Annotated in this window: 46 protein-coding genes and 3 pseudogenes (2 of these 49 running past the window's edge); 19 read left to right on the top strand and 30 right to left on the bottom strand. The window is 46.3% G+C overall.

The genetic code is table 11. The annotated features are described in order from the left end of the window. From L5M40_RS06330 to L5M40_RS06285, 9 genes and pseudogenes are all read left to right on the top strand, one after another. Positions 1 to 512, top strand: partial view of a hypothetical protein gene (locus tag L5M40_RS06330; protein WP_263256418.1) — the 3' portion only. 346 nt of this gene lie to the left of the window's left edge; 512 of the gene's 858 nt are visible here — the last part of the coding sequence; the start codon falls outside the window, past its left edge; the stop codon is at positions 510 to 512. 11 nt (positions 513 to 523) lie between these two features. Then, complete coding sequence (locus tag L5M40_RS06325) at positions 524 to 1,852, top strand: DUF4785 domain-containing protein (RefSeq protein ID WP_263256417.1); 1,329 nt, start codon at positions 524 to 526, stop codon at positions 1,850 to 1,852. 432 nt (positions 1,853 to 2,284) lie between these two features. Continuing rightward, positions 2,285 to 5,512, top strand: a complete 3,228-nt coding sequence (locus L5M40_RS06320) for a winged helix-turn-helix domain-containing protein (RefSeq protein ID WP_263256415.1) — start codon at positions 2,285 to 2,287, stop codon at positions 5,510 to 5,512. 20 nt (positions 5,513 to 5,532) lie between these two features. Next, positions 5,533 to 5,910, top strand: a complete 378-nt coding sequence (locus tag L5M40_RS06315) for a DP-EP family protein (RefSeq protein ID WP_219250208.1) — start codon at positions 5,533 to 5,535, stop codon at positions 5,908 to 5,910. A gap of 583 nt (positions 5,911 to 6,493) precedes the next feature. Continuing rightward, positions 6,494 to 7,522, top strand: coding sequence for a diguanylate cyclase (locus L5M40_RS06305; protein WP_263180990.1), 1,029 nt, complete (start codon positions 6,494 to 6,496; stop codon positions 7,520 to 7,522). A gap of 177 nt (positions 7,523 to 7,699) precedes the next feature. Further along, positions 7,700 to 10,294, top strand: coding sequence for an FAD-binding protein (locus L5M40_RS06300; protein WP_263256413.1), 2,595 nt, complete (start codon positions 7,700 to 7,702; stop codon positions 10,292 to 10,294). A gap of 106 nt (positions 10,295 to 10,400) precedes the next feature. Next, the gene (locus L5M40_RS06295) at positions 10,401 to 10,649 is read left to right on the top strand and encodes an EamA family transporter (RefSeq protein WP_263160620.1); all 249 of its coding nucleotides are present in this window, start codon (positions 10,401 to 10,403) and stop codon (positions 10,647 to 10,649) included. Between the two features lie 222 nt (positions 10,650 to 10,871). Then, positions 10,872 to 11,540: pseudogene (locus L5M40_RS06290) on the top strand (DMT family transporter); the annotation flags it as partial. Positions 11,541 to 11,659: 119 nt separating this feature from the next. Continuing rightward, entirely contained in the window at positions 11,660 to 12,184 is a 525-nt protein-coding gene (locus L5M40_RS06285) for a lipocalin family protein (protein WP_263256411.1), read from the top strand. 172 nt (positions 12,185 to 12,356) lie between these two features. On the opposite strand, the gene L5M40_RS06280 is transcribed toward L5M40_RS06285, so the two are convergent. Both L5M40_RS06280 and L5M40_RS06275 read right to left on the bottom strand, forming a co-directional pair. Next, a complete protein-coding gene (locus L5M40_RS06280; protein WP_081729050.1) occupies positions 12,357 to 13,949 on the bottom strand; it encodes an ABC-F family ATPase in 1,593 nt (530 codons plus the stop codon). A gap of 411 nt (positions 13,950 to 14,360) precedes the next feature. Further along, positions 14,361 to 16,595: a heavy metal translocating P-type ATPase gene (locus L5M40_RS06275; protein WP_263256409.1), complete on the bottom strand. Its 2,235-nt coding sequence runs from the start codon at positions 16,593 to 16,595 to the stop codon at positions 14,361 to 14,363. 155 nt (positions 16,596 to 16,750) lie between these two features. On the opposite strand from L5M40_RS06275, the gene L5M40_RS06270 reads away from it, so the two are divergent. Then, positions 16,751 to 17,230, top strand: coding sequence for a Cu(I)-responsive transcriptional regulator (locus L5M40_RS06270; RefSeq protein ID WP_263160628.1), 480 nt, complete (start codon positions 16,751 to 16,753; stop codon positions 17,228 to 17,230). Positions 17,231 to 17,244: 14 nt separating this feature from the next. On the opposite strand, the gene L5M40_RS06265 is transcribed toward L5M40_RS06270, so the two are convergent. The 11 genes from L5M40_RS06265 to L5M40_RS06215 all read right to left on the bottom strand — a co-directional run bounded on the left by L5M40_RS06265 (position 17,245) and on the right by L5M40_RS06215 (position 29,431). After that, positions 17,245 to 19,293, bottom strand: a complete 2,049-nt coding sequence (locus L5M40_RS06265) for an alpha/beta hydrolase family protein (RefSeq protein WP_028760559.1) — start codon at positions 19,291 to 19,293, stop codon at positions 17,245 to 17,247. A gap of 78 nt (positions 19,294 to 19,371) precedes the next feature. Then, complete coding sequence (locus L5M40_RS06260) at positions 19,372 to 19,614, bottom strand: hypothetical protein (RefSeq protein ID WP_028760560.1); 243 nt, start codon at positions 19,612 to 19,614, stop codon at positions 19,372 to 19,374. 215 nt (positions 19,615 to 19,829) lie between these two features. After that, the gene (locus tag L5M40_RS06255; protein ID WP_011846385.1) at positions 19,830 to 20,588 is read right to left on the bottom strand and encodes an SDR family oxidoreductase; all 759 of its coding nucleotides are present in this window, start codon (positions 20,586 to 20,588) and stop codon (positions 19,830 to 19,832) included. Between the two features lie 24 nt (positions 20,589 to 20,612). Next, positions 20,613 to 21,515, bottom strand: coding sequence for a 3-hydroxyisobutyrate dehydrogenase (gene mmsB / locus L5M40_RS06250; RefSeq protein WP_113938927.1), 903 nt, complete (start codon positions 21,513 to 21,515; stop codon positions 20,613 to 20,615). Positions 21,516 to 21,649: 134 nt separating this feature from the next. Then, positions 21,650 to 22,819: an enoyl-CoA hydratase/isomerase family protein gene (locus L5M40_RS06245; RefSeq protein WP_263160630.1), complete on the bottom strand. Its 1,170-nt coding sequence runs from the start codon at positions 22,817 to 22,819 to the stop codon at positions 21,650 to 21,652. Further along, positions 22,819 to 23,592, bottom strand: coding sequence for an enoyl-CoA hydratase (locus L5M40_RS06240; RefSeq protein WP_263160631.1), 774 nt, complete (start codon positions 23,590 to 23,592; stop codon positions 22,819 to 22,821). Before L5M40_RS06240 ends, L5M40_RS06245 begins: the two co-directional genes overlap by 1 nt. Positions 23,593 to 23,651: 59 nt before the next feature. After that, positions 23,652 to 24,809, bottom strand: a complete 1,158-nt coding sequence (locus L5M40_RS06235; RefSeq protein WP_263160633.1) for an acyl-CoA dehydrogenase family protein — start codon at positions 24,807 to 24,809, stop codon at positions 23,652 to 23,654. A gap of 88 nt (positions 24,810 to 24,897) precedes the next feature. Then, positions 24,898 to 26,397 (bottom strand): CoA-acylating methylmalonate-semialdehyde dehydrogenase, encoded by a 1,500-nt coding sequence (locus L5M40_RS06230; RefSeq protein ID WP_173245778.1) that lies wholly within the window; start codon positions 26,395 to 26,397, stop codon positions 24,898 to 24,900. A gap of 132 nt (positions 26,398 to 26,529) precedes the next feature. Beyond that, complete coding sequence (locus L5M40_RS06225) at positions 26,530 to 27,720, bottom strand: thiolase family protein (protein WP_131523781.1); 1,191 nt, start codon at positions 27,718 to 27,720, stop codon at positions 26,530 to 26,532. A 279-nt stretch (positions 27,721 to 27,999) separates the two neighbouring features. After that, a complete protein-coding gene (metA, locus tag L5M40_RS06220) occupies positions 28,000 to 28,941 on the bottom strand; it encodes a homoserine O-acetyltransferase MetA (protein WP_028760567.1) in 942 nt (313 codons plus the stop codon). 70 nt (positions 28,942 to 29,011) lie between these two features. Next, positions 29,012 to 29,431, bottom strand: a complete 420-nt coding sequence (locus L5M40_RS06215) for a YbaY family lipoprotein (RefSeq protein WP_173245790.1) — start codon at positions 29,429 to 29,431, stop codon at positions 29,012 to 29,014. Between the two features lie 117 nt (positions 29,432 to 29,548). Between L5M40_RS06215 and L5M40_RS06210 the strand changes: the two genes are divergently transcribed. Next, a complete protein-coding gene (locus L5M40_RS06210) occupies positions 29,549 to 30,292 on the top strand; it encodes an SDR family NAD(P)-dependent oxidoreductase (RefSeq protein WP_263160637.1) in 744 nt (247 codons plus the stop codon). A 93-nt stretch (positions 30,293 to 30,385) separates the two neighbouring features. On the opposite strand, the gene ompW is transcribed toward L5M40_RS06210, so the two are convergent. Beyond that, entirely contained in the window at positions 30,386 to 31,030 is a 645-nt protein-coding gene (gene ompW / locus L5M40_RS06205) for an outer membrane protein OmpW (protein ID WP_263160639.1), read from the bottom strand. A gap of 462 nt (positions 31,031 to 31,492) precedes the next feature. Between ompW and L5M40_RS06200 the strand changes: the two are divergent. Beyond that, a pseudogene (locus L5M40_RS06200) lies at positions 31,493 to 31,675 on the top strand (hypothetical protein). A 97-nt stretch (positions 31,676 to 31,772) separates the two neighbouring features. On the opposite strand, the gene L5M40_RS06195 reads toward L5M40_RS06200, so the two are convergent. The 7 genes from L5M40_RS06195 to phhA form a co-directional block, all read right to left on the bottom strand. Continuing rightward, on the bottom strand, positions 31,773 to 32,429 hold the full coding sequence (locus L5M40_RS06195) for a nucleotidyltransferase family protein (protein ID WP_411569082.1): 657 nt from the start codon (positions 32,427 to 32,429) through the stop codon (positions 31,773 to 31,775). Positions 32,430 to 32,505: 76 nt separating this feature from the next. Beyond that, entirely contained in the window at positions 32,506 to 32,796 is a 291-nt protein-coding gene (locus tag L5M40_RS06190; RefSeq protein ID WP_263144908.1) for a hypothetical protein, read from the bottom strand. Between the two features lie 86 nt (positions 32,797 to 32,882). After that, entirely contained in the window at positions 32,883 to 33,533 is a 651-nt protein-coding gene (gene maiA, locus L5M40_RS06185) for a maleylacetoacetate isomerase (protein WP_212600044.1), read from the bottom strand. Between the two features lie 87 nt (positions 33,534 to 33,620). Next, the gene (locus L5M40_RS06180; RefSeq protein ID WP_263160641.1) at positions 33,621 to 34,607 is read right to left on the bottom strand and encodes a fumarylacetoacetate hydrolase family protein; all 987 of its coding nucleotides are present in this window, start codon (positions 34,605 to 34,607) and stop codon (positions 33,621 to 33,623) included. Positions 34,608 to 34,991: 384 nt separating this feature from the next. Further along, a complete protein-coding gene (gene tyrR / locus L5M40_RS06175) occupies positions 34,992 to 36,530 on the bottom strand; it encodes a transcriptional regulator TyrR (RefSeq protein WP_113938940.1) in 1,539 nt (512 codons plus the stop codon). Between the two features lie 268 nt (positions 36,531 to 36,798). Beyond that, complete coding sequence (locus L5M40_RS06170) at positions 36,799 to 37,137, bottom strand: 4a-hydroxytetrahydrobiopterin dehydratase (RefSeq protein WP_106650051.1); 339 nt, start codon at positions 37,135 to 37,137, stop codon at positions 36,799 to 36,801. A 152-nt stretch (positions 37,138 to 37,289) separates the two neighbouring features. Further along, entirely contained in the window at positions 37,290 to 38,090 is an 801-nt protein-coding gene (phhA, locus tag L5M40_RS06165) for a phenylalanine 4-monooxygenase (protein WP_263175337.1), read from the bottom strand. A gap of 321 nt (positions 38,091 to 38,411) precedes the next feature. Here phhA and galU point away from each other — a divergent pair, with 321 nt between their 5' ends. From galU to L5M40_RS06135, 6 genes are all read left to right on the top strand, one after another. Continuing rightward, a complete protein-coding gene (galU, locus tag L5M40_RS06160) occupies positions 38,412 to 39,320 on the top strand; it encodes a UTP--glucose-1-phosphate uridylyltransferase GalU (RefSeq protein WP_028760578.1) in 909 nt (302 codons plus the stop codon). Then, positions 39,320 to 40,333 (top strand): UDP-glucose 4-epimerase GalE, encoded by a 1,014-nt coding sequence (gene galE / locus L5M40_RS06155; protein ID WP_028760579.1) that lies wholly within the window; start codon positions 39,320 to 39,322, stop codon positions 40,331 to 40,333. The genes galU and galE overlap by 1 nt, the downstream gene beginning before the upstream one ends. A gap of 92 nt (positions 40,334 to 40,425) precedes the next feature. After that, positions 40,426 to 40,908 (top strand): ferredoxin-type protein NapF, encoded by a 483-nt coding sequence (napF, locus tag L5M40_RS06150; protein ID WP_198573593.1) that lies wholly within the window; start codon positions 40,426 to 40,428, stop codon positions 40,906 to 40,908. Positions 40,909 to 41,019: 111 nt separating this feature from the next. Then, positions 41,020 to 41,469 carry a polymer-forming cytoskeletal protein gene (locus L5M40_RS06145; protein ID WP_173245805.1) on the top strand — a complete coding sequence of 150 codons (450 nt, stop codon included), beginning with the start codon at positions 41,020 to 41,022 and terminating at the stop codon, positions 41,467 to 41,469. 318 nt (positions 41,470 to 41,787) lie between these two features. Further along, entirely contained in the window at positions 41,788 to 42,762 is a 975-nt protein-coding gene (locus L5M40_RS06140) for a LysR family transcriptional regulator (RefSeq protein ID WP_263196489.1), read from the top strand. 481 nt (positions 42,763 to 43,243) lie between these two features. After that, on the top strand, positions 43,244 to 45,541 hold the full coding sequence (locus L5M40_RS06135) for an OmcA/MtrC family decaheme c-type cytochrome (protein WP_263256407.1): 2,298 nt from the start codon (positions 43,244 to 43,246) through the stop codon (positions 45,539 to 45,541). 107 nt (positions 45,542 to 45,648) lie between these two features. Here the strand turns inward: L5M40_RS06135 and L5M40_RS06130 are convergent, their stop codons facing one another. The 8 genes from L5M40_RS06130 to L5M40_RS06095 all read right to left on the bottom strand — a co-directional run bounded on the left by L5M40_RS06130 (position 45,649) and on the right by L5M40_RS06095 (position 56,766). Continuing rightward, positions 45,649 to 46,332, bottom strand: coding sequence for a DUF2982 domain-containing protein (locus L5M40_RS06130; protein WP_131523788.1), 684 nt, complete (start codon positions 46,330 to 46,332; stop codon positions 45,649 to 45,651). Positions 46,333 to 46,389: 57 nt separating this feature from the next. After that, a complete protein-coding gene (locus L5M40_RS06125) occupies positions 46,390 to 47,091 on the bottom strand; it encodes a YdcF family protein (RefSeq protein WP_263166099.1) in 702 nt (233 codons plus the stop codon). A gap of 218 nt (positions 47,092 to 47,309) precedes the next feature. Then, entirely contained in the window at positions 47,310 to 48,227 is a 918-nt protein-coding gene (gene mak, locus L5M40_RS06120; RefSeq protein ID WP_263175340.1) for a fructokinase, read from the bottom strand. A 61-nt stretch (positions 48,228 to 48,288) separates the two neighbouring features. After that, complete coding sequence (gene cysQ, locus L5M40_RS06115) at positions 48,289 to 49,095, bottom strand: 3'(2'),5'-bisphosphate nucleotidase CysQ (RefSeq protein WP_263175341.1); 807 nt, start codon at positions 49,093 to 49,095, stop codon at positions 48,289 to 48,291. 367 nt (positions 49,096 to 49,462) lie between these two features. Next, complete coding sequence (locus L5M40_RS06110; protein WP_263175342.1) at positions 49,463 to 50,587, bottom strand: SDR family oxidoreductase; 1,125 nt, start codon at positions 50,585 to 50,587, stop codon at positions 49,463 to 49,465. 6 nt (positions 50,588 to 50,593) lie between these two features. Then, positions 50,594 to 51,358: a phosphatase gene (locus L5M40_RS06105; protein ID WP_028760589.1), complete on the bottom strand. Its 765-nt coding sequence runs from the start codon at positions 51,356 to 51,358 to the stop codon at positions 50,594 to 50,596. A gap of 50 nt (positions 51,359 to 51,408) precedes the next feature. Then, complete coding sequence (locus L5M40_RS06100; RefSeq protein WP_263175343.1) at positions 51,409 to 54,630, bottom strand: DEAD/DEAH box helicase; 3,222 nt, start codon at positions 54,628 to 54,630, stop codon at positions 51,409 to 51,411. A 261-nt stretch (positions 54,631 to 54,891) separates the two neighbouring features. Then, complete coding sequence (locus tag L5M40_RS06095; RefSeq protein WP_263175345.1) at positions 54,892 to 56,766, bottom strand: DUF885 domain-containing protein; 1,875 nt, start codon at positions 56,764 to 56,766, stop codon at positions 54,892 to 54,894. 567 nt (positions 56,767 to 57,333) lie between these two features. Between L5M40_RS06095 and L5M40_RS06090 the strand changes: the two genes are divergently transcribed. Then, positions 57,334 to 57,543 carry a cold-shock protein gene (locus L5M40_RS06090; protein ID WP_006080998.1) on the top strand — a complete coding sequence of 70 codons (210 nt, stop codon included), beginning with the start codon at positions 57,334 to 57,336 and terminating at the stop codon, positions 57,541 to 57,543. Between the two features lie 108 nt (positions 57,544 to 57,651). Here the strand turns inward: L5M40_RS06090 and L5M40_RS06085 are convergent. Continuing rightward, positions 57,652 to 57,671, bottom strand: a pseudogene (locus tag L5M40_RS06085) (monovalent cation:proton antiporter-2 (CPA2) family protein) (it continues 1,927 nt past the right edge of the window).

Genomic DNA, 57,671 nt, shown 5'->3' with positions numbered 1-57,671 from the left:
CGTGGGACAGCCGTTATCCTGCAGTGATCAACGCCACCTCAAAGGTTATCGCCATCGCGCCTTCCAGTGCTGGTACGCCGCTGGCCGATGCGGTGAACCAAGGTAATGTGTTCGAAACCAGCTTAGGCTGGCTCTTAGGCTATGGCAGCAATGCAGTGAAACAACAGCAAGTCGGTTGGATGGCAAACTACAACAACGCTTGGCTTAATGGCACAACGGGTCGCCCATCGCTGGGTAAACCCTTCGAAGTCGTGGTGGGCTCAGATGTTGATTCCGCCATTTGGGACAGCGACAGTTACTGCGCGGGTTATCAATACCAAGTCGCGCTCGAAACCACCCAAAACTGGCTCGATAGCTGCTCCGACGGCTTCTTAAATTGCAGCTCACAAAAGGCGGCTGGCACTGTCTGGTTTACTGATAAACAAAAGACCCGTGGCCAAGAGCCCTTAAGCCATCAGCAGAGCCGTCGTACGTGTTTCAATTTAGACACGCTGATCCGCAACCACATTTAAGGAGCACTAAGATGCACACACTCAGCAAACTTGCCAGTGTCTTGGCGCTAAGCGGACTGCTTACAGCCTGCCAAGATGAAGCCACACCCATAGATCCCAAAACCAATGCCAGCCCAATGTACGCCAAAGGGTTAACCCTAACCGCGCCGAGCGATACCGATCTCGTCGATAGCAATATTGCCAGCCCAACACTCACGCCCATCAACACCAGTACGGATTACATTAGCTTTATCACCCCGCTGTACGGTGAGTATCAAGCGAGTATGCTTAAGCTTGAGCAAGCCAGCCAAAGTGACGAGTATTGGGTCAATGTAACAGGCGCACAGCTTAATGCGGGCGTGGGCCTCACCATGAGCCAAGCGTCGAGCTTAGTGCGAATTGCACCTCGGGGCGATACCCGCTCTGGCGCCTTAATGCATGCAGAGGCTATTGCCCCTGAGCGCGTACAAATTCAGCGCGTTACCCCTAATCAGTCACCCCAAGGCAAAGCAGCCGACAGCAGTGGGATAAACACCAATGAGTCACTGGTTAAATCGATGGTCAACGCCGATGCTTTGGCTAGCGCAGGGTTAACCGATGATTCCAGTGCGCTGCAAATGTCGGCGAAGGCCACACCGGGCGAATATCGCCTGCAGGTCAGCCAGCCGTTAACACCGAGCGCCAGCTACTTAGTCAACGTGAAGGAAAAAGGCTCGCCCTATCAACTGAGCGTCAAAGCCTCCTCCGCTATCGCGGCGGATGCGCAAACCCTTGGGCTTGAACTCGCACTCAGCCAAAGTGATAACGCCTTTGTGCCACAGGCAAAACTCAAGCAAGCCGATGGCAATATGCAACCACTGGCGATGGTAAAACAAGGGGAGACATGGCAAGCGGTGATCCCCGCGGGCGTCGCACTTTCGAGCAGCAATGCAGGTTTCAGTGAAATTGAAATCACAGTGCAAACCCAAGTCGATGGCCGACCTGTGCAGCGCACGGTCAAATCTGTCTTTAAGTCCTATGTCAATTCGGCGAGCATCAAGCCCGAAGTGCTCACGGTTTGGGATAAAGGCTTGCCTAACCAAATCAACTTTGAGTTAACTGTCGCCGAGGCGGGACGTTTTGGCTTAAGTGGCACGTTAACGGGCACCAATGCCGAAGGTCAAAAGGTAGCGATTCTACGCACCCAAGCGGCCAATTGGCTGACCCCAGAGTCGCCGAAGTTAAAGCTGATGTTAGATCCTAAGCTTATCCAAGCCTCAGGTTTACAGCCGCCCTTCGAACTCAATGAATTAGAACTGCAAGATCAAGGTCAAATGGCCAGATTAAGCTATCAAGCCAAAGCACTAACCTTAACGCGCTAATTCAAAGGGACCAATGTTAAGGGGCTAACGTTAAGATACTTAGCTTAACGTGCTGATAAGTCAGGCTTGTTAGCCTTAAGTTCCTCTCTAATACAAAGTGCCCAATCACGGGCACTTTTTTATTGTTGATCTTTTGCAACCTACACCTAAAAGCCATCACCTTATTTAACATCTATCGCAAAGCACAAACTGTTGACAGAAAAATGACAAGCTAAAGACTATTCACCACACATCACCCTGATAAAATTTACATTGATTATCAAGGGTTATTCCTTTTAAATAACAATCATCAACGGCATAATGTCAAGGTCTTGACGTCAGACCTTTGAATGACAAGCACAGATCTTTATAACAATACGTATAACAATAAGAGTGACTCACAGCGCAAGTTTTTACCGTGCCATGGTCAATACTCAATAAATGGACATCGTTATGAGTGACAGCACATTTTTCTTTGGTGAATGGCAAATCAATCCCAGCGCCAATAGTCTGCTCCTTGGCAAACAAGTCAAACAACTTGAGCCCAAGGCGATGGATGTGCTGTTGTTTCTCTGCCAACGGGCGGGCGAAGTCATCAGCAGTGATGAAATAGTCAGCCACTGCTGGCCGGGTGTTGATACTGGCGACAATCCACTACATAAGATTATCAATCAGTTACGTCGAGCATTAGGCGACAGCGCCACAGAACCTACCTATATAGAAACCATACGCAAACGCGGCTATCGCACCTTAGCCGAAGTGCGTTTTCCTATCGGACACCAAGCCACCGCCAGCCCACAGAGTTGGCAAGGCGGCTCGCCCTTTCCGGGGCTGCAAGCCTATAGCGCTAACTATGCCGAGGTGTTTTTTGGCCGCAGTGAACAAATCAGCACTTTGCTTAACCGGATAAGCCAACAAATCCTGTTTGGCCGTGCCTTCTGCCTGATCTTAGGTCCAAGTGGCAGCGGTAAATCCTCCCTGATTAATGCGGGTGTTGTGCCCAATTTAATGAAGGGCGACGGCTATAACGGCATTGGTGTCGCGTCATTCAGCAGCTTAGATTTTGCCGATGTGAGTAAAGGGCAACTACTCACCGATCTTGCCAGTGCAATGCTCGACTGGGAAATCAACGACATCCCAGTATTCGAAGGCATGAGCGCTGAGACTCTGGCGATTCAACTCGTCGAAGATATCCAAAGCGTGATCAATCAGTGTACCCAAGCGCTCAAGGCTAAACCCTTTTCCAATCCGTTTTTTGCCTTGTTTATCGACCGATTAGAAGTGTTGCTCTCATCACCGCTATTTAGCGATACCGAACGAACCCAGTTCATAGAATTATTGGAACAACTCGCCACCTCAAAAGCCGTGATTATCATCAGTGCCTGTCGCAACGATTTTTATCCTTTATTGGTCAATTACCCAAGCTTAATGGCGGGTAAAGCCCGCGGCGCCCACTTTGACTTAGCGCCGCCAACACGCACTGAGCTATTACAAATGATCCGCCTGCCCGCGGTGGCTGCCAACTTAAGCTGGGAAGTTGACAGCGACACCGCGATGCCGCTCGACGAAATGCTCTGCAGCGATGCCGCCAGTAACCCAGATGCGTTGCCTATGTTGCAATACACGCTGCAAGCCTTGTATTTGCAACGCAGCGCCGACGATAAGTTATTAGTCTCGGTTTATCATGCACTTGGCGGTATTGAAGGGGCGATTGGCAAAAATGCCGAGCAAGCGATTTCCCATTTAAGCGATGCCGAAAAAGCCAGCCTACCGCGGATTTTATCCCTGCTAGTGACTCTGCGTGAAGATGAAAAGTCCATCACCAGCCGCACCGCTCGCTGGTCACAACTACAAAGCACCGCTGAAACCGCCCTAGTGCAAGCCATGGTCGATAGCCGCTTATTCGTGTCGCATCTGCAAAATGGTGAACCCTGTTTTAGCATCGCCCACGAAGCACTTTTACGCCGTTGGCCGCGGGCAACCGCTTGGATTAGCGAGCATAACGACAGCTTAAGCATTAAGAGTCGCCTACAGCATTTATCTAAGCGTTGGCTCAGCGAAGCCAAACACAGCGCTTATCTGCTCGCCGACGGCAAGCCGTTGAAAGAGGCCCAAAGCCTCAGCCAAAATCCGTTATTCGATTTAGACGATCCCGAAACCGCCTTTATCGCAGCCTCCAGCAAACGCGCCAATATGCTGCGCTGGACGAGGCGCCTAACCGTCGCCCTGCTGTGCGTCCTCACCTTAACCTCCGTCATTATGAGCGTGCGCAGCATAGAGGCCGAAAAACTTGCCCTGCAAAAACGCCTCGCCGCCGAAGATTTGCTCGGCTTTATGGTGGGTGACTTCGCCGACAAGATGCGCGGCATCGGCCGTATGGACTTACTCGACGGGATCAGCAATAAGGCACTGGAATATTTCACTGATTTTTCCAATAAAGAGGATGATGCACACTTAAGTTTTGACGCCCGCTTCCAACACGGCCAAACCTTAGAGGCCATGGGGGAAGTCGCCTATTCGCGCAATAAAATCGATGAAGCCCGCAGCGCATTACTCGCGGCGCAAGAAAAAATGTTGCCACTGCTCGAATTGCAGCCGGAAAACTTAGCCCTACTGAAAACCTTAGGTGCCAATGCCTTTTGGTTAGGACAGCTTAAGTATGATGTGAGTGATTGGGCGGCATCGCGCCCCTTCTTCGAGCAGTACTTAGCCTATAGCCAAACTATGTACGCCCTTGCGCCCGAAGATAAAGATGCGCTCATGGAACTTTCTTACGCCCATAACACTTTGGGCTCAGTTTCGATGAAGCAACAGGAATTTGCCAAAGCACAACAAGATTTTGAAGAGTCGCTAAGGCTTAAATTGCTCGCCTTGGCAAAAGCGCCTGAGGATAGTCAGCTAATTGCGGATGTGGCCAATGCACGTTCTTGGTTAGCGAGTGCGGCAGTGTCACAAGGTGATGTACTTTCAGCCATACAGATCCACACTCAACTCCAACAAGAACTAAGCAATAACATTAAACAGCCATATATATTAGATAGACTAGCAGCCAGCCATCAAATTCTTGCTAAGTTATACGATTATCAAGATCTACCAGAACAAGCCCTAAGACAAACCCGACTTGGTTTGGAAGCAATATCAAAAGCGCTAGAACAAGATCCTAAAAACGATATTTGGACAAGACAAAATTACTATTTACACTTCAATCTTCTAGCATTTGCACGCACTGATTCTAATGAGATTACAAGATTAAAATCTTTACTAGATTCAGATATTGATTTGAATTCTTCATCGAAGAGAGACGAAGTGTATGCAAGCTATTTTCTTGCATCAGCACAACACTTACAACGACAAGGTAAGTTTGATAAAAGTATAGAATATGCTGTGCTAGCAAAAAATGAATTTCTTAAGTTATCAAAAAAATTCAATCAAAATATTAACTTCATTTCAAACTTATCGGAAAGTATTCTATTTGAAGCTAAAACGGTCAAAAATTATAAAGCCAAGCATGAATTATGCAACACTTCAAAATATTTACTATTACCTATAGTAGAAAAAGATAAATCACCAAATTTCACCATTCATTATGTTAAAGCCCTTGACTGCCTTGGCGAAATTATAAGCGATGACAATCTTAAACATTTACTATTAAAATCTCATATAACCAATACCAAATTTTAACCAAAAGAAAGGAAGTTAATATGTTCGCACCACAAGGCTCGGCTCAATTTATTAAAGTCAATGTTAATCTAGAAAATGGCGAACCTGTATTTATTTATACAGATGCTAATGGTGAACAATGCCAAGGGGATGTGACTATCACCCAAGCTGGTACTGTTACCTACTTGCTAAATGATCAAACAGGAAAAGGTTTAAAATTTGTTGGGGTCGGCTTTGTTACCCCATTCGATGATATTGTCGATGCGGTAACCATCAGCAGCGATGGTATGTTAGTACAACTCGTCGATCTAGATAGAACGTCGGGAACTACTAAGTTCCAATTTGTATTGAGCAATACTACTAATACCTTACTGATATTAAGTCCTGATCCAGAAATTATCAATCGTCCTCAAAACTAATCGAAATGCCCAACCTTTAATCGGGCTGGGCAGTTTCTACACCCGAAGAAAAGGGGAAAAGCGGGGACAGCCATGTCTTTTTGTGCTTTGTCCCCTCTTATACTAGCCTTTACATTATCTTGATTGCGTCTGTTTGGAGCAGATGATGACCCCGGCCAGAAGAATGCTTATCGATGCTAATACAACGCCCTTCTATCATGTGATAAATCGCTGTGTCAGAAGGGCTTTTCTGTGCGGTGAGGATAAACTCACAGGCCGCAGTTATGAGCATAGACGTGACTGGATTGTCGATAAAATCAAAGCATTATCCACCATCTTTAGACACTAAAATCCTTTGCGCTTGCCGCTTAATAGCCAAAAATCCACTCATGGGTACCGCTCTTTCAACTTAGCCATGCCCAAAAACCTCGCACGTTTCAGCTAAACCTGAGAATTTACCGTGAGAAGAGTAAATTTAAAACCTTTATAAACAATAGATTAAATCGGAAGGTAAGCAGAAGGTATCTTTTCTTTGCGAAGAATAAAGTCATCATCAGAAAAGCGCTTAGCGCAGATGACATTAGGTTCACGGAGAATGATAACAATGACAAGCTCACCTAAACAGACTCGCTCACAACATCCATTATCACTTGTGGGTGAAGGCAATGGCTCACAGTGCACTGCGCAGCAAGGCTTGGTCGAACCCTCGTTGCCGTTAACCTTCTTCGAACATGCCTCGATTGAAACGATTCAACAGTTTATTCAGCATCTGACAGAGCCGGTGATTATCGTCAATGCCCAAGGTTACATTTACTTTAGCAATAGCAAAGGTGCTGACTTACTGACATGCCCGCAGGCCAGTTTGAAGGGACAAGATTGGCGCAACTTTTTGACCGAACACCACCAAGCTCGCTATGACAATCTGCTGAGCAATGATATTAAATTAGGCAAAAATTGCGGTATCCCAGTGCAGCACTGCGCCGAAGAAATCACCCTCATTACCGCCTCAGGCAAAGCAAAAGATGTTGAGCTTTCCATTTCCTACATCCCCAGCCATGAACCTCTGTTTGTGATGATGATGCACGATTTAACGCAGCACAAAGCGGAAAATCAAAAGCTACGTAAATTGGCCGCCACAGATTCACTGACAGGACTGGCGAACCGCCGATATTTTGATGAAATGCTGCATCACTATTGGGAAGAATGCACAGGTAAGTTGCGCCCGATCAGCGTGGTGATTATCGATGTGGATTACTTCAAAGTGTTCAACGACCAATTCGGCCATATCCAAGGGGACGAATGTCTACGAAAGATTGCCAAAGTGATTGCTGACATAGTGCCAATAGAAATTGGCCTGGCAGCGCGTTACGGCGGTGAAGAATTCGCGCTAATACTGCCAAGCCACAATGCCAAAATGGCACTGACGATTGCCCAAAAAGTGCAGCAAGGGATTAATGACCTGCGCTTTACTGAGCAAGGCCTGCGCGACTATGTCTCTGTGAGCGCGAGCCAAGGGATTGCGAGTGAAATCAATGGCCAATTCCGTACCTCACTCGCCATGCTGTGCGCCGCCGATACCGCATTGTATCGCGCCAAAGCCGATGGCCGTGACAGGATCAATACGTCGCTTTAATACCTATTAATTGGCGACTTGTTTGCCCGCAACTGATTTACCCAAAACTGATTGACCCAAAACATAGTTACCCGCGACTTAGTTACCCGCGATGGATTAACCACGGGATGAATTACCCCAGTAGCGCTTTAGCGCACTGAGGTAAAACACGCAAAGCACACGAAAGGACGCACGAATATGAATAAGCTTGAGGCATCAAGAAATATACGGGCAGTGATTGAAAAAAGCTTACCCGTGAGCACGTCACCCCTTGCCATATTCACATACCAGTGTTGGTTGAAAACCAGCGCAGGTGGGCGTGTGTTCCATTATAAAACTGATAGGGAAGATACCTATTTTGCGGTGGATATAAATTCACTGGGGCATATTGAATGCGTGATTAATACCACCTTACTGCGGGTTGAGGCAATATCAACCTTAGGTGGACTCAACGACGGTCAGTGGCACTTATTGTCCATCTGCCATGAATACCATGAAATCAGTTGTTATGTGGATGGTGAAATTACCCATACACAACTCAATAATCTGTCACTGGTTGCCGACAATGAATTTTTAATTGAAAACGTGTCTTTACCGAATCATCGCGATACACATTTCGATGGTGAAATATTTGGCATCACCTTGCTCAATCGATTATTAACGCGAACTGAAATCGTTGACTATTACCGTAATCCAGCGCAACAAAGATCGATTAGCGAAAATAACCTTTACATTTACCAGCATCAAGATGCACATAATATTCGTGGTGAAAACTTTATCCCACTTAAAAGACAAAAAGTGCTGCTGGTCATATTTAATGACACTGAATATCAATTCATAAAAACCACTACGGATAGCAACACCTATAATCAACAATTACCTAAAATTATTCCGCCCCACGAACGCCGAGCCTACATTATTGAATGTAACTATAACACTTGGCCAAATTTTAGTTATTTAGTGAATTACACGGCGAGTAATCAAGCGGATATTACACTCAATATTGAAGTGTTTAAATCGCTGACGGCCTATCGCTCTAATATTAAAGTCACCGTCGCAAATGAACTGGAACGGGATTGTTTGATTATTCAATCGACCGAAGAAGAATTAAGTGCTGAAGTGCGTATTAGTGAAAACTTAGTGATCACTCAAGCCAAAAACTTTGTTAATTTCATCAATGAAGTTCGCGCACACATTCCGGCCGATAATATTATTACCGGTGGCCATTATTATAGTGAGCAGCAACTCTCGGTCAGCACAGGTAAGCAAATGATTGCCTATCAACAGGCTTGCCAACTGTTCAACCGCAGATTACAAAAAAAACCACTGGCGATCATCAAATGCACGTCAACTGAAGAAGTCAAAATCGCCTATAAAGCGGCCATCGATTATAACTTGCCAATCAGCGTACGCTCGGGTGGGAATGATCACGAAGGTGAAAGCACTGAAACGAATACCGTAGTGTTAGATCTGCTGAAGATGGATAGCCTCACTTTAGATCCCATTACAGGTATTGCGGCCATTGGCCCAGGTAATCGTTTTATCAATCTCACCACAGCCCTTGCCAAACAAGGCGTGATGCTCCCCCATAGCTCCTGTGGCAGTGTTGCCATAGCGGGATTTATTATGGGCGGCGGCTCAGGACCTTGGACCCGCAAACACGGCATGTGCTGCGAATCCCTATTACAGGCAGAAATCGTCCTCGGCGTTGGTGAAACTCAAGTCGTCTCTGTTGCCAATAAACCTGAGTTACTCTGGGCGCTCAAGGGTGGCGGTGGGTTAAGTTACGGCATAGTGACCCGCTTTTTTGTGCAAACCTTTCCACTACCACCTTGCCTTATCAAGTTTGAATTAGAATGGAATTGCTACAATAAACAAACCCATGAACTCATTGAGCACACCCCAACTAAAGACATTTTACAGCGCTGGGAAGCCATCATAAATGCCGACAGCACTGGCTGTTTGATTGGCACTAATCTCAAGATTAATGCCAAACATTTACCCGTAGAACAACACAAAACACTCGACATAGACACTGACTCAATTACGCATAACTGCTTGATGTATGGTTTTTGGGAGGGCAATTCCGCCAGCCTAAACCACTTTATCCAGAAACAATTTAATGAATTTGGCCTAATCCCCAATGATATTCGCATCGAGGGTATGGGCGGACTCACCAAAGCCTACGGTGAAAACTTAATGCCCAGTTGGGAAAGGGAATCTTTTCATCATCTGCAAGCTGACTTACAAGGCATAAACCGCTCACCTAATCCAGCGGATGTAGATGAACCCGCGCCCCATAAAGTCACCTCGCGCTTAGTGAATCAAACGGGCCTGAGGGACGGTTATAAGCCACTGCTTGAAAGCTTAACCTCTCGCTATGTGCTTGAAGGCAATCGTCAATTGGGGCTATTTACCTATGTTACCCTTGGCGCCATTGCAGGTGATTATTATCGCACTATGGGCGAAGAGCAAAAGAGTCGCAGCGCCTTCCCCTACAAGGACAGACAATACACGATTCAATATCAAACTTGGTGGAATAACGCCCTGCAAGAGAAACAACAATTGCAGGATAGCCAAGTGGTTACCCGCATTAATCGTGCACTCGATTGGATTGATGCCAGCCGAAATAATGACATCCCCAACACCTCGGGCGCTTTTATCAGTTTCAAAGATAAGGCCATCCCTACAGATGTGTACTTTGACCACAATTACGCTGCGTTAAAACGGATTAAGGCGGCCTACAGCCAAGATAGCTTTAACCATTTCCGCTCACGTAAAAGCATTATCTAAGTTAATACATCGGCATAGCCTAGGGTGAGTTTTTAAGGCAAAATCGACGCCGTCCACAGGACGGTGTCGCCCCTTAACTCTCTGTTCACTCTGTTGTAGGTTATCTATGCCAAGCTCAACTTTAGCTATCATTTTTGCCCTATTGGCGGCCATTCTTATGGGTACAATCGGTGTATTAGCGCGCTTTGCCGCCCTGCCCGCCGAACACATTACCTTCTACCGCTTACTGCTCGGTGCCCTATTTCTATTGGCTTATATGCTGCTCACAGGTAAAGGCCATCAGATTCGCCATAAACCCAGCAAACGCAACTTATACCCAAACAACCTCAAGATGCAGGATTCAGCGGAAATTTAACGCACTTTAGGCAAGGCGGTTATTTGCGGACCTAGTGGACTAAGTTAAAAATAACCAACACAGCATAAAGTGCGTTAAAAACCGCCGGGACGGAGCGCCTAGGGCACTCCACTTCCGTGTTGCATCAATTCAAAAGGTAGCCGACATTCTGTCATTGATGCGCCTTGAATTGAAGCACCCTAGGCGCTCTGAAACTCGTATCTTGAGGTAGCTTGGGTATATAACGGCGCTATGCTCGCGGGTTTTATGGCGTTTTACATTGAAGCCATTCAGTACACCCAAATGGCCAATGTGATCATGATTATTTACTTAGCCCCTGTGGTGTCGGCTATTTTCGCCCATTATTTCTTTGCCGAGAAACTCACCCGCTTAAGCATGGCAAGCGTGGTAGTCGCGCTGATGGGCTTTATGTTAATGATCCCAACAGGGCCGCAGCAAGCGAGCAATCACACTGAATTATTAGGCTATTTTTATTCCCTACTCGCCTTATTAACCTACAGTGGGTTTATGTTAATCAACCGAAAACTGAGCCTGAGTTCGCCCTATCAAAGCACTTTAGTGCAGCTTTGTGTCGGCGCTTTGTGCCTACTGCCCTTAGTGATAAATGCACCGCTGACGCCAAGTTTGCCGCAAATGGGCTGGTTAATTGCGATTGGATTCTTCCCCGGATTTTTAGCTATTTTGCTGGCGGTAAAAGCCCTACGCCAATTGCCAGCAGTCACCTTTGGCACCCTCGCCTATGCGGAACCGGTTATCGTAGTGACGCTAGCATGGTGGATATTTGGTGAAACCTTGAGTCCCATGCAATTAAGCGGTGTCGGCTTGATTATTCTGGCCGGCATTAGCCAAGGCTTTATCAGTCAGCGCAAAGTATTGATTACGAGCGGCTAACCAACAACACTTTGCCAAGTAGCTGAAATAATGTGAAGAAAATAGTGTAAGCTCGATAGCGGATTGATTGAACATTGCACTTAAGACGTGCGACTAAGACTTAAGATCAGGAGGTCAAATTGAGAAAGCTACTGTTAGTCATTAGTATATTTTTGCTCAGCGGTTGCTTAGGCATGCCTAAACTGGTTCAACCCGTGAATGATTTTGAGCTAAATAAATACTTAGGTAAATGGTACGAAATTGCACGATTAGATCATTCATTCGAAAGAGGCTTAAGCCAAGTTAGCGCAGAATACAGCCTGAAAGAGGATAGTGGTGTTAGGGTCATTAACCGTGGATTTTCCGCGGCTAAAAATGAATGGAAAGAAGCCGAAGGAAAGGCCTATTTTGTGAATGGTGATTCAGAAGGCTATTTGAAAGTCTCCTTCTTTGGGCCATTTTATGGATCGTATGTGGTCTTCGAATTAGATCATGAAAACTATCAATACGCTTTTATATCGGGACCCGACACAGGTTATTTGTGGCTATTGGCTAAAACCCCGACTGTGCCATCCGAGGTGCTGCAAAAGTTTGTTGAAATGTCTAAAGCCCGCGGCTTTGATACCGACAATTTGATTTATGTGCAGCAAGTGTCAGCGCCCTAACGAGTGCCGCCAATGCGCTAAAATCGAGTGCGCGAAAGCTAATCGCTAGATAAAAGACAGCAAATGGATACAAAAACGCCGCAATGAATCGCGGCGTTTTTATTGATGCTGCATTTAGCTGCACTGTATTTAAATGCATGTATTTACACATGCAGCGAAATAACAAATAGCGTTAGACTTCAATGCCTTTGCTGGCAAGGAACTCATCATAAGTGCCTCTGAAATCATTCACGCCTGAGTGAGTGACTTCAAGGATACGGTTTGCCAGAGACGATACGAATGCACGGTCATGACTCACGAAAATCAAGGTCCCTTCGTACATTTCCAGCGCGTTGTTCAGTGATTCAATTGATTCCATATCCATGTGGTTGGTCGGTTCGTCGAGCACTAAAATGTTGGCTTTTTGCATGATGAGCTTGCCGAATAACATACGACCTTTCTCACCACCAGACAGCACTTTGACTGACTTTTTAATGTCGTCAGAGCCAAACAACATACGGCCTAAGATGCCACGTACCGATTGGTCGTCATCTTCTGGCTTGCGCCATTGGCTCATCCACTCGAACAGCGTCATTTCGTTAGCGAAATCAGACTCATGGTCCTGTGCATAGTAACCAATGTTAGCGTTTTCAGACCATTGGATAGTACCGGCATCCTGCGGGATATCATGGATCAGGGTACGTAACAGGGTTGTTTTACCGACGCCGTTTTCACCCAATACCGCAATGCGCTCGCCCACTTCAACAATCAAGTTTAAGTCTTTGAATAACGGAGTGTCGTAGCCTTTAGTTAGGTTTTCAATCACTAAGGCATTACGGAACAATTTCTTCTCTTGCTCGAAACGAATGAAGGGGTTCACACGGCTAGAGGCTTTTACTTCATCTAACTTAATCTTGTCGATTTGACGAGCACGAGATGTGGCTTGTTTCGCCTTAGAAGCGTTAGCCGAGAAGCGTGCTACGAAGGTTTGCAGTTCAGAGATCTGGGCTTTTTTCTTCGCATTATCAGACAATAAACGCTCGCGAGCTTGAGTCGCCGCTTGCATGTATTCGTCGTAGTTACCTGGGTAAACGCGCAGTTCGCCGTAGTCTAAGTCAGCCATGTGAGTACAGACTGAGTTTAAGAAATATCTATCGTGCGAAATGATAACCATAGTACTGCTACGTTGGTTCAACATGTCTTGTAACCAACGGATAGTGTCGATGTCCAAGTTGTTGGTAGGTTCGTCAAGCAGCAGCACGTCTGGATCAGAGAACAGAGCTTGTGCTAACAATACACGCAGTTTTAAACCCGGTGCGATTTCAGACATCAAACCAAAATGGCTTTCAATACCGATACCTACACCTAACAGTAATTCGCCTGCACGGGATTCGGCGGTATAACCGTCCATCTCAGCAAAATCCATCTCTAGGTTGGCGACGGTAATGCCATCTTCTTCACTCATTTCGGGTAAAGAATAAATACGGTCACGTTCTTGCTTTACCTTCCACAGTTCGCGGTGGCCCATGATCACGGTATCGATCAGGTTGAATTCCTCATAACCGAACTGGTTCTGGCTTAATTTACCCAGACGCTCATTCACATCTAACGAGACGTTACCGCTGCTAGGGTCTAGATCACCACACAGGATCTTCATGAAGGTCGATTTACCACAGCCATTCGCGCCGATAAGACCGTAACGGTTACCACCGCCAAATTTAACTGAGATGTTTTCAAACAGTGGCTTAGCGCCGAACTGCATGGTGATATTTGCTGTTGTGATCAAAATGAACTTCCAAATCGAGTAATGTTGGCCGAGCCCGCTGGCGCCGCTTTAAATAAGCATAAACCAAATAACGCTATGCCGAAGGGGTAAAAATAAACGTGGCACTATAGCAGTTTGGGCTAAATTATCAACTAAAAAGGCGGCTAGAAAGCCAGAGGGAATGCCGAAATCGCCGCACTATGCCTGCGTGAGAAGCGTAATTGATTTTACCCTATTGGCTTAGCTTTCAATGTATTCGAGCAGAATGACAATCTGATGACCCTTAGCGTCGTAAAGCTTGCCGACGCTAAGGGGCTATCTGCTTAGGGGCTATCTGCTAAAGACTTATGTGGTAGTGTGAATGTGGACATAGCCCTAAGCTAACTCAAGATATCCGTTTCAACATTTTGAGTTAGCTTAGGTACCGACAGCTTATAACTTCTGCCGTCTTAAGCGGTTGGCGTTCGTGACGACAGTAAGTGAAGACAAAGCCATGGCCGCACCCGCGATCACAGGACTTAATAACATGCCCGTAAGTGGATAAAGCACGCCCGCCGCAATCGGAATACCCAAACTGTTATACACAAAGGCGCCGAACAGATTCTGCTTAATATTGGTAATTGTCGCCCGCGACAATGCCAATAAGTTAGCAATCACTATAAATTGCTGCGACAACAAGGTGATGTCCGCACTTTCAATCGCCACCTCAGTGCCCGATCCCATCGCGATTCCCACATCCGCGCTCATTAGAGCTGGCGCATCATTAATGCCATCCCCAACCATAGCCACCACATGCCCTTGCTTTTGTAAATCCAGCACATGTTGTTGTTTTTGCTCGGGCAGTACGCCGGCAATCACTTCGGTGATGCCCACTTGGTCGGCCACCGCCTGCGCCGTTTGTGGGTTATCCCCCGTTAACAACACCACGCGAATACCCCTTTGCAGCATGGCCGCGATGGCTTCTTTGGCATCGGGTTTAATCGGATCAGCCAGCGCGATAGTGGCCACTAACTTGCCCGCTTTAGCGATATAAATCGGGGTTTTACCTTGGTGCGCAAAACTTAATATCGCGTTAGGATCTAAGGCACTGCCATCGGAATTGACAATATTCAATGCCGTCATCAAGGCGAAATTACCAATCGCCAGCGATACGCCATCGACCTTGCCCTCAATCCCCTTACCTTGATGGTTCGTAAATGCCTGTGTGTCGGGCAATTGCGTCAGTGATTCCTTGGCATAACTGACAATCGCCCCCGCTAACGGATGCTCAGAGTGCTGCTCAAGGCTTGCAATTTCGCCCAGCAAGGTTTCTTTGTCGGCATCACTCAGTGTTTGTACTAATACAAAGTCAGTGACTTGCGGCTTACCTAAGGTGACAGTGCCAGTTTTATCCAGCACCACACAATCAACTTTACTGGCGGTTTGCAACGCTTCGCCATTTTTGACTAACACGCCCATTTGGGCGGCGCGGCCCACAGCCACCATGATAGACATAGGCGTAGCCAGCCCCAACGCACAGGGACAAGCTATGATGAGCACACTCGTCAGCACCACTAACGCATGGCTTAAGGCGGGCGCTGGACCTGCAAAATACCAAATAGCCGCCGCCAGTAGTGCTATCGCCACCACAGTAGGGACAAATACCGCGGAGATCTTATCGGCCAATCGACCTATGGGTAATTTTGACGTTTGTGCCTGTTGCACCAGTGCAATGATTTTGGCGAGCTTAGTATCTTGTTGCCCAGCCGTAACTCGGTAAACTAAGCTGCCATTGCCATTGACTGTGCCCGCGCTCAGACTATCTCCCCGATTTTTAAGGACTGGCATAGGTTCACCTGTGAGCATGGCTTCATCTAATAGGGATTGTCCCGTTTCGACCTCACCATCAAGGGCAACTCGGTCACCGGGGCGCAAACGCAGCTTATCGCCCAGTTTCAACTGACTTATCTCAACCTTTTCATCCCCCTTATCCGTGATACGAATCGCAGTAGTGGATTGCAACCCGAGCAGTCGCTGCACCGCTTCGCTGGTTTTGCCCCGCGCTTTGAGTTCGAGTCCATGACCTAAGTTAATCAAACCTAAGATCATCACACTCGCCTCAAAGTACACATGGCGGGTATCCATAGGGAATGCGCTCGGCATAATGACTACCAACATGGAATAGGCCCACGCGGTACTGGTGCCCAGCACAATCAACGTATCCATGTTGGTGGTTTTGGCTTTGAGCGCCCGCCACATACCTTGATAAAAATGGCCGCCTGTGGTGATGAGTAAAGCCAAAGTGACCAGTCCCATGATGCCCCAACCTAGCTGCAAATTTGGGCTGTTGATCATCATTTCACCGCCCAGTAATCCCCACAGCATCATGGGAACACCCACAACGAGCGCGGCTATAGCTTGGCGCATCCGCAGTCGATACTCGGCGGCATCTTCAAGGCGTTTTTCTTCGGCGGCGACTTTAGCATCAATAACGACCTGCGCCGGATAACCCGCATTTGCCATCACAGCCAAGGCGGTATCAGCGCTCATCTTGCCTTCTACCGTCACTTGCTTATCGGCGAGATTCACACGCGCTTCAACGCCCGCTTGGGCGGCAAACGCCTTTTCAATTTTTGCGACGCAACCAGCGCAATTCATATTGGCGACATAGAGTCTGGTCATAGACATAGGAGATCCCTCACTTGATGTTTCACACTATAGGTCTAAGATAAAGTCTCCCATCACTGGAGAGTCAAGGATGAATTTGCTCAACGTGATCACATCGACAATTAATTGCTGGGCGAAATGGGTGATACCATTCAGTTGGAAAAATAGAGGTCAAAATGAAGATAGGTGAAGTGGCGAAACAAACGGGCTTAAGTGTTAAGAGTATCCGTTATTACCATGATATTGGCTTAGTGTGCGGCGAGCGCAATGAGGCGGGTTATCGAGTTTATCGCCATCAAGATATTGAAGCACTTAAGTTTGTGCATCAATGTCGCGACTTAGGTTTTAGCCTAGAGGATTGCAAATCCTTGCTTGGTCTTAAGGGTAATGAAAGCCGTAATGCCGAGGACGTTAAGCAGCTTACCCAAACGCACCTTGCCTATGTCGAGCAGCAAATCAATAAGCTACAGCAGCTTAGGGCGCAATTACAGCACATGGTGACCCAATGCCAAGGCGGCGATCAGCCCCACTGCGCCATTATCGACAGCCTAAGTCACGAGACTCATGGCAGCCTCGAAAATCACAAGAGCCAGCAAAATGCTGGCTCTGAGTGTTGCGGTAAAGCCAATCGCAATAGCGATGGCCAAGATCAATAACGGTAAATACCACGTTATTGACTTCTCACTATAGTTGGCTTTAGCGCTGCGGCGTTATCCAGTACCAGTGTTGCAAGCTTACCCGCAGGGGTAAAGTTAAACACTTGCCCATAAAATGCCAGCTCAGTTTCTAATCCTGCGGCCTTGTGCTCAGGTTTCCAACCGCCGTGGGGTTCATCCTGATAAGCGATATAAGCCGTGGGTACGCCTCTCACTTTCAACGCCTCATAAATCTGCCGCGACTGCTGTGGTGGCACGATTTGGTCACGTAATCCTTGAAAAATTAATAAAGGCTCATTCAATCCTTCAAGGTGATGCAGGGGCGACAGTTCCCTATAGCGGGCTTGATTTTCACCATAGGGGCCGATGAGCAGATCTAAGTAGCCAGTCTCGAATTTATGGGTACTCTTGGCGAGCTGTTCAAAGTCACTTATCCCCGCATAGCTCACCCCCGCTTGAAATACATCATAAAATGCCAATGACGACATCACAGTTAACCCACCAGCGCTAACACCTCGAATAGCCAGCTTTTGTCCATCAACCCAGCCCTTATCGACTAAATAACGGGCCGCATTGACCGCATCCTCCACATCAACTTGGCCCCATTTTCCGTAGATACTTTGACGATAAGCACGGCCAAAACCACTGCTACCACGGAAATTAACATCGAGAACCGCAAAGCCTCGGCTGGTCCAAAATTGAATGTCACTGCGATAAGCCAGACTCGCACGCGCCGTAGGACCGCCGTGTAACATTACAATCAAGGGCGGACGGGTATCATTAGGCGCAGTATAGTTGGGGTTAACCGGACCATAAAAATAACCGTAAGCTTGCTGGTTAGCACCTGTTTTAAAAGTAATATTTTTAGCACGGGAGATATAATTGGGATTAAGTTTTGGTAAGTTAGGGGTATACACCAACTCAGTACCACGACCGATCACTTTATAAATGCCCTTCTCTGGCGTCGCCTTAGCGCCGACAAAATAAACAGCATCTTCCCCTCGGATCACTTGGGTGATTTCACCAAAGTCGACGGCCAAAGATTCGGTCAGGCCTGAATCTAGATGCAGTCTAATTAAAACGGCCTGACTACCAAGCATATAACTGGCAATAATCGTTTTTTCGGATTCAAAGGCATAGTTATGATTGCCTAAATACCAATCAGCCACCGCAAACTCGGCCTTTTTCTTTAGCACTGGGTCTAAGGTATTTTGTGCCGTGACTCGATAGATATTCCACCAGTTACTGATATCCGATACGACATACAATTGTCCATCGGGGCTAAATAACGGCTGCGACACCGAAGAATCTGCGGGCGTGTTTACCTTACGAATATTGTGTAATTGCCCTTTACGGTCTAGATCCCCAAGCCAGAGCACACTATTATCCCATGGCATATAGGGATGTTCCCACGTGATCCACGCCAGTTGGCTGTTATCGGGCGAGATGGCTGGCGAAGAAATAAAGTCATGGCCCGAAACAAAGGTATCGCCTTCACCGGCAAAATTAAGATTAATGGTAACAAGACTCGCCTTAGGCTCACCCGCTTGACGATGATCTTCGCGCACACAGATAATCCTCGACCCTTTGGGGTAAGCAATACAATCTGCATGGCGAGTACCATTTGGCGTTAAAGGCAAAGGGGGTTGATTAGGGGCAAAACGATAAAACAGTTGGTCCTGTGCCTTAGTGGCAAACAGACTCTGACCAATCCCCAAAAAGGCGGCACCACCGTATTCATGAACGGCGGATTTAACATTAAACGCAGGCGGCACTATGTCGGTAATTTTTCCCCGTTGGTCGAGGCGTTTAATGCCGACTTGGCCTTGTTTTTCACCATCAGATTCAGAGAAATAAATAGCACCATCAACACTTTGCAACTCAGCCACATTATCGGCCTGCTCAAAAACTTCAGTCGCCGATAGTGGAGACTGCCAACTACCATAGGGCGCAACTATGCGCGCGCCATTATCACTAAGATGCGGCGTCTCTTTGTTCGAGCGCTCGCAAGCACCTAAACAAAATAAGCCCCCCAGCATCCATAAATATCCATGTAGCTTCATTGTTTCTCCCCAATGTTTGCCAACTGCACAAACCGAAACAAAATATGAACTTGCAGAAATGAGTTATGTGTAAATTAGTTATTTTTTAAATTTTTTTAAGAACCAATTTACCACTTGCACTTGTTGTACTTGCGTTAAACCAAAATAAATACACACCCAAGGTGAGATAAGAAAAAACCATGGGATCACGGCCACAGAGCGGCCACTAAAGAGCAGAAAAAAGAAACCGCAATAAATCACAACCAACCCTAAGATACCCACGATCAACATCATGCGCTTAGTGATTTTCTCAAGCCAGTGGGCTTTTTCCTGCCAAGACATCCGGATTTCAAGCTCCATTACATGTGATCAACATGTTTGTAAAGTTATGTAAAAAAACGGGAGAGCGATTGTTGAAGGTTAACAACTAAATGTCAACTCCAACAGTGAAATCTAAATAAATCCGAAAGCTAGAGCATAAGAACCATTATCTTTATTTAACCTATAAAAAAACCGAGCCTAAGCTCGGTTTTTATAAAAATCAATAAGATATCGCTCTAAAGACGGATACCACCATCGATTTCAAACACACGACCGTTAACATAATCGTTTTCAATAATAAAACGTACGGTAGAAGCTATCTCGTCGGCATGACCTAAGCGGCCAACAGGCACGAGTTTCTCTAAACGCTCCAACGCTTCTGGCTTCATTGCCGCCGTCATCTCGGTCGCAATCACACCAGGTGCCACGGCTGCACTACGGATATTGTAGCGCGCTAACTCCTTCGCCCAGCCAACAGACATAGCCGCAACACCCGCTTTTGAGGCCGCGTAATTTGATTGGCCCATATTACCCGCCTTAGCAAGGCTAGAGATGTTAACAATCACCCCCGCTTGACCCGATTCAATCATAGCCGCTGCGGCCTCACGGCCACAGAGGAAACTGCCGGTCAGGTTCACATTGATCACCGATTGGAATTGCTCGTAAGACATACGATCAGTGACTTTGCCGTCTTTGGCTTTGACTAACATGCCATCACGCAGAATACCGGCGTTGTTCACTAACACGTTCACTTGACCAAAATCTTCGAGAATATAGGCAAAACCCGCGACGACATCTTCTTCGTCGGTAATGTCTAAGGCATAACCTTGAACTTCAGTGTCCGATCCAAGCTCAGCGCAGGCTCGCTCGAGTTTTTCTTGGTCCACATCGATAAGCGCTATCTTAGCACCCGCCTGCGCAAAATTTTGCGCCATTGCTAAGCCTAAGCCACCCGCGCCGCCAGTAATGACGACAACCTTATCTTTTAAATCCATCTGGTGATCCCTTGTTATCTGTGTCTATTTTTTAAGTGGTGCAAATTGTTCAAATATACTGGAAAAATCTCGGCGACCATTGCCTTGTCTTGCATGATTAACATACAAGCTGCGGGCTAAAGCGCCCATTGGCGTGCTAGAGTTGCTCAATAATGCAGCTTCTTGTGACAGACCGAGATCTTTGACCATCAAATCTACCATAAAGCCACCCTGATAGCCCTTAGAAGAAGGCACTGTTTCCATCACGCCTGGGCAGGGATTGTACTTCTCTAGCGTCCAGTTTCCGCCACTGCTGACCTTCATAATGTCGGATAACACTTTGGGATCGAGACCATGATCGACGCCCATTTGCAGCGCTTCGGAAGTACCGACCATCAACACAGATAACAGCATGTTATTGCAGATTTTTGCGACTTGCCCCGCACCTGGACCGCCTGCGTGGAAGATATTCACACCCATAGCCTTAAGTACGGGCTGCGCACGTTCAAAAGCGTTATCCGAGCCACCACAAATAAAAGTTAAAGTACCCGCTGCCGCGCCTGCCGTGCCGCCAGAAACTGGTGCATCCATAAATTCGATGCCGCTTTTAGCCGCTTCGGCCGCCACTAATTGTGCGCTTTGTGCATCGATGGTTGAACAATCGATGAGCAAGGTATCACCCGCAACCACTTCAAGCAGACCTTTGTCTGTTCCATTGCCTAAATATAAACTTTTCACATGCTTGCCCGCAGGCAGCATAGTAATCACCACACTTGCGCCCGCTGCTGCGCCGCAGGCGGTACTTGATACTAAGGCGCCTTTTTCGGCCAATTGCTGCATAGCCTCGGGGACTAAATCAAAGACGCGAACCGTCATGCCTGCTTTTAATAAATTGGCCGCCATTGGGCCGCCCATATTACCTAAACCGATAAAGGCTACTGTACTCATGCCATCACTCCTGTGTTGTTCTTTTTAGTGTTGTGATAATGCTATCAAATTGATTATGCTGACTTTATCACAGAGTAAAGCGAGCTTGGCTAAGCAAATAAACACAGCGCTTAGCCAACTCGGCCCTTAAACGCTTAACTCAGTTGGTTAAAGGGATGCGCCTCGCCCCATGGGGAAGCCAATATTTGCTCAAGTACCGCTGTGGGTACTGAGTTAACATCCTTAAAACGCCATTGCGGTTTCTTGTCTTTATCAATCAAGAGTGCACGAACGCCTTCGCAGAAATCACCGTGGGCACACACGTTAACACTTGCGGTTAACTCCCATTTGAAACATTGAGCTAAGCTAAGCTTAGTCCCTAACTGCCCTTGGATATAGACCAAGTGCCAGCTGATAGGGCTACCCGCAAGGAAGGTGTCCCGCGCTTTCATTAACCACTTTTCTTCCGATACCAGAGTTGACATGCGTGCTGCAATATCCTGCAGACTGCCCGCCATAAGCCTGTCAATTATGTCTTGGCTTTCGGCTAATACACTGTCGCACTTAGGAATATCCACTTGATTAGACAGCTCGTTGATCATGCTATCTAAACGTTGATGATTAAGAGCTGGCGTATCACTCCAATCTAAGGTTGCCATGGCATCAAACATCAGCTCTTTGTCGTCGCGGTTCAGGTAATGATCCGCAAGGCCCACATAACAGGCATCGGCGGCATTGAGTTGATAGGCGGTCAATCCCAAAAACAATCCCATCTTGCCCTGCATACGATTAAGGAAATAACTGCCACCCACATCAGGATACAGGCCGATAGTCACCTCTGGCATAGCGATACGCGAGGTTTCGGTAACGACTCTGTGGCTTGCGCCCGCCATCAAACCGAGACCGCCGCCCATGACAATGCCATCGCCCCACACCAACACAGGTTTGCCAAAGGTATGCAGTAGATAATCGAGGCGATATTCCTCTTCGAAGAAAACCTTTGCTTCCTCAGTCACTTGTCCATTAGTGGCAATGGAAGCATGGTATAAAGCGCGCACATCACCCCCGGCACAAAATGCCTTCTCACCGCTGCCATCTAATACGATGCAAGCGATAAGGGGATCTTTCTTCCACAGATTAAGCTGCGCCGTCATAGCGCGCACCATGCCTAAATCTAAGGCGTTGAGGGCTTTTTCCACATTGAGTGTGACTACTCCAACCAATTTGCCAGAAGCTGTGGCTAAGGTTTGAAACACCACATTTTGTGTGGTCGTGACCTGATTTGCGACATGCTCGACCACGTCATTATCTACTACATTCGTCATTAGCGGTTTCTCCACTCAGCTTTACGTTTCCCTAAAAACGCATTCACGCCTTCGGCCTGATCTTCAGTATCAAATAATCCGACAAATAACTCACGCTCAATCGGTAACGCTTGGCTACGCGCCATAGTGCGCCCCGCTTGAATAAGCGTCTTACACGCTGTCACGCTGCTTGGGCTTTGATTCGCCACTTTGACGGCTAAGGCGATTGCCGCATTAAGCGCTTCGCCAGTATCGACCACTTCTTCCACTAAACGTAGATTCAATGCCTGAGTCGCATCGATACGCTCGCCGCATAAAATCATCCGTTTAGCCCACCCTTCACCGACTAATGCAGTCAGATTTTGAGTGCCACCCGCGCAGGGTAATAAACCGACCGTCGCTTCGGGCAATGCCATCACAGCTTGAATTTCGGCGATACGAATATCGCAGGCCAACGCGACTTCTAAGCCGCCGCCCATGGCATAGCCGTTAATCGCGGCAATCGACACACCACGGAATTGGCTTAAGGTTTCAAAAGCTTCACCAAAATGCTTTGCCATCGTTGCCGCTTTGCCTTTGTCACCATCGCTAAACAGTTTTAAATCGGCACCAGCGGAGAAGAACTTTTGCCCTTGGCCCGTTAACACTAAGGCGTAAATCTCTTTATTGGCATTTAGCTCAAGCACTTTGGCTTTAAGCGCCTGCAAACTCTCGGCGGTCCAAGTGTTGGCTGGCGGATTGTTCATGGTCAGAATCGCCGTGTGGCCTTCGATACGTTCAACTAAATATTCCATCTTTATAGACTCCTTTTCAGTTATCGCCGACCTGTAAGTCACGCATATTGCGCGTTGACTTACAGGATTTGTCCTGCATTTTCATCGAGTAAACGACGGGCGATAATTAAGCGCATAATTTCGTTAGTGCCTTCTAAAATCTGATGCACACGCACATCACGGAAATGACGTTCCAGCGGGTACTCCCTTATATAACCATATCCACCATGAATTTGCAGCGCCGCATCGCAGACTTGAAACCCCACATCAGTGGCAAAACGTTTCGCCATGGCGCAATAAGCCGTGGCTTCAGGATCGCCGCTGTCGAGTTTAAAGGCCGCAAGGCGCACCATTTGGCGGGCTGCGACTAATTCTGTCGCCATATCGGCAAGCTTAAATTGCAGCGCTTGGAAAGCCGCTAAAGGTTTACCAAATTGCTGACGCTCATTCATATATTGAGTTGCGCGCTCTAAAGCCGACTGCGCCGTACCCACAGAACAGGTAGCGATATTGATGCGACCGCCATCTAAGCCTTTCATCGCGAACGCAAAACCTTGGCCTTCTTCACCGAGCAAATTCGCTACTGGCACGCGCACGTTTTCAAAGGTGATTTGACGGGTCGGCTGTGCATTCCAGCCCATTTTATCTTCGGCTTTACCGTAGATAACACCAGCGGCATCCGCCGGAATGGCAATGGCCGAAATTCCCTTAGGCCCAGCTTGACCTGTACGGCACATCACGACTAAAAGCTCAGTGGCGCCCGCACCTGAGATAAACATTTTCGAACCTGAAATCACATATTCATCGCCGTCGCGCACCGCTTTGGTTTGCAAAGATGCAGCGTCCGAACCCGCGCCCGGCTCAGTTAAGCAATATGACGCTAACATCTGCCCTGTGGTTAACGGCTCAGACCAAGTCTGACGCAGGGTTTCAGTGCCCCAAGTCGTCACCATCCAAGTGGCCATATTGTGAATGGTCAGCATGGCCGTGGTCGCGGTGCAGCCCTTGGCGAGTTCTTCAAAAATAATCGAGGCATCGAGGCGCGATAGGCCCATGCCGCCTTCAGATTCTGGCGAATAGAGTGAGCAAAAACCCAGCTCGCCGGCTTTTTGGATCACGTCTTTGGGGAAATGATGTTCTTCATCCCACTTAGCCGCAAAAGGGGCTAACTCATCTGCGGCAAATTGGCGCGCCAGATCGGCAAACTGGCGTTGGTCATCGTTGAAATTAAAATCCATCTGGCTCTCCTATGACTCTGTGGTCACTTCTTTATTGAATAAATTGGGCGCCGTAAAGACGCCGTGGTTTATCGATTAATCACCGAGCTTAACGTAGGTTAATGCTCATATTTGGCGTAGAAGCTACGGCGATATCGGACTCAAACCAGCGGGAAGTGATGGTTTTAGTCTCGGTATAGAAACGCACCGCTTGCTTACCGTAGGCATGTTGGTCGCCGTAGAAACTGCCCTTCCAACCCGTGAATGAGAAGAATGGCAATGGCACAGGAATAGGCACGTTAATGCCGACTTGGCCGACTTCTATTTCATGTTGATATTTACGGGCCGCGGCGCCGCTAGCGGTAAAGATAGATGTGCCGTTGCCATAAGGGCTAGCGTTGACTAATTCGATGGCGGCTTCTAAGGAGTCTGATTCCATACAACACAGTACAGGGCCAAAGATTTCTTCCTTGTAGATGCTCATCTCAGTGGTGACTTTATCGAACATGGTTGGGCCAATCCAATTACCGGATTCATAACCTTCCACGGTAAAATCGCTACCATCGAGTAAACACTCGGCGCCTTCGGCTTTACCTTGGGCGATAAGTTTAAGCACCCGCGCCTTAGCGGCTGGGCTGATAACCGGACCATAACCCGCTTCTTTGTCGTCCCATAAACCTGGGCGAACTTTGGCTAAGGCTTCTTTTAATTCTGGGATCCACTCTTTAGCGGCACCAACAAACACGGCAACCGAAATCGCCATACAACGCTGACCCGCCGCGCCCACAGAAGCGCCGACTAAGTTGTTGATCACTTGCTGTTTGTTTGCATCAGGCATAATCACGCAGTGGTTTTTCGCGCCCGCAAAGGCTTGCACGCGTTTTAAGTTATCGGTACCCGTTTTATAAATATATTGACCCACAGCCACAGAACCGACGAAAGAAATGGCTTTAATCGCAGGGTCTGCCAGCAGGATATCTACGGCGGTTTTATCGCCATGCACTAATTGCAATACGCCCTTAGGTGCGCCCGCCTCAACAAACAGCTCAACCAGACGCTGCGGCGTCATAGGATCTTGTTCTGAAGGCTTTAAAATGAAAGTGTTACCGCAGGCAATCGACAGTGGGAACATCCATAACGGGATCATCGCAGGGAAGTTAAATGGCGTAATACCGGCACACACACCGAGTGGTTGAGTGTAGCTGTAAGTATCGATTGAACGCGCGACGTTCTCGACGGTTTCGCCCATCAATAATGACGCCACATTACAAGCATGTTCAGCGACTTCGATACCGCGCCATACATCGCCCTTGGCATCTTCGAAGGTTTTACCGGTTTCCTTGGCAAGAATGGTCGCCAGTTCGTCGTGATGTTCTTTTAGCAGATGTTGATAACGCAACATAACGCGTGCACGTTCAGACACTGGCACTTCTTTCCAGGTTTTAAAGGCCACTTTGGCGCTGGCAATCGCGGCGTGAACTTCTTCGCTAGTGGCAGCATTAATCACAGCAATCGGCGAGTTATTCGCGGGATTGGTGACAATAATCTGTGATGTGCCCGTACCTTGGATAAACTCGCCGTCAATGTAATGTTTTACTTGTGTGGTCATGTTGCAATCCTTTCCTTGTAGAGTGATGGGCTGGCGGTGCGATATTATGATTATCCTCAAGGGAAGTGATTGCCCTTGCCAGCCCCGTCTTGTTGATTTAACTAAAACCTGATTTGACAAAAACCTTTGCGATTAGACCTCAATCGCCATCGCTGTTGCTTCACCACCGCCGATACACAGCGAGGCAACACCGCGTTTAAGGCCGCGGGCTTTTAATGCATGGATTAAGGTCACCAGCAAACGAGAACCCGAGCAACCAATAGGATGACCTAAAGCGCAGGCGCCGCCATTGACGTTAACTTTAGCCACATCTAAACCCAGTTCAGACACGGCAAGCATAGTCACCATGGCGAAGGCTTCGTTGATTTCGAATAAATCGACTTCATCCGTTGACCAACCCACATTGGCAAGTAATTTCGCCATAGCGCCGACAGGTGCAGTGGTAAAGAGTGAAGGCTCTTGGGCGTGGGTCGTGTGGCCTTTAATGGTGGCTAATACTGTTAAGCCTAAACGCTCAGCTTCGCCGCGAGAGGTCAGCATCAATGCCGCTGCGCCATCGGAAATAGAGCTAGAGTTAGCCGCTGTGATAGTGCCATCTTTGGTAAAGGCTGGTCGCAGCGTAGGAATTTTTTCAGGGCGGGCATTACCGGGTTGCTCGTCGGTGTCGATAGTCACATCACCGCGACGATCACTGACTGTGACAGGCGTGATTTCGGCCTTAAAGGCGCCCGAGTTAATCGCGGCATTGGCTTTTTCGAGCGAACTTAGCGCAAAGGCGTCCATCTGCTCGCGGGTGATACCAAATTCATCGGCGGTTTTCTGGGCAAACGTTCCCATGGCGCCGCCAGTATAAGCATCCTCAAGACCATCTAAAAACATATGATCGAGCACTTTGCCGTGGCCCATGCGCATGCCGCCGCGAGCTTTATCCAAAAGATACGGCGCTTGGCTCATACTTTCCATACCGCCAGCGATCACGACTTTTGCACTGCCCGCTTTAATCAAATCGTGGGCTAACATTACCGTCTTCATGCCTGAGCCACAGACTTTGTTCACTGTGGTCGCACCAACGGATAAGGGTAATCCCGCACCTAAAGTGGCTTGACGTGCAGGCGCTTGACCTAAACCAGCGGGTAATACGCAGCCCATCAAGACTTCATCAACATGCTCACCCGCTAATTGAGTCTCCGCCAACAAGCCCTTAATGGCTGTCGCGGCTAAAGTCGGTGATGCAACAGATGACAAACTGCCTTGAAAACCACCCATAGGGGTGCGTTTAGCGGCAACAATAACAATATCTTGATTTAACGGTTCAGTACTCATGCAGGCTCCAACCCAAATTGACCACAAGGCCTAGTGCTAACCTTGGGACGTTTAATAAAATCGACAATAAAACCACTCTGACGTTTACGCGAACGTAAAGCAAGTATTCCTTGGTCTAATGTGTCGATTTTATCGGGTAAAAATTGTCAGTAAGGATTTACAGCGAGGCAGGGATTAAGCGCAGTCAAGCGTGGACAACAGAATCGAAGGGAGAGATAAATTAAGAGCTTTTGGGTATCAGCTTAGGTCACATCCATGTGACCACATCACCATAAAAGGCTAGCGCGATTCCCACGGCGTCATCGCCGTCATATCACTTAAGTCATAAGGCGTTAACTGGTAAACGTAATAATTGAGCCAATTACTGACCAACAAACTACCGTGGCTGTGCCAGCGGGCAATGGCTTCGGCTTCTGGATTATTATTTCGATAATAGTTTTGTGGCACATTTGGCGTTAAGCCTTGGGCTAAATCCCTATGGTATTCATCGTTTAAGGTCGATTTTTGATATTCAGGGTGCCCCATTACAAACAAGTTACGGTTATTGCGACTTAATACTAAATAGGCCCCGGCCTCATCGGACTGCGCTAACACTTGCAACTGCGGGTGTTGTCTAATTTCTTCCACATCCATCTCGGCAAAACGCGAATGGGGTGCAAAGAACTCATCATCAAAACCACGTAACAGTGGGAAATGCTGACAAGTGCGCCTATGTACAAATACGCCAGAACGCTTCTGTTGCAATATTTTTCGATTTAAACCATAGAGATGATACAAGCCCGCATGAGCTGCCCAGCATAAAAACAACACTGAGGTGACATGCTCTTGGGACCAGTCGATGATTTCACGGATATGATCCCAATAAACCACATCTTCGAAATCGATTTGCCCAAGCGGCGCGCCTGTGATGATAAGACCGTCATAATTTTTATGGCGCACAGCTTCAAAGTCACGGTAAAAAGTATTCATGTGGTCGATGGAAGTATGCTTGGACTCTTTGTCGTGAATGCGCAGTAAATCCACATCGACTTGTAAAGGCGTGTTGCCCAGTAAGCGCAATAACTGGGTTTCAGTCTCGATTTTGTTCGGCATCAAGTTCAAAATCAGCACCTTCATCGGCCTGATATCTTGATTCGCCGCCCGCGTCTCGGACATAACGAAAATATTTTCTGACTCTAACACCCCTGCTGCGGGCAGATGATCTGGAATTCTAACCGGCATACCGCGCCTCTTCTGTTCGTAAATACTAACGGATTCGGCGCGTATGTCAGCTCACTTCTGAGCGAGCTAACTAGCCACCGACTTTCTCTAGCAGTATCGTCATTGGCTCAGTGGAATTGAGATCAATATGATAGGCTTGAGTATTAATAAACAATAACTTATCACCCAACATAATCCGGGCACCTATGGCATAAGTGTGACCGGGTTGGAACTGATCGCTACCAATCGCAAAACTGAATGGCGCCGGTGTCGCAGCACCTTGTTGCACGCGCTCCGCCATCACTATGGCTGGCACATCCATTTTTGAGACATCAAGCAGTTGCACTATGACCTTAGCATCGGCAGGTAAGGCTATCCGTTCGCGATATAAGGTCTCGCCTTTTATCTCAACGATAGCATTCGGTGTCGCACAACCCGATAACACCCCCATTACGGCCATTAATGCTAAGGCTGTTAATCTCAACGCGCTTAAACGCAACCATTTGTTCATTTTGTTTCTCCTAATCATACATAAAGACTTCTAGATGTCCACACGACCAAGCTATAAATCTTGTCTTGGTGAACATAACTTTCTATCATAAGCCACCATTTCGTTGCCGAAAAATCTATGACCCAAGCAACTGCAATCATTGTGGGAGCTAGCTCACAATTAAGTCGTGAACTTGCAAAGCAATTGGCAGATCAACATGTTGAATTAGTCTTATTCGCCCAAGATCCAGAATCACTGCGCGATTTTGCCTTATCCTTGCCAACAAAAGTACAAGTTTTTGCACTTCAAATTGAACAACCTCAAGCCATCATCAATCAACTTGAATCAGTCTGGCAAACTCTTGGCGGCGCGCACTTAGTCTTAGTCAATACTGGCCTCAATAGCTATGACCCCGAGTTGCCTTGGCTACCGGAGCAAGACATTATCGATGTCAATGTGCGAGGTTTTGCTGCCATCTGCAATACGGCATTTAGACTATTTCGCGAGCAAGGTTATGGACAACTGGCGGCAATCAACTCGATTGCGGGCCTACGCGGCGGGCCGAGTGTGGCCTATCACGCCTCAAAAGCCTTTGGGCAGAATTACCTTGAGGGCTTAAGTATGCATGCTCAGCGCCTTAAGCTACCGATTACGATTACCGATATCCAACTTGGTTTGCTCGATAAAGCCGCTATGCAGCAAAGTGCGATGTGGCTTGCACCATTGCCACAAGTCGCAGCACAAATCATCAAGGCAATGAAACAAGGCAAACGCCGCGTCTATGTGACCAAACGCTGGCGCCTCGTCGCTTGGCTCACCGTATTATTACCCGAATTTATCTATAACACTCGCCACTGGAAAGCTAAAAAGCCAAAGCGCTAAATCGGCTTAGCCAAAGTAGAAAATATTACGATAAAAAGTGCAGAAACGAAAAAGGAGCCTAAGGCTCCTTTTTACGCTTATCTAATCAGTGGATTAGAAAGTGTAACCCACGCTGACCATATAAACCCATGGGTTGATATCAGTGTCGATAACTACAGTGTCGCCCGCTAATTTAAACTTCACGTCACTGCTAATTTGCGCGTACCACACTGAAGCGTTCACTAACCAGTTTTTGTTAACTTGATAATCAACACCTGCTTGTGCCGCTAAGCCCCACGAAGTGCTCATGCTCAAGTCAGTTAACGCACCATTTAAATCGTTGGTGAACTCATTGTCGAAGAAATTAGTATAGTTAACACCGACACCCACGTATGGACGTAATTTAGACTGCGCATCACCAAAGTAGTACTGCGCTACTAAAGTGGGTGGCAAATGTTTAGTTTCGGCAATCTTAGTGCCACCCAAAGAAACATCGTGGCTAAAAGGTGTGGCAGCTAATAACTCAACCCCAAAGTTATCTGTCAGCATGTAGCCAAAGTTTAAACCCACTTGAGTGTTATTGCTGATTTGGAACTCGCCGTTACCCGCAACATCATCACTTGATTCATTTGGCGCAACAACTACAGCACCCGCACGAACGATAATGTCACCCGCTTGGTGAGCCGATACAGAGGCAGAAAAACCAGCAGCTAAAAGGGTGGCAGCGACCAGTGTAGAAACAGTGTTTTTATTCATCATCATACTCCATATGTACAACATAGGTTTTTGTTTTGTATTACATCCTTAACAATTGACGCCTACACTGCCAGAGATATGCGGCTAATTTATTGATCCAAATCAAAGTGAGTGAGCAATACTCACTTATAGGTACTACACATGGGAGCTGAATCACGAAATTCAAACATTTATTGATAATACCCCTTTGTTTTCTGTGAGCTAAGTGTTGTATTAGCCATCACTAATGACTACCGCAAGTGGTAGTGACCAATAACACCATAAACATTTTAGTAACAATAAAAAGCACTTAACTAAGAGGTTATTTGAACATTAAGTTCAAATTATTGAGACGAGTTAAATGATACCAATCACATTAAATATCTAATCAGTTCAGAGCCTCACAGGCATCTCAATCCAAGGCGCATTGACGCAAAAATGGTTATTCCCTTTTAAGTCAATGCAACACCGAAGTGGGATGCCTGTGTGGCTCCCGAAGGGTGGGTTTCAACGCGCTTTATACTGCGTTTAAGGCTTTCGACAGAGCACCACTATGCCTTCAAGCCTTAGCCTTGTCTAAAGCGCGTTGAACTCCCGCTGAATGAACAGATATTTAATACGATTGGTATTAGGATAAAAACAAAAAATGGACAAATAAAAACGGCTTGAGGATGATACCTATCATGTTAGATAACTAGATTGCATGGAATGATAGTGTGAGGCGGTTAAGTCAGTTTTAGACTGAACGAATAAGAAAGTGAGAAGATTAGCTTGAGTAGCAACACGTAAGCAAAGGATAGCGAGTTAGCCACCCCTTAGTCGCAACTCTGTGATGAAACACGGGTAATGATCGCTTTGGATTGGCGCTCAATTTGAGGGCAAACAGGGAGTTCAGCCCAAAGGGAATCACCAGCTCAATACCGTAATGTGTGGAATGATGATCAGTCTCTGCATCTACCTGAGTATCTGTCTCAACATGAGATTTTAAACCCACCCCAACCGCGGTTTCTAACTCTGGCCAATGAGCCATAGCATCAATACAAGATGTGTAAGCCATGTCTTGATTGCGACTATGCATGCGCGCCTGATTCTTAACCGACCAAGGTAACTCAGGGGCAAGCTGATGAAGATAGGTTTCAATCGCCAGATCCCGCTCAGGGCTAATATCTAAAGGGCAAAAATAGATCAGATCGATATCGTTCAGTGGACTCAACTCAAATTCGTGCAAGCGATCCCAGACTAAATTACGGACAAATCCCGCCGCCAGACACCACTGCGGCATTGAGTGTACTTTGGCGCATTGAAGCACGAGTTCAAGCGCCCTCACCCGCTCACAGTCTTGAGCTATCCATTCGAGTAATTGATGCTCTAGCGCTGCTTCCCTCATTGCATCATTCATAACATTATTCGTAGCAACACTCATGACATTACCCCTAGCACCACTCATAGCAGTATCGCCCGCTTCAATATCAGATAAAAACACGGGAAAGACATTAAGCTTACTCCACTTCGCCATCGGTTTCTGAGCACTTTACGACCTCATGACAGAGCAGAGAAACGAGACTATAAATAGGTGCCATCACCGCAACACAAATCCAAAAACCATGTACATCTTTGTCTAGCAGATTAACGCTAACAATATAGATAGGCACGAACAGGACCATCCATTTTATTATATTGAATTTGTACAGTATCGGCTTATCACAATGACAGCAGCGTCCTTCCTTAATCGGCACTTCCTTAGCGCCGAGTTTACCTTTGCAATACGGACATTTTTTACTGAAAAGCATTTAAACTCCATCGCTGAGATTAGACTTGTAAAGCAAGCCTCATCATCCATTCTTTCTATTCGTAAAAACCGTATCCACGCAATTCGTTACACCGCATCCGCTTGGCGCTCTGGCGCAGCATTGGCAAAGGCTTCAAGCTGATTACACTCAGCCCACACGCGCATGATATTGGGATAAGGCGTTAAATCCACATTAAAACGCTGGGCGTTATACACCTGCGGTACTAAACACAAATCAGCTAATGTCACTGCATTTCCAAAGCAATAACGACCGCTATGCCGTGTTAACAAGGTTTCTAAGGCCGTAAAACCACTTGCGACCCAATGGTGATACCAAGTATTTTTGGCGGTGTCATCAGCACCTAAGGTTTGCGTTAAATATTGCAATACCCGCAAGTTGTTTAATGGATGGATCTCACAGGCGACCGTAAGTGCCATAGCGCGCACGTGGGCACGTTCAAGAGCCGATGCAGGCAATAATGGCGACTGTGGATGTATCTCATCAAGATATTCGATAATCGCTAAAGATTGCGACAAGGCATCCACATCCAGCTCATCATCCACCACTAAGGTTGGCACTAACTCTAAAGGATTAAGTGCAATGTAGGCCGCTTTATGTTGCTCGCCGCCATCACGCACGAGATGCACTGAAAACTGTTCGGCTGAAATCCCCTTGAGATTAAGGGCAATACGAACCCGATAGGCTGCACTGGAACGCCAATAACCGTAAAGTTTCATATTTTCATGTCCTTATAAAAGTCAGTATAAAAACGGGGCAATTAAGCCCCGTTAGTTTGAGTCGGTGTCGCCCTTTAAAGGAAAACCTTAGGCTTTGTATTCAACCACTTTTTGATCGATAGAACCAAAAATGGTTACATCATTATCATCGAGCATTTCGATACGCACTGTGTCACCAAAACGCATAAATGGCGTAGTGGCTTTGCCTTCGGCAATCACTTCTAACATACGTTTTTCCGCTAAACAGCTCGAACCTGCGCTACGGTCATAGTTAGAAATAGTACCAGAGCCAATAATCGCGCCTGCGCCCAATGGACGGGTTTTTGCAACATGCGAAACTAACTGACTGAAATTGAAGGTCATATCAACGCCTGCATTCGGACGACCAAATAATTCACCATTCAAATAGGTGATCAGCGGTAAATGCACTTTCGAATCTTCCCAACGGACACCCAATTCATCCGGTGTCACAGCCACAGGCGAAAAACTGCTCGATGGTTTAGATTGGAAAAAACCAAAGCCTTTCGCCAACTCACCAGGGATCAAGTTACGCAATGACACATCGTTAACTAGCATCAACAATTTAATGTGCTTAGCTGCATTGTCAGTGCTCACGCCCATAGGCACATCATCGGTAATAACCGCAATTTCAGATTCGAAATCGATACCCCAGTCTTCATTCGCCAATGGGATATCCGCTTTAGGGGCAATAAAGCTGTCTGAGCCACCTTGATAAAACAACGGATCTGTCCAAAAGGTTTCTGGCATTTCTGCGCCACGGGCTTTACGGACTAACTCAACGTGATTCACATAAGCGCTACCATCGGCCCATTGGTAAGCACGCGGTAATGGCGACAAGCACTTAGCTTCGTCGAACGCTTGCGCGTTATCTAACATGCCTTCATTTAACGCATCGTACAATTCTTGCAATTGCGGTCTCAGTAAATCCCAACCATCGAGTAATTGCTGCATAGTGTGGGCAATGGCAGGAACGGCAACCGTTTTAGTGAGATCGCGGCTGACTAACATCAACTGACCATCACGACGACCATTGTTATAACTTGCAAGTTTCATATTGGCTCCAGTGCTCTTCGGCTAGGTGTACAATTTTATTGTGCTGGAAAACGCGCGTCGTCACCCAGCTTATATTCGGCGATTTAAATCGGACTTTTTGACTCATTAAGGGCATACACGTTACGCAGTCCGCGCCAACGAGGCGTGCTCTGTTACTTGCTTTAACGTATTTGTTGCGCGTAGAAATACCCGATGCAGCTCAAGATTCCTATAGCGTGACCAAAATCACATTTAGGTTAATTATTTCACATTTTGTAAACTAATCATTACGTTTATAACCTAGTTACCGCTTATCAATATCTCGGTAAGCAATATGCCTGAAAAGTCGGCAACTAAGTGGAACGATACTGTTACATTGACTGTGTCAACCCAACGAGACTCTGACTAACGGCGCTTGGCTATCTTGTATTCACGCAGTTTATTAGCAATAGCTGTGTGTGATACACCTAGCTTTTTCGCCAACTGGCGAGTGCTCGGATAGGCCGGATATAATCGACGCAACAGACTCGCTTCAAACTGCTTCATTGCATCGTCGAGATTGCCCTCAAACTCATTATCAAAGTAACCAAAACCTTCGGCGTATGACGGCAATTTCAGCTGTTCTACCGTCAACTCGGCCGAGCCATCCCACATAGACACGGCTCTAAATACCGCGTTCTTTAATTGGCGTACGTTACCTGGCCAAGCGTAGGTGAGCAAATGATCGCGGCACTGGGCCGAAATCCGCCGCACTGGGCTAGACAACTGTTGACTGTAATGTTCGAGGAACATTTCCGTCAGTGGAATGATATCGACTTTACGCTCACGTAATGACGGGATGTGATAACTCAGCACATGGATGCGATAGTACAAATCTTCCCTAAACTCGCCGGTTTGGCATAATTCAGCTAAATTCTTCTGGGTCGAGCAGATAATTCGCACATCTGCACGCACTTCTTCATCGCCCCCTATGCGTCTAAAAGTGCCATCTTGCAATAGCCGTAGCAGCTTAACTTGAGCCGCCCTAGACATTTCCGCCACTTCATCGAGAAATACTGTGCCCCCCTTAGCTTCTTCAAAAAAGCCCCGTTTGACGACTTTGCCCTGACTGACATAACCGAATAATTCCTCTTCGGCAGCGCTGTCGGGTAGAGCGGCGCAGTTGATGGCGATAAAAGGTTTTTCACGGCGCATCCCCGCATCATGGCTAGCTCTGGCCATTAATTCTTTGCCAGTACCCGTTTCACCCGTGATCAACAAAGGTGCATCGAGCTGGGCCATACGCCGCGCTTGCTTAAGCACTTCCTTCATCTTGTCACTGCTGGCTAATACATTTTCAAAGCCAGTGGTTTGGTTCTGCAGCGCGTTAAACTGTTTTCCAACGCGCGCAGGGGATTTCAGCGACACCACAGCACCAACCAAGATGGTTTTTTCATCCTCATCGGGTAGGTAAATCGGCAGCATTTCCGCTAAATATTCGTTTGGACCGATTTGAACTCGCGCCGCTTGTGGCAATACTTGTGCTTCACTCAACCAACGGCTGAAGTTAAAACCTTGCACCCAATGATTAAGCGACTCTTCGAGCACTTCGTGCTCACCCATGCCGATATTGAGCAAGGCGGACTCATTAACGATACGGATACGTGCCTTGGCATCGATAGAAAAAACGGAGTCGGGTAAGGTTTTGAGCAGGGTTTTAAGGGCGTAATGTTCTTGCTCTGAAGGCATAAATGACACCGTACGCACATCGTGCACGCTTTCCACTTTGCGGATCTGCGGCATCAAGGCACTCAAAGTTTCAAAACTAATTTCGGCAAATTGTAAGTACAGGAATCCTTGGTTACTGGCATCAATGGCAATTAAATTAATGCCATAACGCTCTAACACGACTAAGATATCTTTGGCTAAACCAACACGATCCTGACAGCTGACTTCCAAGCGCATAATGACTGATATTCCCTTTTTTGATTTGAATTTTGGGGATAAACCGTGCAGAGCTATTTTTCGCCTTAGGCTTTACAACAAAAATAACGCTTGCTAGGCAAATCGTTACCTTTGACGAAAACGTCAGCGATGAGGGGAAATAGCAGAGCCCGTATACGTTAGAAGGTTAAACTGAAAGTGGCAAGCCTAGTTTACAGTTGAATTGTAACAGGAAGAAAAAATCAGCATCATAAAACACGTTAAGATGCTGATTAAATTGATTAAATAATTAACCTAGTAACTGGTCTGTCTTGGCGGCCATGATGAAGTCATTCTTATGTAGCCCCTTAATGGAGTGTGACCACCAAGTGACAGTCACTTTACCCCATTCAGTGAAAATGCCGGGATGATGGAATTCTTCTTCCGCTAAATCCGCCAGCTTATTCGTGAATGCCATCGCCAGTTTAAAGTTTTTAAACTTGTAGACGCGCTCAAGCTGCATTACGCCGTCACGCACTTGCACGCCCCAGTCAGGGATCATACGAATAAGTTCTGCCAATTCTTCATCGGTCACTTTTGGTGCATCGGCTTGGCACGCTTCACATTTCATATTCGATAACGCAGTCATACATACTCCTGTTGGCAACATTGATAGAGATATTCAGTTGCACTTTACTCATTACTTATTAATTAATAATTATTAATTACTTAAATCACATGACTAAATTAGATGGTAGATGGCGACTCAAATAACACATCAAACCATCCATCGAATCGAGACTAGCTCGCCTTGGCTTTGGGAGGATATTTAGGAGCAAATAAACCTAACTGACGTGCCTTAGTGACATAACTCATGATGTCCATTTTGGCAATTTCATCAAGCATATCAATGTGCTCAATCACATAATAAATCGGCTGCATAATATCAATGCGATATGGAGTTCGTAGCACATTCAATAAATCAAAGGGCTGACGTTCTGGCACGTCACTTTCCATTGCATATAAAGTTTCACCAGGTGAGCTTAAAATACCGCCACCATAGATACGCAAGGGGCCATCTTTAGGCTGAAGCAAGCCAAACTCAACCGTAAACCAGTATAAACGCGCTAAAAATACCCTTTCTTCTTTGCTGGCATTTAAACCTAATTGGCCATACATATGTGAAAAATTGGCAAATGAAGGGTTGGTGAGCAAAGGGCAGTGACCAAAAATTTCATGAAAAATATCAGGCTCTTGCAGGTAATCAAACTCTTCCTTACGGCGAATGAATGTGGCCACAGGAAACTCTTTATTGGCCAGTAGTTCAAAGAAACGGCCAAAGGAAATAAGCGCAGGTACGGCTGCCGTTTTCCAGCCGGTGGTCGCTTGCAATACAGTATCAATTTCAGTAAGTTGCGGAATACGATCCTTTGGCATAGCCAAGGCATCTAGCCCTTGCAAATACTCCTTACAGGCACGGCCAGGCAGGTTTATCGCTTGACGGGCATAAAGCTGGCTCCAAATCTCATGTTCTTCTTGCGGGTAGTTAATAAACCCGGTGTCATCAGCTCTGTGAGCGATGTACTCTGTTCCTTTCGTCATAGTCTTCACTTAGTGGCTAGCGCTCATGGAACCATAGTGATCTAAGCCTTTAAATTTGTTAACTCCCTCACACTTTATTCTTGCACCACTACTGTGACGTAAACGTAAAGCAAATATTACAAGGGTATTAAAAACGCCATGCAAGTGCACATCACCCATGCTGGATTAGATGCACTGTGCTACCTTTGCTAAAACTTACGTCGACTTCGCTGTAAAAATACTTAAATATCCTAAGTTTTCAGCGTTTCTAAATAGCTTTTCTGTGCAGGTCATTTACAATATTGGCCATTAACCGCATCTCCTTGACCTAAAAGGTTCGCAATGAAACAACATCAAATTCGTAAAGCCGTTATTCCTGTCGCAGGCCTAGGCACTCGTATGCTTCCAGCGACCAAAGCAATTCCAAAGGAAATGTTACCTGTTGTCGATAAGCCATTGATTCAATATGTAGTCAGTGAAGCTATCGCAGCTGGGATCAAAGAAATTGTACTCGTGACCCACGCCAGTAAAAACTCTATCGAAAACCATTTCGATACCAGTTTCGAATTAGAAGCCCAATTAGAACGCCGCGTTAAACGTCAGTTACTTGAAGCCGTACAATCTATTTGTCCTAAAGATGTAACAGTGATCAGCGTGCGCCAATCTCAAGCTAAAGGCTTAGGTCATGCGATTTTGTGTGCTAAATCTGTCGTCGGCGATGCACCATTTGCCGTATTGCTACCGGATGTGATCATAGATGAAGCCAGCTGTGACCTTCGTAGCGATAACTTAGCCGCTATGGTTGCCCTGTTTGATGAAACCCAAGTCGGTCAAATCATGGTGGAAGGCGTGCCACATAACGTCGTCAACCAATACGGTATTGCCGATGTGAATGGTCATGATTTACAACCGGGTGAATCTGAGCCATTAGTCGAACTGGTTGAGAAGCCAGCCGTGGATGAAGCGCCATCTAACTTAGCCGTTGTAGGCCGTTATGTGTTACCAGCCAGCATTTGGCCGCTACTGGCTAAAACCCCTGCGGGCGCAGGCGATGAAATTCAATTAACGGATGCGATTGCGATGTTAATGAAGCAAGAAACCGTAAATGCTTACTACATGGAAGGTAAGAGCCATGACTGTGGTAACAAGCAAGGTTATATGCGTGCTAACGTTGAATATGCCCTGCGCCACAGCGAAATCGGTGAAGATTTTGCGCACTATTTAAAAACCGTTGTAAAAGGAATTAAGTAATGACGATTTTAGTGACCGGTGGTGCTGGCTATATTGGCACCCACACAGTAGTAGAACTGCTCAATGCTGGTAATGATGTGATTGTATTGGACAACTTGTCTAATTCAAGCATAGAAGCCTTAAACCGAGTCGAGCGGATCACTGGTAAATCGGTTACTTTCTATCAAGGCGATATTCTCAATAAAGCGTTATTGCAGAAAGTGTTTAACGATCATGCTATTGATTCAGTTATCCACTTTGCAGGATTAAAAGCGGTGGGAGAATCCGTCGCAAAACCCCTTAAGTATTATGAGAATAACGTTACGGGTACGCTTATCCTTTGCCAAGTCATGGCAGAATTTAAGGTAAAAAATCTCGTATTCAGCTCATCGGCAACTGTGTATGGCGATCCCGCAAGTTTACCGATCACCGAAGACTTCCCTACAGGGGCAACAAACCCTTATGGTCAGTCTAAGTTGATGGTTGAACATATACTGGCAGATGTACACAATGCCGATCCGAGCTGGAATATCGCCCGTCTACGCTATTTTAATCCGGTTGGCGCCCATGCCAGTGGCTTAATCGGCGAAGATCCTAACGATATCCCTAACAACTTAATGCCCTTTATTGCGCAGGTTGCCGTGGGTAAACGCACCGCCTTGAGCGTGTTTGGTAATGATTATCCGACTCACGACGGTACCGGCGTGCGTGACTATATCCATGTCGTGGATTTAGCCAATGGCCATTTAAAAGCGCTCGCAAAATTGGCCACTAAACCTGGTCTAGTGACCTATAACTTAGGCACAGGCCAAGGATATAGTGTATTAGACATGGTTAAGGCCTTTGAAAAAGCCTGTGGTAACACCATTGCCTACCAAATTGCGCCACGTCGCCCAGGGGATATTGCCGCCTGCTACGCCGATCCAACCCACGCAAGGGAAGATCTTGGCTGGCAAGCGACTCATACCCTAGAAGATATGGCCAACAGTAGCTGGCATTGGCAATCAACCAATCCCAATGGTTATAACGGCTAATAACTTGAATGGCTTGTGGAAATCTCCCAAGCCATTTTTCTTTATCCCTCTAAATACCATCGCTTTACATCATTAACCACCCGAGGAGCAACATGACTCAAAGTATTAATCACAGCCGTCGCAGCCTCTTTAGCCGGCGTAAAGATAATGCGATAAGGCCGCCTTGGGTGCGTGATGATATCGAGTTCACCGATGTGTGTACTCGTTGTTCCGCCTGTCTTGAGATTTGTGAAACTCACATTATCATCAAAGGTGATGGCGGATTTCCTGAAGTCTCCTTTAAGGACAATGAGTGCACATTTTGTACTCTGTGTGCTAAGGCTTGCCCTGAAAATATTTTCGATTTGACTCAAGCACCTTGGCAATACCAAGCCCATATCCAAGAAAGCTGCTTAACCTTTCAAGGGATCTGGTGCCAAAGTTGTAAGGATGCCTGCGAACCAAGAGCCATCAGCTTTGTGCTCAGTATTGGTCAGGCTCCGAGCCCCAAAATAGACCTTGACCTTTGTACTGGATGCGGTGCCTGCGTAGCTCCTTGCCCTAGCAAAGCCATTGAGATAAAACGACCAACTTGATAGAACACTGTAATTGCATTAACACATGCAGAGCTGTGCTTCTCATGGATTTTAAGCTAGTATCGCGCCTCTGTTGAACTCAGTTAATCCCTTCTCGAATTAAGTTAATTTATGATGATGTTTGTAAAAAAACTGTTTTTCCCGCCTAAAAAAAGTACCTCTTTTAGCTTTATTGCTCGAGGCACTAAACTCACGGGAAATATCGAATTAACAGGCGACGTGCTTGTGGGCGGTGATATCCAAGGTCAGCTGCTTTCTGAGGCCAATATCACCATAGAACAAGGCGGTATAATTCAAGGTGAAGTAAAGTGCCATGAATTTATCGTCGATGGGCACTTCAAAGGCAGACTCATTTGTGAGCGTTTAGTGATCCAACGTAATGGTGTTGTCGACGGCGAAGTGGCAAGTACCTCAATGCAAATCCTTGAGGGTGGCCAATTTATCGGGATGCGGATTAAAGAAGATGCACCAACCATTTATTCCCATGCAATAGGCCATACACCAACAGCAGATTCACTCAACTTACCGTCCGTGCAAAACGACGTCATAGAATCTCGTTAATCCAAAATGCATCACTATCGTTTGCTCGCCGCCTTAGGTGAGCAGACTTTGACTCACTCTTTTAGCTCAATCATTCCTTATCGCTCGATGTTAAACATAGCGCCTACTCACCTAACTCCCCCCAACTCTCCTCTTTACAATGGTTAAATAATTGTTATTTTGCCGAGAGGGATCACAGTTAATCCGCATGCTGAATGTTAATCTTGCCAGTTAGTAATTATGATATTTGATCGCGGTGGTTCGGGTAATCGCAAGGACACAGAACTCCCCTAATAGCACCGCAAAAGCATTTAAGACTCATACAGGGCAAAATACAAAATGAGCAACTTATTACTAAAACAGATCTGTGAACTCGATGTTTTTACCTTGCTTGTATTTAAAAGTATTTTCGACACTGGACACGCAAATAGCGCGGCCAAAGCGCTAGATGTTTCTGCACCCAAAATAAGCCGCTGCCTCAATGCATTACGCCTAACCTTTAACGATGAACTATTTTATCGTCGTCAACAGGGGCTTAAACCGACGCCTTTAGCAGAAAGTCTCTACGTTGCTATTTGCCAGTTTACTGAATCGGTTTATCACCTCGAACAATCTGCAATCCAGATACAAAATGCGGCCATCAATACCGACTTACCGCTGCATATCGCTGCTTGTAATGGCCTGCTAAGCTTTTTAGCGCCTCAGTTAAGCACTCCTGAACTTGCCCAAAAGCTAGGACAAATACGCTTACATAAATGGCAGGAAAATAGCGCTGAGTTGATCCACGCAGGTGCGCTTGATTTTGGGATTACGTTTGAAAGTGCTGAAAATAAAGAATTAAGTTACACCAAACTTGGCTCAATCAATGGCATTTATATCGTTGCAGCCAAGCAACACCCACTTTGGGACGTTGAGACGAATATTACCTTAGAGCAAATTTGTCGCCATCCGTTTCTGTTTCAAGAACTCAAGGGCTTTAACAGTAAAATCGATCCCTTAGAATTATTTTGCCAGCGCCAAGGTATCTTATTGCCTACCGTAGAGAAAGTGATAGACAGGGAGGAATGGTATGCCCATCTATTAACCATGAAGAGTGTGGCTTTTTGTTCTAGCATTGATATGCACACAGTTAAACATATGCCCGGATTACATCTCGAGCGCCTTAGCGACACAGAGCTTAATAGACTCCACGAAACTATGATGGCGCCACATTATTATCTGATTGAGAAACCTGCAATTCATCGGCGTTACAGCCAAAGCCAGTGTGATCTCGTCGTGCGCTCCTTACTTGCCGCACTCGAACCAGCACACTAATACAAAAATAGATTACACACTAAGTTCATCAACCTAGCTTACGTCATGAGCTTACGTCATGGATGTTAAGTGGGTTTACTGGGTTATGGCTTCTATTTATCCAAGGCACAATTAAATCACTTTAAAATGCCATATCTTCCCCCAATCCTCGCCCTCTTATCCCATTGCTTTTATGCTCAAAACCTTAAGATAACGACTTAAGATTCAGGCTCTCTTAACATCGTTCATTTTGCTTAACCGAAAATGAATTCATCATTTCGGCCTAAGTTTAAAGATTGAAATTGTGATACACATCATAGGCTAGCAGCTTAATTTCACTATTTAAAATATCAAAATGCAAAGTTTAGAATTACCATTCGCAGGTGTTAAATCATCGTTCACATATCAGATACAAATTTGCAAATACCACTTTATAAGTAGATGAATCCTCCTATATTAGAGGCACTGCACACGCAGTCTTATAGATAGAAAAAGGGACGCGATGATGAAAAACTACAATAAATCTCTACTGGCACTGGCTCTCGTCAGTACCTTAAGTCTTACCGCCTGCGGGGACGGAAGCGATGGTCAAGATGGGGCACCTGGCACACCAGGTACACCCGGAACACCAGGCACTCCCGGAACACCAGGTACACCCGGAGCCCCTGCGGGTTCCTTCGCAACGACAGCTCAATCCATTACAGATCTGGCATTCACGTTAAGTCCTGCTGACATTAAAGTGACCAGCAGTGAAGGCTTCAGTGTTAAATTTACTGTTACGGGTAAAAATGCAGGCAAAGTAGTCCCTTTCAAAGGACTGGATAAAATTGCAATTTATTCTTTAACAGCAAATGAAAACACCTCAGGTACTGGCGCGCCGATTGAGTGGCAAAATAATGCCACGGCAAATGCAGCTGGCACTTCGTTAACTTGTACTCTAAACGGCCTGAACGGAACTAAAAACGCTTGTACTTTAACCGAAGATACAGCGACGCCAGGCACTTACACAGCAACTTGGACTTATGGTGGCGCAGCGCCAATCATTAATCCAAATGATAATCCAAACGCAGTACACAGAGTCTTTTTACGTGCTTACAACATCGCTGATAGTACTGGTGTTGTCCTATCTGACAAGATTTTGTCTGTACCCGTTGATTTTATCCCTGCAACAGATGAATTAGGTGTATCGGGTAAAGACACAGTATCTAGTGCGGCATGTAAAAACTGTCACGGTGAAGTAGACGGCCATATCGCGAAGATTGAAGCCCACCATAACTACCAAGATGTTAAAAACTGCGTAACTTGCCATAACCCTGATCTCGTTCCAAGTGACGCACAACTGGCCGAAGGTTGGTTTTTTGATTTTGCTCCCATGATCCATAGGATCCACGCAGGTCATCACATCAGTGACAGCTTAAGTGGCGAAGCAAAAGAATATTTCGGTGAAGTTGGTTTCCCATCTGATTTGAAAGAATGTAAATCTTGTCATGATGGTGCACCAAGTTATAACACCAATATTTATGCACAAGCTTGTGTGGGTTGTCATATCAATGTGAACTTCACCACTGGCGAAAACCATTCAGAATTTGGTTTAGCCCAAGCTGATGATACTCAATGTAAATCTTGCCATGGCAGCGGTAGCTTAACACCTGAAGCTGTGCACAGTGTCGGTAAACGCGCTGAGTATGCAAGCCTATTCAAAGTTGACTTTACCAGTGCAGCAGTAGCGACTTCAGCAACACCTGGAATGAAAACATTGACATTAAAAGCCAATGTGACCATGAATGGCGCTGCAATTCCTAACGGAACCGATTTAAAAGTGTATAACGCGACAACTAACCCTACAGGTATGTTTGTGGCTAACGGCTTATTACTGGGTAACGTAACCACTGATGGTACTGTTTACGCTTGGAGAGATGTCAAACCAACAGCAATCGCTCTTAAGCTTGAAAATGGTACGCTGGCCGATGGTGTATTAACCTTCGTAAAAGATATTCCCGATGCCCAAGCTGTAGGTACTATCTACGTCAGTTCAGAAGCCAACGTCTGTATCAAAGCAGGTAAAGTGAGTAGCTGTAATGCCACAGGACTTGAATTTGGCCCAACAAATCCAATTGGTAACACTGCTCCTGTTAAATTCTATAGCTTAGATGCTTCTGCAGTAGTTAAAGCTCGAATGACAGATCCTGCTCGAATTACCGTAGAAGAAGCAAAATGTAACGCCTGTCACGGCACCTTAGATTATATCAAGGGCACCAGACACGGAACTTACACTTTTGATCAATGTATGAACTGTCACAACGATACAACAGGTGCATCAGGCCATAAAACAGTGGTTTCTAAAGGTGAAGACGGTAGCAAAGTCATTAATCCAGAAGTCACTTTCAATAACAAAGACTTATTCACCGTCGCCCACCGTTTCCACAGTGGTAACTTTGATGTTATCGCAGGGATCTTCCGCGATGCCAATGGTGAATTAGTCGGTTATCCGTCACCAGAAACTGCATGTTCTGCATGTCACAAAGATGATGCAAAACTGTTTGCGGCTGACGGTGGTTTAGCCTCTGAGAAACGTTCAATCAAAGTGGGTAGCAACTACATTAGCCCAGTAGCTGAATCATGCCGTAGCTGTCACGCTCACTCTGATGCAGCGGCTGTCGCTCACTTTAGAAGCAACGGTGCTGTGGTTGAAGCTGACGCAATGACAGATCCTAACTTACCAGTAGAATCTTGCGCAACTTGTCATGCTGAAGGTAAAACCTACGGTGTAGATAAGGTACACGCAGAGGTAGCACACTAGTACCTTTGGGTTGCCCCTGCACAACCCAAACTTTAATCTCTGCAACTCATTGGGGACCCTAGGGTCCCCTTTTTTATTGCTGATGATCTTCAATTGAGATTGTAGATTTAACCAGCTGAGCGGCTACATTGCGCGATACGTTGTCTAAGTAACTTGATAAAGTCCTTAGGTTCCCTATCTAAACTGTCATGGGGAATATACAAGTGATACCCTAAACGCGTATCTAACATCACGCAGCGATGCCCAAACATAGCCAATACACCACGATAACGATCCCCTTCTATCACTAAAGGGCCAAACTCAGCGCCGAGATAAGTTTCTAAAGTCGCTAAGTCTGCATCTTGAGAGGCGGCTGTCACCAGCAAAGGTCGCTGTTCAGTTAATAATCCTGTTGCTAGACGCAGGGAAATATTATCGAGAATGGGATTTAAATGTTTCAGTTTAATGCCTAAATAAGATAACTCTATAGTATCTAAACCATTAGTCACCCGCGGAATATCGACCCGCTGAATATTATCCCAATCGATAGACACTTTGCCGCGGCGATGAAAATAGGTCAGCCCCTTGTCATCTAGTGCTAGAGTCGTTTCCGGCTCATACACCTTGGCTAAACCGAGAATGAGTGAAATAGCGCCCAAACTAAAAAACATCAAACCAACAGCAAACAAGGCCGGCCACGTCAGAAACAGTCCCAAACCCAGCACCAGACTTAAGCCTCCCAGCCAAGTTAAGGTTAACCCATTTCGTTTCGATAAAGGACGCACAGATACTATTTCTGACTCAATTGTCATTGTTCATCTTCCTGTTAAAACTCACTATCTTTAGACTGAACTTGGCAAACCACACCTTTAACTTACGGCCTTTATCCATAACCACAAACGGCCAATGTATTCGTGAATCGCCCGTTGAGAAGCCACTAAATTATCGGCAGTTAACCGCCACCAAAAATCATCTCGGCCAATAAAATCCGTTGGGGCAGCATCGGGGTGTAAGCCTTTAGCGGCGAAAATAGCCATCGCCCTTGGCATATGAGTGGCCGATGTGACTAAGCGAAAGGGCTCCTCCCCTAACTCCCACTTTAAGTATTGCGCTTCTTCTATCGTATCGCGCGCCAGTGGAAATTGAATAATTCGGCTTTTATCAACACCTAGCTCTACCGCGGCTTTAGCCATCATTTCAGCATGGGAAAATTGAGTGAGTTCACCGCCCCAGCCACTGACAATCAACATACACTCTTGACCCAACTTAAGTTGCCGAATTCCTTCAGTTAACCTTGTAAGGGCGACGTCTGATAAGGATTGCACCGCAGTCGCTCCTACTATATCAGCATGCCCTGAACCTAATACCATCACAAAACAAGCGCCTGCGATGGGCGTGGAATTAATCGGGTAAGCTGATTCTAACGGCCGCACTAAGGTATTCACACTCAGTTGACTGCTTAAAAACAGTAAGAGAAAAAAAGCGCAGGATACTAAGTATTTCGCCATACTGCGACGGCGCCATACTAGAAAAGAAATCAGTAATAACAATAGGATAAAGGGAATCGGCATCATCCCCTGTGAAACAACTTTCTTAACCCAAAACATGATGTCCATGCCAAGCAATCCAAAGGAGCGCAATCATAGCATCAAAATACGGGGGGAACACATCGCACATAAAACTAGCCCAGCGTTTTACTGGGCTATTGTTTACAAGACTCTGATATCACTAGACGTTGATTTCATAGCGTAATGAGTTCACTGGTGGAGTTTATATCCTCAATAATGGATCACTTTTCCCACAACCAAGCGGCACCGCGCACTCCCGATGAACAACCGTATAGATTCTGCACAACAGGCGTATGACACTCACGCCCCACCACATAATGGGCCAGCAATGCCGGTAATCTTGGGTAAATCGCCGCGACATTCGACATTCCGCCGCCCAACACTATGGCATCGGGATCGAGCATATTGATTACATGGGCGAGTGAACGTGAGAGTCTATCCATATAACGATCAAACGCAGCAACCGCAATGGCGTCACCTTCATCGACTAATAACATAATATCGGCACCTGATTTGGCAGGAGCACGCACGGTACCCGCTGCAGTCAAAGCCGCATTATAATCACGCACAAAGCCAGTACCTGAAATAAAGGTCTCGATACAATCGGGATTACCACAGAAGCAACGGGTGGTATTGAACTCTTCCTTAGTCATCCAAGGCAGAGGATTATGACCCCATTCACCGCCGATACCATTACCACCACCGTGAACTTTGCCGTTAATTGCCACACCCGCGCCGCAGCCAGTACCAATAATCACGCCAAACACCACAGAAGCGCCAGCGGCTGCCCCATCGACCGCCTCTGATACCGCAAAACAGTTTGCATCATTGGCAACCCGCACTTCACGCTGCAACAATTCCCCTAAATGTACATCGAGGGGCTGACCATTGATCCACGTCGAGTTAGCATTTTTGACTAAACCTGAATAGGGCGATACCACACCTGGAATACCCACGCCGACAGTGCCTTTCTCGCCAAGAGTCGCTTCCGCTTCCTTAACTAAATCAACCACCGCAGCAAGCGTGCCCTGATAGTCACGTGGCGTCGTCACACGCTTGCGAAATAGCTCATTGCCCTCATCACTCAGTGCGACTAATTCTATTTTTGTTCCGCCTAAATCGACGCCCATGCGCATCATGAATTACTACTCCAGTGTTTAGCTTGCCCTTTCATCAAGTGAGATTGATTCTAGGCAATCGTTATTTTACCCAGCCAGGAGCTGTGGCAATAAAGTAAGGGTTTAAAATGTCAGGTTTTTGATTATAAGTTAATGGTTCACCTGAGTCATAACAGACAACTGTGCCACCTGCACTTTCGAGCACAGCTTGCGCCGCTGCGGTATCCCACTCACTGGTAGGACCCAGTCTGGGGTACAGATCGGCACTGCCTTCTGCCAACATACAAAACTTAAGCGAGCTACCCACGCTTAAGATGTCATGCTCACCAAACTGTTGTAAATATTGCGCTAAGCCAGGGCTCAAGTGCGAGCGACTGCCGACAATCATCGGCATTTCGCGTGGCGTGTTGGCGCCCAATAAGGGGCTCTCTTGACCCGCTTGTTGGCGCCATGCACCTAAATGTTTAGCGCCGTAATAATAGGTATCGAGCACTGGCGCATATACTACACCTGCGATAGCAACCCCTTGATGGATAAGCGCAATGTTGACGGTAAACTCGCCATTGCGCTTAATAAATTCCTTAGTGCCATCTAAAGGATCAATCAACCAATAGGTTTGCCATTGACGACGCACGTCCCACGCGATATCCGCCGCTTCCTCAGACATAATAGGAATACCGACAAACTGCTTTGCCAATGCCGCCACTATCACGTGGTGCGCGGCTAAATCGGCGGCCGTCACAGGGCTATCGTCCCCCTTATGGCTCACCGAAAAGTCATCTTGACCATAAACCGTCATAATGGCATCGCCTGCGGCTTTGGCAATCACGACCACTTGCTGTAGATCTTGTTTGGTCAATGTCTGCGCTATTGTCGTCTTGTCTGTCACTGAAACTTCCTTAATGCGTTAAATATCTTGGCATTATGCCATTGTCATCCAAGGGGAATTTAGAACAAATTCATCATACATCAAGCAAAATAGACTAAGACTCGCGGCTTAAACCGCGGCGCGCAAAACCACAGATACACAAAGTGATTATGATACTAAGGCAAGCCATTAGCGCTGAGAAGAGGCTTAAGTCCAGCTGCATTCGTATTCACAGCCTATGTTTTCATATTGATAGTCTAAAGCCGTCGCTTAAATCTGATTATTGGCGGGCTTATTGTTTTCGACAGCGTTAATCACTCAGACGACGTAAACACTTAACGCCTGATTAAAGCAGCCTAAAGCAAAATGTGAGTCACGCTCATTATCGTCAAGATAACCGCCGCAACATGCAATTCAGTTGCTGACGCCAATCTTGCCACTCGATCTGTTCAGGCATCGACAGTGCATTATTCGTAGCCAAAGTAGAGCGTAATTTACCACTATTCAACACGCTATAACTCGGTCTTTTTGCCAAACTCACGCCGCGATTTAATGCTTGTTTAGCATAGTGAGCGCTGGTAATCGGCTGGATAACCACAGGTTGACTTAACAGATTGAGCGCTAGGGCTTGTCGCTGGATTTCACAGGCAAATTCATACCAACTGCATTGGCCTTGAGCGCTGTAATGAAATACGCCCGAGCACTGTTGCATGACTAATTGCCAAATCACCTTAGCGAGTGCATCACTCCACGTCGGACAGCCGATTTGATCGACTATCACCTGCAATCTTGGTTGAGTGCGCATCAAGTTCAGCATGGTTTGGACAAAATTATGCCCATCTTGACCGTAGAGCCATGAGGTACGCACAATCGTTGCATCCTCGCCCAGAACAGCCAATAACTTCTGCTCGCCGAGCAACTTACTCGTACCGTAAGCAGACAACGGCTCGGGAGCATCAAGTTCAACAAATGGCCTTGGTAAATGAACTTGGTTTGGGTTTGGGTTTAAAGCTGAGTCTGGATTTTGATACTGCTCAGCGCCAGTTTCTCTAACATCACGAACAGCATGACCACCAAACACATAATCGCTCGACACATGCAGTAAGCGGGCGCCCGACAGCCAACATTGCTGCGCCAGTAACTCAGGGCCGAGTGCATTCACGCGATTCGCTTCGATTGCATCATGCTCAGCTGCGTCGACCGCATTATAGGCCGCACAATTGATCACCCAGCTTGGTCGATATTGATCAAATACGGCGGCAATATTGGCGGCATCCGTAATGTCTAACTGACTACGACTTAGCGCATAAAGCTTAAGTGGTACGACTGAGTTTGCACTTGTACTTGTGCTGGTATTTGGGGCTAGCTCACCAATATCGGCAGCGACTCTCAGCAAGGCCTGAGCGAGCTGACTCTTCGCACCAGTGATTAACACCACTTGAGGAGTGTTAGCGTCTGTGGCACTAGCCACCCCGCATTGAAATGGCGTCACTTTAGTTGCCACTATTTTCATCACTAATCAACAGCATGGCTCATCGTCACTGAATAAGGGGATCAAATCAGCAACGGTTTCATGGCCACGGGCGGCTAAAAAGGCTAAGAGTGCTGAAGGACTACGATTGAGTAATCGTGATGGCGGATAAGCCACTTCATCGATAATCGCTTGCGCCCGCGCAAAACCGCCTAAGCTAAAAGCCACATGGGAATCAGAGCCCATAACTAAAATCGTGCCAAATTCCTTGGCCGCTTTGGCAATCGCAGTGCAATTAGCTTCGCTGCCCTTACGGGACACTTCAAAGGAGGAATTGTTAATTTCGAGCGCCACACCGTATTCGGCAGCGGCGCGGGCAACAGCTTCAATATCAATTGGATAGGCTGGATTACCTGGATGAGTAATGATATCAACCTTGCCGCTCTTAATCGCATTAATCATGGCCTCTGTGTGAGTCGCTTTATCTGACGGAGGATAGACGGGCTCATGAAATCCTGCGAGCACAATATCGAGCTGCTTTAAATAATCGCCAAAGAAATCAATCTCGCCGTCGATATTTTTGATATTGGCTTCGATACCCCGCAAAATCCCGACGCCATCAACCATACGTGGCAAAACTCTTAAATTCACAAAGTGCCAAAAATGCGGCGCATCGGCCATCGCAGGCCCATGATCTGTGGTGGCAAATAGGCGAATCCCCTTCTGCTTTGCCACCGCTAAGTAGTCATGAATCGTGCTATAAGCATGGCTCGAAGCCACAGTATGGGTATGAGTGTCGACTTGGTACTGCATGGTTCACCTCAGTCAAATGATTCAATCAATTTAGAAAAACTGGCCACGATTTAGCTAAAGAGCGATAACAGTTCATCGGCGCTTCCTTGCCATGTGCCCTTGCCTTTACCTTCGAGAATACTGTCCGCCAGACTTTGCTTATGCTGCTGCATTTCTTGGATTTTTTCTTCTACTGTACCTTCTGCAATCAGCTTATAAACAAACACTGGCTTATCTTGGCCGATACGATGGGCTCTATCCGTAGCCTGTTTTTCCGCCGCCGGATTCCACCAGGGATCATAGTGGATCACAGTATCCGCCGCGGTGAGATTGAGCCCAGTGCCGCCCGCTTTTAAGCTGATTAAGAACACAGGCGTATTGCCCTCTTGGAACTTATCTATCTGCGCTTGGCGCAGACGAGTTTGTCCTGTGAGTTTACTGTAATCGAGCCCCAGGTCCACCAACTCTGCTTCAATCAAGCTGAGCATGCTAGTGAACTGGCTGAAAATCAATATCTTACGCCCCTCTTGCACCATCTCGGGCAAGTTCTGTTTTAGCCAGTCTAACTTAGCATTATTCTTCACTTTCTGCGCTTGCTCTAACTTCACCAAGCGCGGATCACAGCAAGCTTGGCGTAGCTTAAGTAAGGCATCAAGAAACTCGATATGACTGCTACCAACGCCTTGAGTGGCAAATAAATCCCGCAGTTTTTTCTCCATCACCAGTCGAATACTCTCGTAGAGATTTCGCTGATCTTTTTCTAACTCTAAGCTCTGGGAGATTTCGGTTTTAGGGGGTAATTCACCGACCACTTCATCTTTGGTTCGACGCAACACAAAAGGCGCAATCCGCTGACTCAAGATTTGCGCTTGCTCCATATCGCCATAACGTTCTATTTTGTGCCTAAAGGATTTGTTAAAGAAGGCATTCGTGCCGAGTAGTCCGGGCAAACAAAAATCCATCAAAGACTTAAGTTCACCCAAATGATTTTCAAGCGGCGTACCCGACAGGCACAATCTAAACGGCGCTTTAAGATCTTTAATCACTTGAGTCACTTTCGCCTGCGCATTTTTTATCTGCTGCGCTTCATCCAGCACGATATGTTCAAACACCTGCTGTTGATAATAGTCACTGTCGCGCACGATCAGCGGATAGGTCGTCACCACTATATCAAACTCATTTAAGCGTTCGAGCAAAGGCTTGCGTAAAGCACCATGAATAACGACTAGCTTTAACGATGGCGCAAATTTCGCGGCTTCTTTAGCCCAATTACCCACTAAGCTCGTTGGGCAAATAATTAAACTCGGTGAACAACTTGCTACCGTAGTTTTTAGTTCTTGCTGCTTAAGTAAAAAAGCCAAGGTTTGAATGGTTTTACCCAGCCCCATATCATCGGCCAAAATACCGCCAAGCTGATATTCCTTTAAGAAACAGAGCCAATTCAACCCTTGCTGTTGATACTGACGTAACTCAGCATTTAAGTTGTCTGGGACTGCGACCTCTAACACACCGTTAAAATTTTCGAGCTTAGTCGCTAAACTGCGTACCCGTTCGCCATTAAGCAGACGAATATCACTGTCGGCAAAATCATTTAATAGGTGGGCACGGTATTTAGGCAAAGACACGCTATTGCCTTTGTGGCTATCGAACAGTTCTAAAATAATGCTGATCAGCGGCTTAATCACGCTAGCTTTGACTTTTAACCAATCACCATTTGGGCTGGGCAACAGCAGTTCTGCATCATCGGCGGGCTCACCGTACTGCTTAAGCCAAGTGGCAATTAAGGGCAGCATAGGCACTATTTGACCATCGATGTCAGCATTCAGTGACAGAGAAAACCACCCCTCTTGCGTATCATCCAGTTCAATCGCCAGTGGAGTCTCAATGACATTTAAGCTGAAATTGTCGGCAAAATGCACTTGGTAACCTAAAGCCTCTAGCGCCGGGATTTCCTGTTGAATAAAGTGCAACCAAACATCAATCGTTTCAGGCAGTGAACCTAACCCCCAAATGCTGACATAGCTACCACTGTTAGGGATAAAAGAAGGCGCCAGCTCCACCAGTTCCAATGCCATCAAACGATTAATCGCATCCATTTCCGCATCGAGTTGACGCGCGATTTGATAGGTTTTGCCTTGATGAGTGACTAAGGACAAGGGCTCGTCGGGATACTGACCGCCGAGCACCACGTCTTGATAGATAAACTCCAGCAGCACTAGTGGCTGCGCCATAGCAAACTCAGGTAAATCCTGCGATGTTAAGGTCAACCTAACTTGAAGCGGCACTTGTAGCTCGACAAAATCAATCAAAGCAGGCGTAGGTACCGTTTTCGCCGAAAAATGCTTAATCAGTTTGTGGCTCACCAATTCAATCTGTGAGCTAGGCACTGGCGGCATCTGACTGAGTAATAACAGCTTTTCAACACTGATCTCAGTGTCCAATGCGCCCACTTTAAAATAATCTAAATCGATATAAGTCGGTGGCTCACAGGGGATAAGCTCCCAATTGTCCTTATTGGGCAGCATTAACTGCATTTGTTTATGCTCGGCATCCTTATCTAACCAAATGAATTCAGGCTTGCTCGCTTCACCTCGGGTGAGCGGTAAACGACTCTCCTCCCAAAAACACCGCCCAGTGACGAGCATTTTTTCCAGTGCCATGGCACCTAACTGAGCTTTAAGATACAGGCGAGAGGCACCATGGCGACGAGTTGACATGATGAGATTGATGATGAGCACGTCTTCAGCGCCAATCCAAGCGGGCATATAATATTGCACGTCAGACAAAGCGATTTTCGAGCCTTTGTTATAGCCACCATTCTTCGCCAACTTGCCTTTTCTTAGCTCAAGAAAGACACAGTTATCATCTTTAGATAACACGTACAGCACGCGATCGTCGTAGAGTAAATCGACATTTGAAACCGTGAGATCATCACTTTCGTCTAGCAGATGTAACCACTGAGCAATACGTTGATCTTCAACGGTTCTATCGCTAAGTAAACTGTAAAGTACGGCAGCAATATGTTTGCAATGCCCAGTGGCGGGACATGAACAGAAGCCATTCATGATCAACTTATGGTTCATGCTGACAAGGCGAATATCCTGCCGATAGGGCTGGGATTCCGTCCCCATGACACGACCTTCAATATGACGAAAATCGGCGTTCGCTTTGGCGCTCAACACCCGTCCCTTCATCACATAATCACGGGCGCGCATTAAGGTTGGCGGCGTGAATAATGACTCAATCGTGGTTCGAGTCAATTGGATAGGATCTTGGGGGGACAAGCGATTCATGTAAAAACCTTGAAACTAAAAATATCAACTCCGAGCAATAGCAAGCCATTGCCGCGCGACATTTATCAATAAGTTGTGTGGGATTGTATTGAAAGCCTTGGCCGAAAGCCAGAATGATAGCCTCTATCGATAAACCCACCCTGCCTGCAAGATAAGAGAACACACTTATTCGCAGACAGGGTATGGGCTTTATCGAGAGAAAAGCAATTGATAAATATCAATTATTATCAATGAGTGAGCGTTAACTGCTATAACCAAATGCTAAACTTGCGCTTTAGCGTCAGTGGCTTTGACCTCAGCCTTTTTTGTATCAGCACTTTTTTTATCAGCAATGTAGCGATCGACTAATGTTTCTAAGATATCCAAAGGAACTGCACCATTCTTCAGAACTACATCGTGGAAATCCCTGAGATCGAACTTATCACCTAAGGCCAACTTGGCTTTTTCGCGCAGTTCGAGAATTTTCATCATGCCGACTTTATAGGCCGTCGCTTGGCCTGGCATAACGATATAACGCTCAATCTCTGCCGTGACATCACGATCGGACATGCCAGTATTTTTCTTCATATAGTCAATCGCTTGCTCGCGAGTCCAACGGCTATGATGAATACCTGTATCTACCACTAGACGCACAGCGCGGAACAACTCTGCCTGCAGACGACCGATATTATCAAAGGGATCCTTTTGAAAACCGAGCTCCCAAGCCAAACGTTCGCTATATAAAGCCCAACCTTCAATGTACGCCGTAAAAGGCGCCATCTTACGAATAAGTGGCATACCTTCTAACTCCATCGCCACTGCAATTTGGAAATGATGCCCAGGGATCCCCTCGTGGTAGGCTAAAGTGCGCATACCGTATTTAGGCGTGGCCTTGATGTCATATAAATTGGCATAGAAACGCCCTGGACGACTACCGTCAATCGCGGGCTGCTGATAATAGGCACCTGGCGCTGTTTTCTCTTTAAACTCAGGAATACGCACCACTTCCATGCCCGCTTCGGGTCGAATACGAAAGGCATCACTGAGTCCCGCATTCACTTCATCAAGAATCGCTTGATAATCGACGAGGATTTGCGCCCTACCCGCATCGCTATCCTCGTAGTAAAACTTAGGATCGGCGGCTAATGCTTCAATCGCGACCGAGAAACCTTGGCCCACATCGTAACCTTCAGCGGCTAATATAGTCATGATTTCATTTTGAATGCGATCTACCTCTGCCAGCCCTTTGGCATGGATTTCATCCGCAGTGTAATTGGTGGTCGTGAAGAACTTCAGCAGTTGCTCATAAGCAAGGTTGCCATTAGGCAGCGCCCAATAACCATCATCCGTCCCAGCTTTGGCTTGTAGCTGGGTAAGGTAGTCGATAAATAATTGATACGCTGGATGCACGTAACCTTTAATGTCCGCTTCCGCCGCTGCCAATAACCGTGCTTGCTCATCGGCACTGATATCCGTGTCAGCCAATTTAGTTTTGAAGGAACTGTAGAGAATATTGTCTTGCACTGGCATCGCGACAAACTCATTCATCTCGGTCAGAACACGCTCAATCACAAACTTTGGCGGGATAATCCCCTTAGCCTCACGAATTTTTAAACCTTCGAGAGTTTGCGCAAACTTAAGTTTCACCTTTTGTAAACGCGACAGATAGTTTTCAGCATCGCCCACAGAATGCACTTGGTGCTGCGCCTGCATAAAGCTTGGATACCCGTTTTGCACGCCAAACAACTGATTCAGCGGATAGTTATGGTAACGATAGGGCTCAGAGACCAATGCGAAATCGGCAAGATATAAGGCTATATCCTTGGATATGCGTTGATTTTCATCTAAATCCGTATCGGAATAGCTCAATAAGGTTTCACGCAGATCTCGCACTTGCGCGAAAGTCTTATCCATCGCCTCTGGACTATCATCATCCAAATCGGCGTTATGGCCTGTAATCCCTACCGATTCTAAGAAACCCAATGAGGTTAAGGTCTCAGGGCTTTCGAAAGCCATCTTGACCACACTGCGGTCTAGAAATGCGCGAAAGAAAAACGGCTTTTTCGCAAACCATTCATGGGCGGCCAGCGCCACTAATAACAGCACTAAGACTAAGCTGCCGAGTCCAATCCGTTTTAGTACTGTTTTCAACGTCATTCTCCATTCTTATTATATTCAATCTAAAGTTATCGCCCTGAATCCATAGCTCAAGCACGTTTTTATTGGATGACGAGAATACCATTAACCACAAATAAGCAACAATTCAATAACGTAACGAATCATGACAGAATCCTTACCTAAGCATACAAGCCGCATTTAAGCCTAATGGAACGGATTAAAAGGTTAATCGCAAGTCAGTCGTGGCAAACATAAAAAATATTTTCACACTAGACAACAATCAAAAATACAATATAAATGATTGAATATTAATAGTTATATCTAATTTCGCACTCAATAAGTCGCAAAAAAGCAGTTTCAATATGAGAGGTATTTAAAAATAAAACTATACAAACCCCTAGAGTATGTTAATCTGCACTCCGGCCTGTGATTCAGACCTATTTATAAGCAATATTATGTATTTGAAAACCTTCGCTACGCCTGTAATATTTTTTTTGCTGTCATGAAGCTTTCCACTCATAACTTATCATCAATGTAAATAATTCTATTTCTGGCTAACATACCGCATAATTGCGAATTATTTGTTTGAAAATTTTGGAGACATTCATGTCTAAAACTACTGGTGTAGTTAAATGGTTTAACGAAGATAAAGGTTTTGGTTTTATTTCTCCTGACAATGGTGGCGCTGACGCATTCGTTCATTTCCGCGCAATCGTTTCAGAAGGCTTTAAAACTCTTGCTGAAGGTCAAAAGGTTTCTTTTGACATCGAACAAGGCCAAAAAGGTCCTCAAGCTGCGAACGTAGTTATTCTGTAATTAGACTTTGTCTAATTTAAGTTAACAAGTTCCAGACAAAAATGCCGACACTATGTCGGCATTTTTATATCTGCAATTCAACCGTATCTAAAAAGCCAGCCTTTGGCTTTAGCCGTGCAAGAGTTTAG

This window comes from Shewanella sp. SM68, from assembly GCF_025653925.1.
In the GTDB taxonomy this organism is placed as follows: Bacteria; Pseudomonadota; Gammaproteobacteria; order Enterobacterales; family Shewanellaceae; genus Shewanella; species Shewanella oncorhynchi.
This window is presented reverse-complemented; position numbering and strand designations above follow the sequence as displayed.

Coding starts and splice junctions, on each gene's coding strand:
- L5M40_RS06325 (WP_263256417.1), top strand. CDS start 524: ATGCACACACTCAGCAAACTTGCCAGTGTCTTGGCGCTAAGCGGACTG.
- L5M40_RS06320 (WP_263256415.1), top strand. CDS start 2,285: ATGAGTGACAGCACATTTTTCTTTGGTGAATGGCAAATCAATCCCAGC.
- L5M40_RS06315 (WP_219250208.1), top strand. CDS start 5,533: ATGTTCGCACCACAAGGCTCGGCTCAATTTATTAAAGTCAATGTTAAT.
- L5M40_RS06305 (WP_263180990.1), top strand. CDS start 6,494: ATGACAAGCTCACCTAAACAGACTCGCTCACAACATCCATTATCACTT.
- L5M40_RS06300 (WP_263256413.1), top strand. CDS start 7,700: ATGAATAAGCTTGAGGCATCAAGAAATATACGGGCAGTGATTGAAAAA.
- L5M40_RS06295 (WP_263160620.1), top strand. CDS start 10,401: ATGCCAAGCTCAACTTTAGCTATCATTTTTGCCCTATTGGCGGCCATT.
- L5M40_RS06275 (WP_263256409.1), bottom strand. CDS start 16,595: ATGTCTATGACCAGACTCTATGTCGCCAATATGAATTGCGCTGGTTGC.
- L5M40_RS06270 (WP_263160628.1), top strand. CDS start 16,751: ATGAAGATAGGTGAAGTGGCGAAACAAACGGGCTTAAGTGTTAAGAGT.
- L5M40_RS06265 (WP_028760559.1), bottom strand. CDS start 19,293: ATGAAGCTACATGGATATTTATGGATGCTGGGGGGCTTATTTTGTTTA.
- L5M40_RS06260 (WP_028760560.1), bottom strand. CDS start 19,614: ATGTCTTGGCAGGAAAAAGCCCACTGGCTTGAGAAAATCACTAAGCGC.
- L5M40_RS06255 (WP_011846385.1), bottom strand. CDS start 20,588: ATGGATTTAAAAGATAAGGTTGTCGTCATTACTGGCGGCGCGGGTGGC.
- mmsB (WP_113938927.1), bottom strand. CDS start 21,515: ATGAGTACAGTAGCCTTTATCGGTTTAGGTAATATGGGCGGCCCAATG.
- L5M40_RS06245 (WP_263160630.1), bottom strand. CDS start 22,819: ATGACGAATGTAGTAGATAATGACGTGGTCGAGCATGTCGCAAATCAG.
- L5M40_RS06240 (WP_263160631.1), bottom strand. CDS start 23,592: ATGGAATATTTAGTTGAACGTATCGAAGGCCACACGGCGATTCTGACC.
- L5M40_RS06235 (WP_263160633.1), bottom strand. CDS start 24,809: ATGGATTTTAATTTCAACGATGACCAACGCCAGTTTGCCGATCTGGCG.
- L5M40_RS06230 (WP_173245778.1), bottom strand. CDS start 26,397: ATGACCACACAAGTAAAACATTACATTGACGGCGAGTTTATCCAAGGT.
- L5M40_RS06225 (WP_131523781.1), bottom strand. CDS start 27,720: ATGAGTACTGAACCGTTAAATCAAGATATTGTTATTGTTGCCGCTAAA.
- metA (WP_028760567.1), bottom strand. CDS start 28,941: ATGCCGGTTAGAATTCCAGATCATCTGCCCGCAGCAGGGGTGTTAGAG.
- L5M40_RS06215 (WP_173245790.1), bottom strand. CDS start 29,431: ATGAACAAATGGTTGCGTTTAAGCGCGTTGAGATTAACAGCCTTAGCA.
- L5M40_RS06210 (WP_263160637.1), top strand. CDS start 29,549: ATGACCCAAGCAACTGCAATCATTGTGGGAGCTAGCTCACAATTAAGT.
- ompW (WP_263160639.1), bottom strand. CDS start 31,030: ATGATGAATAAAAACACTGTTTCTACACTGGTCGCTGCCACCCTTTTA.
- L5M40_RS06195 (WP_411569082.1), bottom strand. CDS start 32,429: ATGAGTGTTGCTACGAATAATGTTATGAATGATGCAATGAGGGAAGCA.
- L5M40_RS06190 (WP_263144908.1), bottom strand. CDS start 32,796: ATGCTTTTCAGTAAAAAATGTCCGTATTGCAAAGGTAAACTCGGCGCT.
- maiA (WP_212600044.1), bottom strand. CDS start 33,533: ATGAAACTTTACGGTTATTGGCGTTCCAGTGCAGCCTATCGGGTTCGT.
- L5M40_RS06180 (WP_263160641.1), bottom strand. CDS start 34,607: ATGAAACTTGCAAGTTATAACAATGGTCGTCGTGATGGTCAGTTGATG.
- tyrR (WP_113938940.1), bottom strand. CDS start 36,530: ATGCGCTTGGAAGTCAGCTGTCAGGATCGTGTTGGTTTAGCCAAAGAT.
- L5M40_RS06170 (WP_106650051.1), bottom strand. CDS start 37,137: ATGACTGCGTTATCGAATATGAAATGTGAAGCGTGCCAAGCCGATGCA.
- phhA (WP_263175337.1), bottom strand. CDS start 38,090: ATGACGAAAGGAACAGAGTACATCGCTCACAGAGCTGATGACACCGGG.
- galU (WP_028760578.1), top strand. CDS start 38,412: ATGAAACAACATCAAATTCGTAAAGCCGTTATTCCTGTCGCAGGCCTA.
- galE (WP_028760579.1), top strand. CDS start 39,320: ATGACGATTTTAGTGACCGGTGGTGCTGGCTATATTGGCACCCACACA.
- napF (WP_198573593.1), top strand. CDS start 40,426: ATGACTCAAAGTATTAATCACAGCCGTCGCAGCCTCTTTAGCCGGCGT.
- L5M40_RS06145 (WP_173245805.1), top strand. CDS start 41,020: ATGATGATGTTTGTAAAAAAACTGTTTTTCCCGCCTAAAAAAAGTACC.
- L5M40_RS06140 (WP_263196489.1), top strand. CDS start 41,788: ATGAGCAACTTATTACTAAAACAGATCTGTGAACTCGATGTTTTTACC.
- L5M40_RS06135 (WP_263256407.1), top strand. CDS start 43,244: ATGATGAAAAACTACAATAAATCTCTACTGGCACTGGCTCTCGTCAGT.
- L5M40_RS06130 (WP_131523788.1), bottom strand. CDS start 46,332: ATGACAATTGAGTCAGAAATAGTATCTGTGCGTCCTTTATCGAAACGA.
- L5M40_RS06125 (WP_263166099.1), bottom strand. CDS start 47,091: ATGCCGATTCCCTTTATCCTATTGTTATTACTGATTTCTTTTCTAGTA.
- mak (WP_263175340.1), bottom strand. CDS start 48,227: ATGATGCGCATGGGCGTCGATTTAGGCGGAACAAAAATAGAATTAGTC.
- L5M40_RS06110 (WP_263175342.1), bottom strand. CDS start 50,587: ATGAAAATAGTGGCAACTAAAGTGACGCCATTTCAATGCGGGGTGGCT.
- L5M40_RS06105 (WP_028760589.1), bottom strand. CDS start 51,358: ATGCAGTACCAAGTCGACACTCATACCCATACTGTGGCTTCGAGCCAT.
- L5M40_RS06100 (WP_263175343.1), bottom strand. CDS start 54,630: ATGAATCGCTTGTCCCCCCAAGATCCTATCCAATTGACTCGAACCACG.
- L5M40_RS06095 (WP_263175345.1), bottom strand. CDS start 56,766: ATGACGTTGAAAACAGTACTAAAACGGATTGGACTCGGCAGCTTAGTC.
- L5M40_RS06090 (WP_006080998.1), top strand. CDS start 57,334: ATGTCTAAAACTACTGGTGTAGTTAAATGGTTTAACGAAGATAAAGGT.